Source organism: Desulfotomaculum sp. 1211_IL3151, assembly GCF_036763075.1.
Taxonomy (GTDB): domain Bacteria; phylum Bacillota; class Desulfotomaculia; order Desulfotomaculales; family Desulfotomaculaceae; genus Desulfotomaculum.
Genome location: NZ_JBAIYV010000041.1, coordinates 1 through 57,671, shown reverse-complemented (window position 1 = coordinate 57,671; position 57,671 = coordinate 1). Strand labels below are relative to the sequence as shown.

Genomic DNA, 57,671 nt, shown 5'->3' with positions numbered 1-57,671 from the left:
TACGGTAAGCATAGATATCATGCTTATCATCCAAAATGTTTTCCCCTTTATAAATAATTTGACCACCACTTGGTTTTTCTAATAAATTAACGCAGCGAAGAAGGGTTGATTTGCCAGATCCAGATGAACCAATGATACAAACTACTTCTCCTTTGCTAACTGAAAAATCTATATCTTTTAAGACTTCGTGGGCCCCAAAGGATTTACTTAAATGTTGAATATCAATTATCTTTTCCATATGCTCCCTCCTCCGTCTATTTAATTTTGTTTTTTACGCAGCTTGTCTTCCGGCCTTTCTAATTGCATTTGATTACCTAACAGAATGTAATCATCGGGACCATCCAACCGCTTCTCAAAATAACGTAAAATTCTCGTTACTGTGTAGGTCATAATAAAGTAAATAATACACGCCACAAAGAATGATTCAAAATATCTAAAGTTGTTTCCTGCAACCGATTTTGTTTGGAAGAATAATTCCGAGACGGAAATTACGTTAAGCACCGAGGTGTCTTTGATATTAATAATAAATTCGTTGCCTGTTGCCGGTAGAATATTACGAATGACCTGTGGTATGACTACATTCGTCATTGTTTGAAAATGATTCATACCGATGGCATGGGCTGCTTCAAATTGTCCTTTATCAATCGATATAATACCACCACGAACGATTTCTGACATATAGGCCCCTGTATTAATCGATACGATAAAAATTGCTGCTACCAATCTGTTCATATCCACACCAAATGCTAAGGCAGAACCATAATAAATTACCATAGCTTGTACAATCATCGGTGTGCCACGGAAGAATTCAATATAAGCAGAAAGTAAAGCATTGATTACTTGGAGAGTGATCCGTTTGGCCCCACGTTCCGGCAGGGGAATGGTACGTATAACTCCTATTAGTAAACCGATGATAGATCCTATAATAGTACCAATAATAGAAATTAATAGTGTTATTCCCGCACCTCGAATGAACATTGGCCCGTAGTCTGCAACAATTTTTACGATCCATTCAAAGCTCATTTTTCTCCCCCTTATGATAAACGTCATAAAACCGGGTGCATTTTAATGCGCCCGGTTTCACTTAATCTTTATTTAGCTGCCGGTTGATTTTTAATAGCAGTATCCATGATGTTTGTACGTTCCTCTTCTGAGATACCTGCTAAGATGTTATTGATTTGTTCGGTTAATTCACTGCCCTTTTTAATACCTACTGCAATTGCTGTATCATCATCGGATGTATTAAAGCCTTCATTAAATTCTACCATAGCAAATTTTGGGTTAGCTGCTGAGGCACTAACACCCTCTGGACGTTCCGATACATACCCATCAATAATTCCTGACTCTAAAGCAACCCTCATGGTTGGGAAGTTATCCATTGCCGGCTGTTTGGCTACACCTTCAATTTGATCGATTACTGAATAGTGGAAGGTATTTAATTGGGCCGTTACTTTTGCCCCCTTGAAATCTTGGATGGAGGTAGCAGCTTCATAATTGCCACCTTTTTTAACAACCATAACTAAATCCGATTTATAGTAGATATCTGAAAAATCAATGGTCTTTTTACGTTCCGCTGTTGGTGACATACCTGCAATGATAGCATCAATTTTACCGGATGTTAATGCTGGTACCAGACCATCCCATTCCGTTTTAACAATGACTAATTCTTTACCCAATCCCTCTGCAATCTTTTTAGCAATTTCTACATCGTAACCGCCTGCATACTCGCCACTGCCATCAATCTTAACACCACCGTTGGAATCATTCATTTGTGTCCAGTTGAATGGTGCATATCCACACTCAAGTCCTACCTTAAACGTTCCGCCTGCAGCTGACTCATTATTCGTCTTGGGGCTGCTAGATCCACAGCCTGTTACTAGTAAAAGCATCGACAGAGACATTGCTAATAATAGTAGCACCTTTTTTCTCATAATTACTCTCTCCCCCTATTATAATAAATTAAATATACTATTCGATACTCATTCGGTCAACATAAAGATTTTGAAAAAGTAAATTGCAAAAATATTCTTTACATTTTTTAATATTATCATCATTTATTCGTTAGATCAAGAAAAAAACCAGCCATCATAAACAATTAAATAGGTGCTAGCATTCCATATATATTCCTCTTATCCATAAATTTACATACACAAGAATAACCGCAATGCTTATTGTCTGCGGTTATTCTTATAACAAATTGATAACCTTATTTTAATATAAGCTATCCTATATTTTATGCTACCTATATAGCTTAGCTACTCTCTTAAACTCTCGGTTTAAGGGATATTATTCTGTAGGTCACCGTTAGTCTCACTTGAAGGATCATTGCTCACCTGTAACTTAGGGTCTTTAAGAATGGTTCCCGGCGGTGCTATTCCCTGTGAGATAATTTGATTCCTTGCTTTATAAATACTGGTTGGCAATTTTTCCACCTTAATCACTTTATTGTCTTTCATAACGATGCGCTCTCCAGTAGCCCTGAAACCCTGGCCACCTTGCTGCCGCACCACCCGATCCCCCATGGGTATCCCACGATCATCTTCAACGATCGTTTTGGGATCGTAGGTCTCCTCAATCCAGCTGCGAATGACTACATCCCTTTTAAAATCTGAATTGCCAAAGATTTTAATGGTTAGAGTACCTCCCTTAACATAGGATTGTATATACAGCCAGTAATCGGTATTATTCTTAAATTTAAAATCAATGGCATCAAATACTACCGTAGCATCCCTGCCAATGGGGATATAGGTAATTGGTATGCTATGATTTTTTCTTTCAATGACCTCTAAGTTAGCCAGCAGCACAGCGTTATAAAGTGTGGTGGAAACCTGACAAACACCGCCGCCCAGTCCGTCCACCATCTCATTATTAATAATTACCGGAGCATTTTTATAGCCTGCCTCGGTACTGCGTGGCCCCACAACGTCATTAAAGGAAATAACTTCCTGGGGGCTAACTGTCAACCCATCAAGAGCCGCCGCTGCCACACTCACATTATAGGCTCGATTAACTTTGCTGGGGTCAAATTGGGTAGAAAACATTCCTAATAGCGTATCCACCCCCATGGACTGGATTTCTTCTGTGGTTCGTACTGGCGGTACCTCAATTAATTTCAAATCAATGGGTGATTGACTGCCAGCCAATAACGATTCCTTAATGTTTAATTCTAATTGTTCGATATCAATTAATCTGCCATTATGGCCAGGAGATATTTCCACTGTTTGATCTGAATTTATGATTAAACCAGCCTCCCGGGGTGGTAGAATAATAATCTCTGCTACCTCCGTCACATTTCTTTCCAATAACTCTTTGTCTAAGGAGATTTCTGGTTTTAAATAGATCCCCCGAAAAGCCTGCCTGCGCTCTAAAAACTTTTGCCACGGGGATCCTTGACGTCCAATGGCCATAGCCCGTTGGACCTCTCTTGAACAGTCTATCTTTAATCCCACTTGATCCATCGGCAATACCCAGGTTAAATCGTCGTATTTTACTTTGATTGGCTTTTTAAATTGTTGTTCCAGCTTTTGCATCGAGAGTAAGGCTTGGTTATAACTAAGCAGGGACATGTCCTGATTCTGTATATATATGCCGGGTAATATTTTATTTTGAGGTGCAAAACTCATTTGAGAGGCTATCAAAAAAACGACCATCATCATAATAACTGGTAAGGATATTAAAGCAAATAGCTTTTTTCTTTTTGGCCCCAAAGCAATCCCCCCCCTCCGAACGTAGAACTTATCCTAGCTATATCTTACTAGGGACATGCATTTGCTATTCCTATAAAAGTGCTGGAAAATAGAAAAAAACCAGACAGATTAAAATGCCCTTTAAGAGGATCCATTTTAATCCAGTCTGGTTTTCTTTAATATTTTATTTACTCGCCGTCCTCAGCGGTTACCATCTCTTCCCATGCATCGGCAACCTTTTCCCACTCTTCATCACTTTCAATATCTACGAGAATTTCATTATCGTCTTCGTCCTTGGCAAATTTTAGAATAACTGCCTCGTCAGTCTCATCTTCTACAGGTAGTAAAATTGCATACTCGGAACCCTCTACTTCTATAACGTCGATAACGTTAAAATCATGTTCAGCTCCATCTTCATCAATAAGGGTAATTACTTCATCTTGTTCCGGCATAATCTGCACCTCGTTTCCAAAAGTTGTCTGTATTGTATCCAAAAAAACATTTTCTGTCAAGAAATTCCTAATTAATAATGGTTTACTTTGCCCCAGCGTCTAAGTAACCCTGCAAAATAACCGCAGCAGCCATTTTGTCAATGACTTTCTTTCTTTTGCTGCGACTGACATCCGCTTGGATTAACATTCTCTCTGCGGCCACTGTACTCAATCTTTCGTCCCAGGTCTTAATTGGCAAATCAATATTTTCTTTTAAATCTTCAATAAAGGCTAACACCTTTTCACCCTGGGGACCAATGGTGGCATTCATATTTTTGGGCATGCCCACTAAGATTTTCTCCACCGCATATTCGTCTATTATTTGGCATAAACGATTAATATCTTTTTCTAAGGTATTCCGGCGAATAACTTCCAAACCCTGGGCCGTCCAACCCAAAGGATCGCTTAAAGCAACCCCAATGGTTTTGTCACCCACATCCAGGCCCATAATCCTCATCTGCAAATCTCCATTTCTATATAACTTTGATAGCAAAAAGCGGACATACTGCGCCACAGTAACCACATAGGCGACACAGTTCCCCGTCTACTCTTGCCTTCCCCCCGTGTAACTTCAGGGCCCCAGCGCCACACTTTTGGACGCAGGCACCACATCCCTCACACCAATCATCAATATGCAAACGCCGTGGTTGCCTGGCTACCCTTTCCTGTAGATCCTCTGGTATATAAGTTTGGCTAAAAAAGCGAGTATTATAATCTACTTCGTTAAAATTTTGCATACCGACAGCAATGGAAGCCAATTCTGGGATACCCAAGACAAAGTTTAATGCCTCTTGGGAATTGGCAAGTAAATTGCCCCCTCCCAAGGCTTTCATGCCATAAATGCCCTTTCCTGCGGCATGGGCCATTTTTATAGCAGACAGCATCTCCGCTGCACTGCCATCGGCAATACCCACCCCTGCCCTATTAATAATGGGATGAATGACCTCAAGCTCTGGCATGTCCACCGCAGCCCTGACCGCTGCCACATGGTGGGTAGAGATTCCCACAGCCCGTACCAAACCTTTGCTCTTGGCCTCCAGTAGATACTCAATGGCCTCCCAATGCCCCTTGATGGTCAGTAGGGATTCCTGTTCATGAAGCATAAAAATATCAATGTACTCCCGGTCAATGCCTCTAAGGGCAGCCTCCAAGCTTTCCTTCATGCCATCTCTGGTATAGGCATAGCACTTACTGCAAATAATCACTTCTTGTTTTCTATTTTTTATGGCCTCACGAATATATGGATAGGTGCCATACAATTCGGCAGTATCCATAAAATTAACACCCCGGTCCAAGGCACTGGCAATCACTGCCGCTCCTTGCTCCACTGGTAAATTAGCCTGCAAGGGTCCAATGGTCAGAGCCCCGAAACACAAACGGGACACCGTTAACCCTGTGTCCCCAAGCTCTCTATATTCCATATTACACCTCCAACAAAAACAAACCCCTATGAGGGGTTATTTCTGCTCCAGGTAGTTTTTAACAAGTTCTTCCAGCAGCTCGTCTCGTTCCAATCGACGGATCATACTGCGAGCATTCCCATGACTAGTGATATAGGCTGGATCACCAGATAATAAATAACCTACCAATTGGTTTATGGGGTTATAGCCTTTTTCCTTTAATGCGGCATAAACAGCCAGCAGTATTTCACGGGCCTGGTTAACTTCTTCCGCCTGGACTTTAAACATTACTGTTTCTTGTGAAAAATCTTGAGCCACGGCAAAGACCTCCCAGTCCTAATATTTCCTAACATAGAAATATTAATTCAACATTATCTTTCATTTTCCTTTTATATTTCTAAAATAAATTAATATTGTATACCTTATACAAATCCCCCCTAAGCTGACAATAGCGGTAAATACTACTGTCTCCCAGGGGGGATTTGTTTATACTGTAATTAATAGGACATTAATCTAAACAGATGCTGCAGCAGTGGGTTGACGTAGGCTGTTCCCTCTTGCCGCGAGGTTTCCCTTTTGACATCTTTTCCATTTGCAATGGGTTCCTGCATTTTTGCTTTAACCTTGGCATACTCTTGATGAACACTTTCCATTTGCACTGAGATGGTTTCGGCTGCTTCCTGCATCTTCTGCATAAAAAGCATAAACTCTGCCATTTCCTCTTTAAAGCCTGGCCGGCGGTTTAAACCCATCATCAGTAACGTTCCCATAACTTGAATATGATCAACGCTTAAGTTTAAGTTAAGGCCTGGTATACCAGTCTGTACCGGCAACCCCTTTGACGGGGAACCGGGCCTCCTAGGTTGAAAAAACATCAAGACCCCCCCTTCCTAAAAACACAAGATTTCTGATCTTTCATCATATGACTTTTTGGAAGAGAAGGTTACAAGTATAGCCTTCCGCTTGATGGCATGAACCATGGGCCTTGGAGGTCAGGCTGCCGTATTTACATAGTTTATGCAAATACGGCAATACCCCTTCTATTGATTTTTCTGGGAAAGATAGCCCAACGAATTTGCAGGTGCTATCGTTATCCCCCTCGCGGATGCAACACACCTTCCTTAGCCCTGTATTTTAACAAACATTATAATATAGGAAAGGAGAGACATTCGTCCCTCCTTTCCTATATTATATTAAGCCCTTGGCTCTTCACCAAACCATTTTTTATAAATCTCCGCATACTTACCATTCTCTTTTATCTTTTTCAACCCAGCATTAATATCATCCAAAACTTTCTGCTTATCCTTAGGCACAGCAATACCATATTGCTCAGAAGACATGATATCGCCCACCATTTTCACATCTTTGTTCCCCTGTTGAATAAAATAAGCGGCAACCGGATAGTCAATAATAACCGCATTTGCAGCACCATTTTTCAATTCCTGAAGGGCTTGATCAGCACCAGTAAAGTAAGTCACCTTGCCTTTATCGGTGGCTTTTTCAGCCTCCATGGCACCGGTAGTACCACTCTGTACAGCAATGGTCTTACCTTTTAAGTCTGTAATACTCTTTACATCATTCTTGCTGGTCTGCACAACAACAATTTGCCCGGCTTTATAATAAGGTTCACTAAAATTAACTGCCTTTTGGCGATCGGGTGTAATCGTCATGGCAGTAGCAGCACAGTCAATCTGACTGCTCTGCAATGCAGGAATAATGCCGTCAAAGGCCATACTCTGAAACTCCAATTGATAACCCATTTCCTCTGCAATGGCTGCAATCAGATCCAGGTCAAACCCCACATACTGCCCACTGGCATCAGCAAACTCAAAGGGCGGAAAAGTTGCATCCGCAGCAGCCACTAACTTCTTCTTACCACCATCCTGGGCAGGTGACTTGGCTTCCTCCTTACCCGTACAACCTACCGCTGCCAAAGCCAAGGTAAGAATAGCCAGGCAAGTTATCCCATACTTAAATACCCTCTTCAATACTACTTCCTCCCTAGAGTTATTCTGTTTTTATCAGACAAGACAAAATTCGACAAATTATTACACACTCCTTCTTATGATCTGCAAATCCAATAAGAAATATTCCCTTGGGGGACAAGGGGACAGGTTAAGACCACTGAAAAAGGTAGCACAAGGGGACGGTTCTTTTGTGTTGTTCCATAGAGCAACACAAAAGAACCGTCCCCTTGTGCTCTTTGCTCTCTTGGCCAACTGAAAAGCGACAGAGAGAATTTCCCCCTGTCGCTCTTTGCTATTTCATTTGTTTTTCTACTACCTGGTGTACGGTGTCAATGGCTTCCTGTAATTTTTCTGGGTTTTTGCCCCCTGCTTGGGCCATGTCTGGACGACCGCCGCCGCCGCCGCCGACCATTTTGGCAATTTCTTTCACTAAATTACCAGCATGCAATCCCTGACCATGGAGGTCTTTGGTCACAGCCGCCACTAAATTCACCTTTTCACCGGCGGTACTTCCCAATAGGATCACACCACTGCCCATTTTATCCCGGAGCATGTCCACCATACCCCTTAAATTGTCCATATCCGGGGCTGCTACCACTGAGGCCAGCACAGACACTCCCTTTACTTGCGTTATGCGGCCTAAAATATCCTGCACCTCGGACTTAGCTAGTTTCGTCCTGAGTGCCTCAATTTCTTGCTCCAGGGCTTTGTTATGCTGAACCAGGGCCTCTGTACGGCGTACCACTTCCTGTACCGGGCTTTTAATCACAGCAGCGAGTTCTTCTAGTTGTGCTTCCTTGGCCCCAAGGTATTTTAATACACCAAGGCCTGTCACTGCTTCAATCCGGCGCAGCCCGGCACCAACACTGGTTTCATTAAAGATTTTAAACAGACCCACTTCGGCAGTGGACGTTAAATGCGTACCACCACAAAGCTCCAAGCTGAATTCACCCATTTTGACTACTCGCACCTGTTTGCCATACTTTTCACCAAAGAGAGCTGCTGCTCCCATTTCCTTGGCCTTGGCCAGAGAAGTTTCAAAGGTTTCGATGGAATAATTAGCTAATACAGCTTGGTTGACGATCTCTTCTATGCGTAGAAGCTCTTCCGGGGTCACAGCTGCATAATGGGTAAAATCAAAGCGCAGGCGATCTGGCTCTACCAGGGAACCGGCTTGATTAACATGTTCACCCAACACTTCTTTTAGTGCTTTATGTAATAGGTGAGTGGCTGAGTGGTTCCTGGCAGTGTCTTGACGCCTTGGTTGCTCAACCTTAACCTTCACCGAGTCGTGCCTCTTGAGTACACCGGAGAGCACCTTGCCACGGTGCACAATTAAACCCTCAACTGGCTTGTTAACGAAGCTAACTTCAACTGACAGGTCGGGTCCTATTAACATGGCATGGTCTGTTATCTGGCCGCCGGACTCTGCATAGCAGGGGGTAACATCCAGGATGATTTCTACTTCCTCCCCAGCCACTGCGGATAGCTCTTGCAAACCATCTTTTAAGATCGCCATGACGTTGGAGTCTGTATCTAAGGTACTATAACCGTTAAATCTAGTATCGCCTAACTCTTCCCGTAAGGCCTTATACAAAACACCCCGTTCAGAGATGTACTCAATTTCCTGACGAGCACTGCGAGCCCGCTTGCGTTGTTCTTCCATGGCGGCATTAAAGCCATCCTCATCCACCGTTAACCCCTGTTCAGCGGCAATTTCCTGGGTAAGTTCCAAGGGGAAACCAAAGGTATCATATAGCCTAAAGGCATCATTACCAATTATTTCACTGGCTCCGCTGGCCTTGGCCTCACTAATCAAGGTAGCAAGGATATCACTGCCTGCGGCCAGAGTTTCCAAAAATCTTTCTTCTTCTGTATGGATTACCCTTATTACATGGCCACTCTTTTGCTTCAGCTCGGGATAGGCATCCTGCATTTGCTCAATGATTGCCTGGGAAACCTTATAAAGAAAGGGTTCATGCACCCCTAAGACCCTGCCAAAACGAACGGCCCGACGCAGCAAACGACGGATTACATAACCACGCCCCTCGTTGCCAGGTAAAGCACCATCGCTAACCGCAAAGGTAACTGCCCGACAGTGATCGGCAATTACTTTTAAAGCTAAATCCGTGTCCGCAGCTTGGCCATATTTATGCCCTGCCAGATTGGCTGTAAAATCCATAATTTCCCTAAAAATATCGGTGTCAAAGTTAGAGGCTACACCCTGCAGTACGGACGCAACACGCTCCAATCCCATGCCTGTGTCAATACCTTTGCTTTCTAGAGGAGAATAATTTCCCTCTTCGTCCCGGAAGAACTGGATAAAGACAAGGTTCCAAATTTCCAGGAAACGGTCACAATCGCAGCCCACCTGACAATCTGGGGCACCGCAACCCCTGGCTTCCCCTAAATCCACATAGATTTCTGAACAAGGGCCGCAGGGACCAACACCAATCTCCCAGAAGTTGGTATCCTTTCCCAGGCGAACAATTCGTTCGGCAGGTACACCCACCGTCTTATGCCAGATTTCAAAGGCCTCATCATCATCTTGGTAGATGGTAATCCATAATTTATCCTGGGGTAAATTCAGTTCCTTGGTAATAAATTCCCAAGACCAAGGAATGATGCTTTCTTTAAAATAATCACCAAAGGAGAAATTCCCCAACATCTCAAAAAATGTATGGTGTCTGGCTGTACGCCCAACTGACTCAATATCCGGTGTGCGAATACATTTCTGGCAGGTTGTTACCCTTTTATATTCCGGTACGGCTTGTCCCGTAAAGTAGGGTTTGAAAGGTACCATACCTGCAGCAGTCCAAAGGATACTCGGATCATTATGAGGTATCAGTGAAGCACTGGGCAAAATTTGATGGGCATGCTGCTCAAAAAATTTCAGATATTTCTCCCTAATCTCTCTTCCGGTCAACAATTTATATTACCTCCTGTTTGGTGAATAAACCAGGTTAATCGGCATCTTACTACATTATCCTTCAAATATTTATATTATAGCAATTTTATCTAGTGGTCAAGCTAGCGAAGGTGCTTATACACGTTCGTTCAAACTTTTTAGATTTCTTTTCTCTCTAAATTAATTTTTGCCAGACAAAGGAAATCATTATTTTTACCATGGCCGCCAGGGGAACCGCCAATAGCATACCGCCAATGCCAAATAAATGGCCCCCAGCCAGTAAGGCCACAATGATGGCCAGGGGATGTAAACCAACCCGCTGCCCTAAAATTCTAGGAGAAATAATGTTGCCCTCTAATTGCTGAATAATAAAAACAATAACCAATACCTTAAGGACCATCCATTTCGAATGCAACAGTGCCATTGCCAATGCCGGCACAGCACCAATTAGGGGACCAAAATAGGGGATTAGTTCCGTAACTCCTGCTATAATACCAAGCATAGCAGCAAATTCAAGGCCAATCAGCATAAAGGACAGGCTAGTTAAGACACCAATGATCAGCACTACCGTCAAATGTCCCCTGATAAAACTAGCAAAAACAAAGTCTATTTCTTTGGCCAGATAAAAAACATCAGCCGCTATTTCTTTAGGAATAATGGATCGTGCCCAACTTTTCAGCAGATCCAAATCTTTCATTATGTAAAAGGCCAAAACGGGGGCTAATACAACATTAAAAAGGTTACTCAGGATGGTCATCAGTAAATCGATTGATTTTCGAACCACAGCCAATAGCTGTGACTCAACCCAGCGAATTCTTTCATCTACAATCTGCTGCACCCCAGGAGGCACGGAACTGTGGTCAAAGGAATGTTGAATGTTTAGTACCATTAACTTCACTCGGTCTGTGTAAAGGGGAATACTTTCAACCAGCCTTTCCAATTGGTTAACCATTCTAGGAACACCATACATAAGCAAGCTGGTAACAATAATGATGACACCCAAATATAAAATTAATATGGCTGCAACCCTGGAGGCGCCCCGTCTTTGCATACGGTCAACCATAGGGTTTAACATATATACCAACACAACGGCCAAAATAAAAGGGACAAATAGTCCTCGGACGAGATAGAGAAAATATAGAATAAGTGAAATTAACAAAGAAAGAAAAAGATAACGATAGGTACACTTTTCCTTCCACCAGGCCATAGTTTCCTCCTTCGAGCTAAAATAATGGGTCAATGCCCGGTAGTTAGAAAAGCTTGGCTCGTTTGCCCTTAAGGGTGCGCCATACCCTAAAGGGCATCACCTAAAGGTCCCAGGCAAGAGCCTATAGCGCACCCTCTTTAGGGCACAAGCGAGCCTTAGCTTTTCTGTCCTGATAAGGTGCCGACCAGCGGCATGAGAGTCTTATACGATCATCCTTACAATCGGATGCTTTCTGATTAGTATAAAAAAGTGAGGACCGATGTCCCCACTACTTTCATTTACCTGATTATATCATTTACTTTTCTGGACATACCCTTCATCATCCTTTGGGCACGACGACTGGCATTACGGGTACTATTCATTATTAAGCGTTCTGGCTTGCGTTGTGGTTTAAATACCATGCCCAGTGCAGCACCAAGCAGACTGCCAGTAATAACTCCCCGCCAAAATCCCATCTTTAACTCACCCCCTAGGACTTAATACAAGCCTGTATTGTGTGGGTCAAAGGAAACCAAACTGCCATCTTCAGCCACTTCGAAAACATCTACACCTTCTCTGTTCATACGGTATTCCACACAGCAGTCCCAGCAATAATACTGATCAATGCCAACTTTTCCGGTGGCTTTACCTCCACAAACCGGGCAATTCACTTTATAGGGCCCCCTTAGCTAACTAAAATCTGCTGTAACTATTATTACCATGTAATCAAGTAATCATGCACTTAACAAAAATTTTAATCGAAGATAGCCAAATTTCTTAAATTGAAGGAATTGTCTAAACTTTTGTATAATTAAAACCATTAACTCATTCCACTTATACACAGAGGTGCTAAGCATGAATGTATTTAAATTTGTGTCCCCGGAAATTATCTTTGGCCCGGATACCATCTGGGAATGTGGTATCCATGCCGTGCGTTTGGGAGCCAAGCGTGTCTTTGTGGTAACCGATAAAGGGGTACGTGCCAGTGGATGGTTGGCTTGTGTATTGGAAAGTTTGGCTAAGAACGGTTTGGAATATGTCGTTTGGGGAGATGTCTCCCCAAACCCTAAAGATTATGAAATCAATTGCGGCAGCATTCAATACATCGAAAATAGCTGTGATTCTTTACTGGCTGTGGGGGGAGGCAGTCCGATTGATGCGGCCAAAGCGGTGGCTTTGCTGGTTTCCAATGGGGGCAAGCTTTCGGAATATGAAGAAGTAGATAGTATTACCCGTCCCTTACCGCCCATTATTGCGGTTACCACCACAGCCGGTTCAGGCTCTGAGGTTTCCCAATTTTCCATCATCCTTAACGCACCGGAAAAAAGAAAAATGACCATTGTCTCCAAATCCCTCATACCCTATGTTTCCATTCATGATCCTAATCTTCTAGAAACCCTAAGCAATCAATCTATGATTTATTCCGGGGTACATGTTTTGACCCATGCGATCGAGTCCTATGTCTCAAAGGGTGCCACCCCCATGACGGATTTATTTGCCATCAATGCCATCAAGCTGTCAGCCAATAGTTTACGTCAGGTCAAGGGTGGTTCCCGTAGCAAAGAGTTAAACCACTGCCTGGCCATGGCCAATCTCAATGCCGGGCTGGCCTTTTCCAATGCAATTTTAGGAGCAGCGCATGCCATCACCCATCAGATTAGCGGTTGGTTTGACATACCCGCAGGAATTGTAGATGCTGTGCTGTTGCCCCATGTGGTAAAGTACAACTTGTCAGCCAATCGGGTAAAATATTCCAATATTACGGAAGCCCTGGGGGAAAATATTACTTCCATCGAAGATGGCTCCGATCGGGTTATTGATGCCATCGCGAGTTTATTTAGAGAACTGGAATTACCGGATAAGCTTTCTGATTTGCATGTTAATCTAAATCTCTATCCCATCCTTGCTCAGAATATAATTAAAGACATTTGTTTAGTGGCCAATCCTAAGCAAATGGAATTAAATGATGTCATCGCATTACTAAGAAGGGCTTACTGATATGGATAAAACAACGTTAAACGAAAAGCTATTAACAAAGTTGACGGGTGTACGATCTACTCGACTTAATCATTATGTTGAACTGAGAAAGACCATCGAAGAAGTAACGAAACAAAACAAAAGATTAGAAATCATCAATGAAATTGCTCGCAACATCACGGTGGCCATGTCCTATGAGGAAATTATTGATCGGACAGCGGAACCACTGAAGGAAGTAATATCTTATGATTTGCTTAGTTTTTGCTTATTGGAAGGAGAACAGCTGATCATTAAATCTGGCATACCCAAGGATCAGGTCATCCTAGGGGTTGGAACTGTGCTAATTAGAGAAAACTCCGCACCCTGGCAAGCCATGGAGGAAAAGAGATGCATTATGCGTCAAAACATCTGGGAAGATTCAGAAGCGTGCAACGAAGATAAGGATTTAATGGCAGTGGGTATCCGTTCCGTAATTATGGCTCCTCTATTAATTAACGATACGGTGATTGGTACACTGAATTTTGGCAGTAAAAAAACCGATGCTTATTCTCCAAATGATTTTATATTTGCCCAGCAATTAGCTGACCAATTGGCGGTATGTTTACAAAACAGCAGGCTTTATCTGGAAGTTCTGAAAAGGCAGGAACAATTGGTGCAAACGGCAAAGCTTGCCGCAGTGGGGGAAATGGCCGCGGGTGTTGCCCATGAGCTCAATAGCCCTCTGACAGCCATTTTGGGGGATGCTCAACTCTTATTAAGAAGACTTGACCAGGAACATCCCGGCTACCACCTATTAGCGGATATTAAAAATTGTGGGACCCGATGCAAAAGGATTATTCAGAGCTTATTAGCTTTTTCCAGGCATGAACCGTATTCTAAAGATCAAATTTCTCTTAACGAGGTAGTAGAGAACAGCTTGGCTTTGGTCTCTTACCAGATCGAAAAAAATAATACGAGTATTCGTACGGACCTTTGCCACGATTTGCCGCTCGTACTGGGTAATAAGCAACAATTGGAGCAAGTGCTGGTCAATTTTCTACTTAACGCCAAGGATGCCTTGCGTTCCTTGGACCAAGGGGTAATTACCATTCGTACGGGTTGTTCACCTCGGGAAGCTGATACAAAGGAAGTGGTTGTTTCCGTTCAGGATAATGGCTGCGGCATAGAACCAGAAACGATGAGTAAACTTTTTGACCCCTTTTTCACCACCAAGGAACTTACCAAGGGCACCGGACTTGGCTTATCTGTTAGTTTAGGTATTGCCAGAAGTCATGGGGGCAGGATTGTTGTACAAAGTGAACCAGGTCAAGGCAGCACCTTTCGTCTCATTATTCCATATGGCCTAAGGGGGGAGAATAATGGGTAAACCAGTTAAAGTATTGGTGGTTGATGATGAAGTGGCGGTTTGTAATTTCTTTCAATTTCTTCTTGCAGAGAAAGGGTATGAAGTTGTTACCGCCTACTCCGGCAAGGAACTACTTGCCAAGCTTCTCATGCATACCTTTACCTTGGCTTTTGTGGATTTAAGATTAACGGATACGGATGGCATAAAGATATTAGAACAACTTAAAGTCCAACAGCCGGACTGTCGGGTTATCATCATGACAGGTTACAGTACCGTAAAAACAGCTGTGGATGCCATTAAGCTGGGTGCCTATGATTATATTGAAAAACCCTTTGATGACATTACAGATTTAGAGCAACTAATTGCCACCGCGTTGGAGGATCATCAAAAAGCCTCCTTACCGATCGAAGGTTTTGTAGAAGAACTTCAGAAAAACGGCATCATTTGTTCACCAAACAGTCCCTTATTAAATACCTTAACCTTGGCGAAAAGGATTGCTGCAAAAAACATTACCGTACTGATTCAGGGCGAAACAGGTGTTGGAAAAGAGGTTGTGGCTCGCTATCTGCATAGCCAAAGCCTGCGGGCAACGAACCCCTTCATTGCAGTAAACTGTGCTGCATTCACTGAAAATTTATTAGAAAGTGAACTTTTCGGGCACGAAAAGGGTTCCTTTACCGGGGCAACCGGTGTGCGCAAGGGGATTTTCCAAATTGCCAATGGAGGTACCTTGTTATTAGATGAAGTGGGAGATGCCAGTTCAGCCATTCAAGTCAAGCTCTTACGAGTTTTGGAAAACGGGGAATTTTTACCTGTGGGGGGTGAAAAATTTAAGAAGTCGGATGTCCGGGTCATTGCGGCTACCAATGTTCCATTAAAAGATGCCGTGGCTAACAAGCACTTTCGTGAGGATCTTTTTTATCGATTGAATGTAGTAACATTGGATATCCCACCCTTACGAGAGCGAATCTGTGATATTGAGCTTTTAGTTCGCCATTTTATGTGCAAATTTTATGGTCTGGAAAATGGCGAAGCGCTAAAAATAGAGCCAGCCGCCTTCGAACGGCTGCTGCATTACCCTTGGCCGGGTAATGTGAGGGAATTAGCCAATGTGATGGCCCGGGCAACGGCATTGGCAGAGAAGGGCATCATTACAGCAGAGACACTACCTGATCAACTGAGATTTCCAGGAGATCATAAATCTTATGCACAGCTCCATTTATCAGCGGGGGAAGATGTGGAGGAAATCGTGCAGGAATTTTCCTCTATTTTAGGTGAACGCCTGGCCCAGCTTCCCATAGACCTTAATGATTTGAGCAAAAAGTTAAAGCATGCACAGTATGCTATTATCAAAAGAGTGGTTCAGGAAGGTTTAGCTAGAGTGCAGGGAAACCGTGTAGAGGCTGCTCATCAGATGAACTGCACCATCCGGGTTTTAAGGTACTATTTAAATGAGAGAGATTGAAGTTTAGCATGGGCCGATAAATCGGCCCATGCCGTTTTTTGGTCCCTTTTTATTGAGTTGAAACATAAGGAATCTTACCTAAACAAGCCACAAATCTATATATTCACTCAATTAAGTATATTGCGACAATTGGCACAGGAATTGCTTTACTAAATACTAGATAAATTTGATCAAGGCTAAATTGTTCAACAAAAGCACTTTAGTTTTTGAGCGTGGTTAAACAAAGGAGGTAGTGTCGTGTTAAAAGATTACGTACTGGCCACATCGGTAGCTGAAGCCTTGGAAGTTCTCAAAACCTATGACGGGAAGGCCAGGGTTATTGCCGGCGGTACCGACGTCTTGCTGGATCTCAATGCCGGTAAACTGTCTGTCGATTGCCTGGTTGATGTGACGAGGGTTGCTGAATTAAAAAAGCTAGAGAACATGGCTGGGCAAATTGTCATTGGTGCTGCGGTAACCCACAGTGAAGTAAAAAAATCCGATTTAATCCAAAGCAACGCCCCCCTGTTGGCGGATGCCTCTGGGTCAGTTGGCTCCCTGCAGATTCGCAATACCGCTACGGTGGTAGGTAACGTTTTAAACGCACAGCCCGCAGCGGATGCTGCTGTGGCACTGGTTGCCCTGGGTGCTGAGGTAGAAATCCAAGACCCTTCGGGTACCACTTATCGACCCGTCCAGGAACTGTATGCAGGCGTGGGCAAAACCACGATTGATTGTACCAGACAAGTAGTAACCGCCGTAAAATTTCCTGCCTTAAAACCGGGACAAGGTTCCTCCTTTGTTAGACTGGCCCAGCGGGGTGCCTTGGCTCTGCCCATGCTAAACGTAGCGGTTGTGCTTTCTCTGCAAGAAGAAAAAATTGAATGGGTGCGTATTGTTATGGCACCCGTAGCCCCGCAGCCCTTGCGTGCCAGCATGGCTGAAAAAGTACTGCAGGGGCAGGTTGTTACAACGGAACTGATCAGTTCAGCGGCTAAAGCAGCCTGTGCTGAGTCAAGTCCCCGGGATAGTGCAATACGCGGTTCTGCTGAATACAGAAAGGAAGTTTTAGAAGTTATCGTCAGACGGGCGTTGGAAAAGGCCCTTGCTGCGGCTCAATAAATTGATTGTAAGGACATTCATTCGATAGGGAGGTATAACGATGCAAAAAAAAGTCTTGCAATTTAAGCTTAACGGGGAATCCTTGGCGGTTCTGGTTTCCCCTGCTGACACATTAGTTGATGTCTTACGAGATCAACTTGGTTTAACCGGCACCAAAAAGGGTTGCGGTAAAGGTGAATGTGGGGCCTGCACCGTAATTATGAACGGTAAAAGTGTCAACTCCTGTATCATTCCCGCTTTACAGGTTATGGATGCTGAAATAGAAACCATTGAGGGTATTGGCAAACCCGAAAAATTACACCCGTTACAGGAATCCTTTATTGATTTAGGTGCCATTCAATGCGGCTTTTGCACGCCGGGAATGATTATGTCAGCTAAAGCATTGTTAGATATTAATCTTTCCCCAACCACAGCGGATATTAAAGAGGCCATTGCAGGTAACATCTGCCGCTGTACCGGCTACACCAAAATTGAAGAGGCTGTGTTGGCTGCCGCTGATAAAATGAAAATTAAAGAGGATCGGTAAGGGAGGGAAAAGAATTGAAAAAAGATTATGCCGTGGTAGGCAAGAGTGTACGTAAATTGGATGCGATGGAAAAAGCCCTCGGTACAGCCACCTATACCACTGATATAAGGCTACCAGGTATGTTGTACGGCAAGGTTTTACGGAGTCCTCACCCCCACGCCAAAATTGTTAAAATTGATACCCATAAAGCAGAAGCACTGCCGGGTGTCATGGCTGTGGCTACCCATTTGAATACATCCAAGGTAAAATTTAATACATCGGCTACCTCCACCTTCACGATCCCACCCCTACAGCCAGTTGAAGATCAGTATATTTTTGATTCGGTGGTTCGATATGTAGGTGATGAAGTGGCTGCGGTGGCTGCGGTTTCTAAAAGTGTTGCCGAGGCAGCCTTAAAGCTCATTGAAGTAGAGTACCAGTTATTACCCGCTGTGTATGACCCGATAGAAGGCATGCAGAAAGGTGCGCCGGAAATTCATCATTGTGAGGTTGGTAAGAATATTCCCGGCGAAAAAATTCATATAGAAATGGGTGATGTTGAAAAGGGGTTTGCAGAAGCAGACTATGTTTTTGAACATACCTTTAAGCTGCCGGTACAAAAGCAAGCCCAACTAGAGACCCAAGCAGCGGTTGCCCAGGTGGCTGTGGATGGCAAAGTAACCGTGTGGTCCACCACCCAAACACCCCACCCAACCAGAAGGATTTTAGCTACTATTTTTAGCTTACCCTATAGCAAAGTGCGTGTGTTAAACCCACCCTATATTGGGGGTGGTTTCGGTGTACGGATTGGTTTATCTGCTAAAGCCGAACCCATTGCTCTGGCCCTGGCTATGCTGGCTAAAAAACCGGTAAAAGTTGTTTATGATCGGAAAGAAGATTTCACCTCTTCAGATACCCGTCACTCCGGTTATATTACGGTAAAAACCGGTGTAAAAAAGGATGGCATCTTTACTTCTCGTAAAATATCAGCTACCCTTAATACAGGTGCTTATTGCAGTTGGGGTGCGGAATTGCCTGGTGTGTTAGGTGCTATGGGCTTATCCCTGTACTATTGCCCCAACCAAATGTATGATGGCCATAGTGTCTACACCAATATTACACCAGCCGGAGCCATGCGTGGCTTTGGTAGTCCCCAGGCCATTTATGCGGTAGAATCTCAAATGGATATTATCGCAGATGAACTGGGCTTTGATCCTATCGAAATTAGACGCAAAAATATCATGCGTCCAGGTAAGGACTGGGTACTGCCCTATCCATGCCTTAGCTCTGGTTTGGAAGAGTGCATGGATCGGGGTGCGGCAGAAATAGATTGGCAGCGCAGGGGAAAACCAACCCAGCAACACAGTACGAAACGCAGAGGAATTGGCATGGCTGCGGGTACTCACGTCTCCAACTCCTGGCCCTTCTGTGTTGACTATTCCAATGCCTATGTAACCGTGCAACAGGATGGTTCGATTCACCTGGCCAGCGGTGTGCCAGATATGGGCACCGGCACCATAACCACCCTGAGCCAAATGGCTGCAGAAGTAATGGGAGTCGCGTTGGATCAAGTTGGTATTACTATTGCTGATACCGAATCGACCCCCTTTGAAATTGGCAGTCACGCCAGCCGTACCTGTTATGCTTCCGGTACTGCCGTAGTGGCGGCAGCGGAAGATGCTAAAAAACAAATTCTTGAAGATGCGGCTAAAACTTTAAACACCAGTCCGGAAGATTTGTATATTGCAGATGGTATTGTATATTCACTATCTAATGCGGAACTAAATATCCCCTTAAGTAAGGTAGCGGTAGAAGCCCACTTACGTGGTAAACAGTTTATTGGTGTGGGAAGAATTATTCCTAAGAATGCACCGCCTTATTTGGCTCACTTTGCTAAGGTAGAAGTAGATATTGAGACAGGAAAAGTAACTGTCCTAAAAATGGTTGCCGCCCACGATGTGGGGAAGGCCATCAATCCAGTCATTGTGGAGGGGCAATTAGAGGGCGGTTTGGCCATGGGCTTAGGCTATGCCATTAGTGAAGAAATTAAATTCGATGGTAAGGGTACACCATTAAATGATGGCTTTCATAAATATATGCTGCCTACAGCCGTGGACATCCCTGAATTGAAAGCAATTATCGTGGAAGCAAATGACCCCAGCGGACCTTTTGGTGCAAAGGGGGTTGGCGAAACAGGTTTGATCGCCACTGCTGCTGCCATTTCTAATGCTGTTTACGACGCCCTCGGAATCCGCTTCTTTGAGATACCGTTAACGGAGGAGCGGGTCTACAAGGCTCTTAAAGAACGTAAGTAATCAAATATAAAAAAAGGGGCACCTTTTATTCAGGCAGGTGCCCCTGCCTATTATAGATTGAGAGGGACAAGTAAAAATCAAATCGGATATCCTTGCTGTAGAAAACACTATAGGAACCGAGATTATTCTGGTCTTCGGCGGCATGTCGGTGGACCCAGGCTGTGACACCTCTGGGCATTCGTAAATCTGGTGCTGAGGTGCGGGGGATTAATGGATGTATTTATTGAAAGGTTGATTTAAATGGACAACATTGTACTGGTTAAAGGGGCAGGTGATTTAGCCACAGGTGTTGCTTATCGATTATATAAATGTGGCATGTCCGTTGTGCTTACAGAAATACCCAGGCCAACGGTGGTAAGGCGCAGCGTTTCCTTTGCCGAGGCAGTATTCGAGGGCAGTCATACCGTGGAAGGGGTTACCGCCAAGTTGGTACAGAATTGGCAGGAGGCTCAAGCTTTGCTGAAACATCAACAAATACCCCTATTAATTGATCCCAATGCTCAAGATGCCCTTAAACTAAAACCCGCCGTACTGGTAGATTCCATCATGGCTAAACGCAACACCGGTACTCAAATAACCGATGCACCCATCGTGCTCGGTCTGGGGCCGGGTTTTGTTGCAGGTGTAGATGTTCATGCCGTGGTAGAAACAAATCGCGGTCATTATTTAGGCAGATTATTACGAAAGGGAACAGCCGAACCCAATACCGGGGTGCCCGGTCCAGTAAATGGTTATACCAATGAACGTTTATTACGGGCACCAGTGGAGGGTACATTTGTTTCTTGTATAGACATTAACAGTACCGTACAAGCCGGCGATATCCTGGGTTATGTATCGTCTCAACCAGTAATAGCAGAAATTAATGGTATCCTGCGGGGGTTAATTAAGGATGGTATTTTTGTTCATAAGGGAATGAAAATTGGAGATATTGACCCGCGGTGCGAAAATAGACATTGTTATACCATTTCAGACAAAGCATTAGCCATAGCTGGGGGAGTATTGGAAGGAATTCTATACTTTAAAAACAATTCAGTTGCGAAGGAATAAGAGAAGTTCCAACGGCCTGCGGAATAATAACTTAAAATGGTGTGACGAAACCTTGCTTGGGCCCGTCATTATTTTAAATAGCCCCTTAACAACAGTGGTACTGAAATCCATCAGCCATCGGGGTCATCGAGGAGGATTTTGATGAAAAAAATTACCACCGCACTCATAACCTGCTGTTTCATCTTGGGCATCACCACCGGCGTATGGGCTGAAGAAGCCAATATAGTTACCTTTCCAATGAACGCTAAAAAGTATATCGTTAATGGAAATGATAAAATGATGGATAGTACCACCTTTACCGAAGCCGGTAGAATCTACGTCCCCTTTCGTTATTTAGGTTATAGCCTGGGTGCCGACGAAAAAGAGGTTTCCTATGACGCCTCCGTCAACACAGTGTCTCTTCAGCTAAATGGCCAAGCCATTGTGGCCACCCTGGGCAGTAAAATCCTTCAGGTTAATAATATCGATGTCCAGATGGACGTTGCACCCCTCTTGCGCAATGGTCGTGTCTATCTGCCCGCCCGTTATATTGCCGAAGCACAGGGGTATACTGTCCGCTGGGACGCCAACACCAATAGCGTCTTGCTCTCTAAAGAAGCTCTCTCAGAAAACCAGCCCCAGATTACCACCAAAAAAATCCAATCTGAAACGGATACATTAATCGTAGATATGGAACTACCCGTTATTAGTGGTTTGAAAAATACGGAATTGCAGGAGTCCTTAAATAAAGAAATTCTGTTTAACGCCACCCAAAACCAAGCAGACCATGAAAAACAAGCCCTGGAAGATAAATTAGCCTCACAGTCCGGTGAATATCCCTTTCGAACCCATTCCTTGTATTATAAGTATCAAACCTTTCCAAGCAAAGATATGCTTGCTTTGATCATTATGACCAGCGATTATACCGGCGGTGCCCATGGCAGCAACTACCGACAATACATTAATATCGACGTCAAAAATGGCAAACGAATCACTCTCAAAGAATTATTCAAGGATGATGTCGATTACAAACAAATCATTAATCGAGAAGTAGCCAAACAAATTAAGGCCAGTGAGGAAAGGGGAGAACATTTCTTTTTCCAGGGAGATCTAGCCTTTAAAACCATTCGTGATACCCAAGGCTTCTATATCAAGGGAGACAATCTAGTAATTTGCTTTGATCAATATGAAATTGCACCTTATGCCTCTGGTTTTCCAGAGTTTGAAATCCCTCTTAGTCAATTAAAGTCCTACATGTAACATAAAAATATAAATGGGTCAGACTTGAATAATTCCAGCCTGACCCAATTTTTATTTTAATTTTTTTTCAATGGTACCGCCGCCCACTAAATAATCTCCTTGATAGTAGACAACAGCTTGTCCTGGCGTGATGGCGCGTTGGGGGTTTTTAAAAACTACCTTGACCAAGCCATCCCCAATGGGTTCAATAACAGCCGGGGAAGGTTTACTATTGTAGCGAACCTGGGCCTCCAATTCTCGTGGCTTTGTAAGGTCTGCAAAGAGGATGAAATTATTTTCTGAGGCAATTAGTTCGGTGCCCCAGATGGCATCCTCTGGACCCACTGTCACTACATTATTGACCGGGTCAATATCCACCACGTAGATCCTTTCTCCTGTGGCTAAGCCAAGTCCCCTGCGCTGTCCAATGGTGTAAAAGGGAATTCCTTTATGCTCACCAACAACATTGCCGGCTACATCCTTAAATGGACCTGGCTGAATGCCACCCTGAGAACGCTCGTCCAGGAAATTACGGTAGTTATTATCGTGCACAAAACAAATTTCCTGACTCTCCGGTTTGGAGTAAGTGGGCAGTCCCAAATCCTTTGCGATGGCCCGCACCTGTTCCTTGGTATAATCAGCCAAGGGCATCAGTGTATGGGCAATTTGATCCTGTGTAAAGCTATACAGGACATAGGTTTGATCCTTTTTCTCATCCAAAGCCTTACGTACCGTATAGCGCTGGTACTCTTCACTATAGCCCAATCTAGCATAGTGGCCGGTGGCAATGTAATCAAAACCCATCTGTCTGGCCTTTTGTAATAAGGCCTCAAATTTTACAAAACGATTGCAGGCTATGCATGGGTTTGGTGTACGCCCTTGAAGGTATTCGTCAACAAAGTACTGAATGACCTTTTCTGTAAAAAGGTCCCTGAAATTAAGCACGTAATAGGGAATACCAAGGACATCTGCTACCCTGCGGGCATCATCCACAGCCGTCAGGGAACAGCAACCTACATAATCGTCCCCCACCACTGTGACTTCGGGGTCCCATATTTGCATGGTTACACCAATAATATCATAACCCTGCTGTTGCAAAAGTGCGGCGGTGACCGAACTGTCCACCCCGCCACTCATTGCTACCAGAACTCTTTTTTTGGTTGCCAAAAGGCATCACCTACGCATTTTGTTTTTTCAAGTAGTCCTCAATGGCTGCCTTTAAAGCATCTGCAGCTAAGTTGGAACAGTGCATCTTGGCTGGGGGCAGCCCTTCCAAAGCTTCTGCCACGGCCTTATTGGTAATTTTCAGGGCCTCATCAATGGTTTTGCCCATGGCCATTTCGGTTACCATGCTGCTGGTGGCAACGGCCGCGCCACAGCCAAAGGTTTTAAACTTGATATCTTTTATGACATTATCCTCAACCTTAAGGGTTATTTTCATGATGTCACCGCAACTGGGATTGCCAACCTGACCGGCACCGTCGGGATTCTCAACTTCACCAACATTACGTGGACTGGTAAAATGATCCATAACCTTTTCAGAATACATAATTAAGTACCTCCTCATTCCCCATTCAAAATATTTTTAGTATTCCTCTTCAAACTCCCCATGGTCATGGTGGTGATCATCATGTACTGTGCAGGTACTGCAAGCACAGGGATTGCATCCCTCGCCAAGTGGGGACATTTCTCTTAATCTCTCAATGATTGGGGGCAGTACTTCCAGGAAATATGCCGCATCTTCTTCCGTATTGTCTTTACCCATGGTCAAACGCAGGGACCCATGGGCCACTTCTTGGGAAAGCCCGATGGCAGTTAACACATGGGAAGGTTCCAATGAACCAGAAGTACAAGCAGAGCCACTGGAAATAGCAATGCCCTTCATATCCAGCATTAATAGCATGGATTCCCCTTCAATAAAGCGGAAGCAAAAGCTCACATGGTTGGGCAGGCGTTCCTGTGGGTGACCGGTCAAGATGGTATTGGGAATTTTATCCAGTACCTCTTTAATCATACGATCTCTGTACTTGCTTAAACGTTCCGCATCAGCATGCATTCTCTCGGTTGCCAGTTCAATGGCTTTGCCTAGACCCACGATGCCCGCCACGTTCTCAGTGCCCGGGCGACGACGACGTTCCTGTCCGCCACCGTAGGTAATGGGCTGCCAGAAGGTTCCCCTGCGAATATACATGGCAGCAATACCCTTGGGGCCATAAATTTTATGTCCAGATAAGGTAAGTAAATCTACTCCCAATTCATCCACATTGACGGGGATCTTGCCCACACTTTGCACCGCATCTGTATGGAAAAGAATCTTTTTGGCCTTGGCAACCTCACTGATCTCACGGATGGGCATGATGGTACCAATTTCGTTGTTGGCATGCATCACGGAAATTAAGATCGTTTTATCCGTAATGGCATCGGCAACCTGTTGGGCTGTCACCCTGCCGTACTCATCTAAGGGCAAAACCGTTATCGAGAAGCCTTCTCTCTCCAGTTGTTTACAGCAGGCCAAAACAGCACTGTGCTCCGCTGCGGTGGTAATAATATGATTGCCCTTTTGGCGATTGGCATAGGCAACGCCACGTATGGCCATGTTATCTGATTCTGTGCCACTGCTGGTAAAAGTAATTTCCCCTACACTGGCAGCACCAATGGCTGTGGCTACCTGTTGCCGGGCTTTTTCAACTGCTTTGCGAGCTTCACGTCCAAAGGCATGGATACTGGAGGGATTACCAAAATGCTCGGTTAAGTATTTCATCATCTCTTCGACAACGGCAGGATCCACCGGAGTAGTTGCCGAATGGTCGAAATAAACTTTTCTCATAATTTGCTCCTCCTTGATTACCTTGAATACTTGTTTGCCTTGAATATGTATTACGACTTCGTTATATTATCTTGAGCCTTTTGCGCTTCCAAGCACATATCCTCCAGGGTAATGGAATCTAATACCTCTGCTATACTATCTCTGACCCTGGCCCAAATATCCCTTGAGATACAATAATTTTCCTTTTCACAATAACTAGGTTCAAATTCACTGACACAATCCAGTGGTGCGATTGGTCCTTCCAAGGCCCTAACAACATCCCCAACCTTTATATCGGAGGGAGGCTTGGCCAATATATAGCCGCCCTGTGCGCCCCTAATACTTTTTACCAGGCCCATTTTTCGTAAAACCGCAATTAACTGCTCTAGGTAGTGTTCAGATATATTTTGCCGCTCTGCCACTACCTTTAAGGGGATTGGCTCGGACCCGTAATGCATCGCTAGGTCAAACATTGCCTTTAGTCCATAATGCCCCTTTGTGGACAGCCGCAAGCTACATCCCCCCTTACTAATCCCTAGTAAACCACTCGGTTTTCTGGGTTTATAATAACATGTTATTTTTTTACTTGTCAATATTAATTCCGACCAAAATGCTCAAGATTAAAACGGAGGAAATCTAATAGGATAAAATAACACTATTTTGGTGTTTTTATGCAGAAAAGTTCAATAGTCGTTGTTAGCAATTTAGCTCTTCCCTGAAAATGACCATGCCTTGGGCATTAAGCCACCGCCATGTCATCCTTCGCTGTTGCTCAGGATGACAAAAATCTGCTAACAGCCAACGGCTAACTCCCTGACCACTGCCCCGGCCATGATCAGACCGGCTGCTGCCGGGACAAAGGATATACTGCCAGGTGCCAGGGAATTGTTTTGCTGTTCCGAGCCCACATTCGACTTGTATCGTTTGGTTTTAGGTGTGAGGGGGGGTTCCGTGGAAAAAACAACCTTAATCCCTTTATGGATATCATATTTTCTCAATTCCCGGCGAACAACCCTGGCCAAAGGGTCTACGGAGGTTTCTGAAATATCTGCCACTCGAAAGGCCGCCGGGTCTAGCTTATTGCCTGCACCCATGCTGGATATTACAGGTATATTCTGTTGATAACATCTTTGAATAATGTCAATTTTTCCTGTTACATTGTCAATGGCATCCACCACATAGGAATAGCCCCCTGCTAAAAGCTCATCACCCTTCTCCGGGGAGTAAAAAAGCCGGAGGGGATTCACCTTGGCACCGGGATTAATGAAGCGAACCCTGTCTGCCATTAAGTCTACTTTAAACTGCCCAACGGTGTTGTCCATGGCATGCAACTGACGATTAATGTTGGTAATATCCACCGTATCAAAATCCACCAGCGTTAACTCACCAACCCCAGCCCGGGCCAGGGCTTCCACTGTATAGGAACCAACTCCGCCGATGCCAAAAACAATCACCTTGGCTGCTGCCAGCTTGGCTAAGCCCTCTTCCCCTAGCAGCATTTCTGTTCTGGAAAATCGATGTTCTTTCACCAGTAACCTCCTAAGACAAATTAATTTGGCAGGTATTTCGGAAAGGTTATGGTAAAGGTACTTCCCTCACCTGGCCTGCTATTTACTAGAATCGTTGCCTGATGTTGCTCGGCAATCCACTTGGCGATGGCTAACCCTAAGCCACTCCCCCCTACGGGACGAGATTGGTCGGACCGATAAAAGCGTGAAAAAATCTGTGCCAACTCACTTGGTTCAATACCGATGCCCGTATCCTTGACCTGAATTTGTACCCCGTCAGGGGTACAATGTACTAAAAGTTCCACACTACCCGGTCTCATTGTATACTTAAAGGCATTATCCACTAGTATAAGTATCAGTTGCTTGACATAATCAGGGTCTGCCAGAATCATGCTGGCACGACAATCTTCCGCCAGGGAAATCTTAAAATCTAAGCCCTGGGCTAATAGCTTAGCCTGTCTCCCCACCTGTTGGACAAGCTTCTCCAGGGCCACCGGCTTTAGCGGCAGAGTAAGTCCCGCATCCGCACGGGCCAGCACCAACATGTCTAACACCAACCGACTCATTCGTTCCGCTTCCGAGGCAATATCGTCCATTGCCTCCTGCCGAATAGCCGGGTGCTGGTCACCCATTCTCCTTATTAAATCGATGTTCCCCCGAATGGTAGTTAACGGGGTTTTTAACTCATGGGAAACATCGGCCACAAATCTTCTTTGTGCCTCATGGGACTCTGCCAACTTTTGATAGGCTATTTCCAGGCTATCCAACATATTATTTAAAGTTTCCACCAACCGCCCCAGTTCATCCTTTGGCCCTTGATAGGCAATCCGTTGTTGTAAATCTAAATGATGGCGAATGGAGGTTGCGGTTTGGGAAATATCCTCCACCGGCCTCAGGGCTGCCCGGGCTAACCACCAGCCAATCGTTCCTGCGGCTAGAATCATCAAACCACTCATAAACCAGAGCAGCCATCTAAGTCTGGTCAAAGCTGCCTGTACCCCTGAAAAGGGTTGTCCCACTTGCAGCAAGCCCACAACCCTGTTTTCGGCCAACAGGGGGTAGTTATAAATGCGCATCCTTTGGTTACCTAATTCAAGCCAGCCGTAGAAACTCTTGCCATTCTTTGACTGATGCAGGGTCGCCCTACTCAGGGGTAAATTATCGTTAAACAAATTACTCGATTTTGCCACCAAGTTACCATTTATATCCACTACTTGCAAGTAAGTATTGGGATAACCAAATACATCAACATCGGGTAAGACAAATTTTTGCGGCTTTAGCAAACCAGGTTCTACCACCTTAATCGAACGTATCACCCCGACGGCCCGACCCGCTAAATCACGATCGATTTCCTGCGCCAGACTATAGGAAAGGAAGGTATAAATGATGATGGAGAAAGCGATTAGGGTTAGGCTGACAACCGTACTGTACCATAACGTAAGTTTAAGTCGGATGGTCATTACCCCTGCTCCTTTAGGACATAGCCAACTCCCCGGACAGTCTGGATTAGTCTAGACCCATGGTCTTCTATCTTTTGGCGCAGCATATTAACATATACTTCCAGAACATTGGAGCCTCCGGTAAATTCCAAACCCCAGACCCGGTCGATTATTTGCTCCCTGGTTAATACCTGATTCGGGTGACGCATCAACAGTGCCAGCAAATCAAACTCCCTGGGAGTAAGGATCAGTAAATTACCTGCCCGGCGCACCTCCCTGGCCTCTAAATCGATTTTTAGGTCAGAAAACTGCAATACCCTTTGGGCAGTTGTCCCCCTTCTAAGCAAAGCCTGTACACGGGCCATTAGCTCTGCCAATGCAAAGGGCTTACCTAAATAATCATCGGCCCCCAAATTTAGGCCCTTTACTTTATTCTCTACCTCATCTCTGGCACTAAGGATTAAAATAGGGGTGAAATTTTCTTTTCTAAATTTCTGACATATCTCCCAACCATCCAAACCAGGTAACATGATATCCAAGATCAATAACTCCGGGGGGCTGGCCTTGACCATATTCATGCCAGTATAACCATCATTCGCTACCTCCACCCGGTATCCCTCGTAGGTTAAAACCCGCCGCAGCATTGCTGTAATTTTCGGGTCGTCATCAATTACCAAGATTCTGGCACCCATTAACTCCCCCCACTTTGCCTTTAATAATTGTTACCTTTGGCTGCTCTTATCCCCCATTATTACCTCAATTTGCCTCATTTGTCCAGAACGGATAATCCCTAGGGAAACCTTTTCACCCACCTGGGAATCAGCCACCGCATCGAGCAAATCCTGGGTTGTAGCAATCGCTTTTTCTTTAAACTTGACGATTACATCCCCCTGCCTTAGACCAGCGGCACTGGCGGGGCTATTCGGGGTAATCCCTGAAACGGTGACACCACTTTGATTCTGTGCAGCTTGCATATTTACTCCCAAATAGGGGTGTGCCACTGTCCCCTTGGTGATCAATTGATTGTATACGTCCACTACCGTTGTTGCAGGAATGGCAAAGCCAATCCCTTGGGCCTGGACATTTACGGCCGTGTTAACTCCCACCACTTCCCCTTGCAAATTAATTAATGGCCCACCGGAATTACCTGGGTTAATGGAGGCATCGGTTTGTAAGAGGTTGCGGAAATTATGGTCTTCTATACTTATGGGCCTTCCTTTCGCACTGATAACGCCCACCGTAACGGTATGATCCAAACCGTAAGGGTTACCAATGGCAATAACCCAATCCCCTACTTCCGCTTGGTCCGAGTTGCCCAGTTTAAGGGTATCTAATTTGTTGTCAGGGTTAATTTTCAAAACGGCTAGATCCAGTTCCCTATCCGCCCCAATTACTTTGGCCGGATAACTCTGATTGCTTGTTAATATAACCTCAATTTGGGAAGCACCTTCAATAACATGGTTATTGGTTATGATATAGCCGTCTTCAGAAACAATAAAGCCAGAACCCATTCCCCTTTGTACCTGTGTACTAGGCATGACCTGGTTACCAAAGAACTGCCTGAAAAAGGGATCATTTAAGTAAGGGTTGGCGTTGACATTGGTTTGTATCATCGTTTCAATTTTTACCACTGCTGGCGCGGTTTGTTTTACCACATCGGAAATATTGGCTGGCCGGATCAGCCCCTCTGTTTGCTGCTCAGCCATGGCTGGCCGATTGACGATGGCAAGCAGATCTGATCGATTACTTGAAAAGTGGATACCGATGACAAACAACAAAACCACCAGTCCTAATTTAGCCAAAATAGCTCCATAGTTTTTGTTATGCATATCCTTTTCCTCCCTCATTTGTTCTATCCTCATCCTAACGCTGCAACCTTAAATGATCCTTAAAAACGGGAGAAATAAAAAAACACCTTCAAAAAGGTGTTTTAATAACAAATATGAAAACCCCACCGTGCCGTGTGCGTACCCAAGGTTTTTTGAACCTGTTCTCGAACAGGTGGGTGCCCTTCCGCATTTTCCTGTTTCCTTATACAGAGCTAAGTTACAAAGTCAATATTCTTTAACAATTCTCCAGGAGAGTATGCTTTTATATTTAACGATGAAAAATCTGCCTCAAAAAAATGTTTATCCAGACTGACTAGATAATCTACTTTGGAATTTATAGCTGCTGCCAGAATATCCGCATCTTTTTTATTGATTAGCCTTTCTGCCTCTTTCAACAGTTCATCTGTGGGATCTGCTAACTCAAAGGGTAAGATTTTAAACAAACTATGATAATGGGGTAAACAATGTGGTAGTTTCTTCTCAATATTCCTGACAACCTCTGTTACTACTTTTTCTGAAATCACTGGAATTATTAGACCCATTTCACATAGAGACAGAAGCATGTTGGAAGCACCTTCTGGAGAAGCCAAACTAGCAATCAACACGCTACTATCAAAAAAAACTTTACCCCTCTTTAATGTACTCATGTTTTCCCTCTCGCAAGTCTGCCAGTAGCTCATTAATATCTACCTTATATTCCCCCATCCCTTCATTGACCCTTTGGGCCAGTTCCTTAACTACACTTTTTTCTGGAGTTGCTATCATAACTTTGCCAAAGTGGTATACTTCCAAAACAGTATCTTCTTCAATGCCAATTCTATCTCTATATTCAGCAGGAATCGTAAACTGCCCCTTTCCCCTTACCCGTACTTTTTTCGGTCTAAAAGAGTTAACTGTCATTTTACCTTCCATGAATCCCCCTCCATTAGTAAGAAAATAAGAAAGTAATACTTTCTTATTTTCTATTTTACATTATTTATTCAGAAAAACCAATGTAATTTTCAGAATAATTTTTCAAAGGGGAACATACTTAGCCTTTAAAAATTACAGTAGTCTATACTAAGCGCAAATTTTATCACCGTCAGCAGAATGATATGACAAATCGTTGACTGAAGCTATTTTCAATCTCGGGGCAGAACATAACAGCAGGATACTGCATTTATCAACAGTTTTTAAAAAGCATCATTTCCTATAACAATAAAAAAACACCTTCAAAAGGTGTTTTAATAACAAATATGAAAACCCCGCCGTGCCGTATGCGTACCCAAGGTTTTTTGAACCTGTTCTCGAACAGGTGGGTGCCCTTCCGCATTTTCCTGTTTCCTTATACATCGTAAGGTTTACATTCCCTTGCGTGAAACCGAGCTCCCGTTTTTCAAAATGTTGGCTCAAAACCCCAGATAAGCCACGCACAAAGCAGGGCAAAGAACTTGTAAAAAGAGTAACTTACTTTTTTATTATGTTAACACAATAGGGGTCGTTCTGCAAGTCTGCGAAAGACTTCATGGCTAAATAATAGCCTGGCAATTAGCCTAAAGCTAACGAGCTAAAGGCTAATCCTAAAGGCTAATTGCCCTTTTTAACGGTTGCGGTGCTGCGTATATGAAGCTCTGCCAATTGGGCGGGGTCTACCACGTCTGGTGCCTGGGTCATTAGACAGGTTGCACTGGCGGTTTTGGGGAAGGCAATGACATCGCGGATGCTGTCTTTTCCTGCCAATAACATAACGAGACGATCCAGGCCAAAGGCAAGGCCACCATGGGGGGGAGCACCATATTCAAAGGCCTCCAGCATAAAGCCAAATTTTTCTCTGGCTTCTTCCTGGCTAAGTCCCAGGGCTTTAAACATAAGTTCCTGGACTTCCCTGCGGTGGATACGAATACTGCCGCCACCGATCTCAACACCATTTAATACCATATCATAGGCCCGGGCCCGTACCTTGCCGGGATCACTCTCCAGCAGAAGCAGATCCTCCTCCACCGGTGAGGTAAAGGGGTGGTGCATAGCAAAGAAACGTCCTGCTTCCGCATCATACTCCAGCAAGGGGAAATCGGTTACCCAAAGGAAATTCCACATGCCTTCTGGAATTAGCTTGAGACGTTCTGCCAGATGAACCCGCAGTGCTCCTAATGCTGCAGCCACCACCGCTGGTTTATCCGCTACAAATAAGAGCAGGTCACCTGGTTTTGCTTCCAATTTATCTTTGATAGCTGCTACCTCTTCTGCCGTGAAGAACTTGGTGATGGGGGATTTTACAGAGCCATCCTCATTAATAATAAAGTAGGCCAAGCCCTTTGCTTTATACACAGCCACATAGGCAGTCAAGTCATCAATATCTTTCCGTGAGAAGGCAGCACAGCCCTTGGCATTTATCCCTTTGACTTGGCCGCCGGCCTCGGCAGTGCTGTTAAATACCTTAAAACCACATTTAGCAGCAATGGGTGTGATATCCCTTAGCTCTAGACCAAAGCGAGTGTCCGGCTTATCGGAACCGTAACGATCCATGGCATCCTGATAGCTAAGGCGTGGGAAGGCCGCACGGATATCCAAGTCAAGGGTGTCTTTGCATACCTGGGCAATCATTTTCTCCATTAGGCCCATCACATCTTCCGCTTCCACAAAGGACATCTCCAGGTCGATCTGGGTAAATTCCGGCTGGCGATCTGCCCGTAGGTCTTCATCCCGGAAACAACGTACGATCTGGAAATAACGTTCCATACCAGCTAACATTAAAATCTGCTTAAATAGCTGGGGTGATTGGGGCAAAGCATAAAATTTACCGGGGTTAACCCGGCTGGGAACTAAGTAGTCCCTGGCACCCTCGGGTGTACTTTTGGTCAACATGGGAGTTTCAATTTCTAAAAAGCCGTTTTGGTCAAGGAAATCCCGGATACTCTTGGCCGCCCTGTGCCGCAGGATCATCGATCTTTGCATATCTGGACGGCGCAAATCAAGGTAGCGATAGCGCAAACGCAGGTTCTCATCCACATCAATATTATCTTCGATATAAAAGGGTGGTGTTTTGGCCCGGTTTAGCAAACGTAAGGTATGAGCATATACCTCCACTTCCCCGGTGGACATATTCGGGTTAACTGTTCCCTCGGGGCGGCTGTTTACCTTGCCAACCACCGCCAGGACATATTCATTTCTGACCGCCTCGGCCTTTTCAAAGGCTTCCTGGTTAACATCCGGACTAAAAACCACTTGCACAATACCAGAACGGTCCCTTAAATCAACAAAGATTAAACCACCGTGATCCCGGCGTCTTTGTACCCAACCCATTAATACAACTTCTTGACCTTCATGCTGCCTTTGTAACTCACCGCAATATAAAGTGCGCTTAAGACCATTCATCGATTCAGCGGACATCTGTATTTCCTCCAATGCTTCTTTGGTATATGAATTATTTGACTAGCCTTAGCCATTCGCTGGCCCAAGGCCCATCGCCCATGGCTATCTTCTTTCTTGAATAAACCCCACCAAATCCCCTAGGGCTACTTCTTGTTGTTCACCGGCTTGCATGTCTCGTACCACGGCCACGCCCCGGTTGTATTCTTCCTCGCCTAGGATGATTACCAGACGGGCTGCCAGTTTGCCCGCATATTTCATCTGGGCCTTCAAACTGCGGCCTAGAAAATCCTGCTCGGCTGCAATACCCTGTTGTCTGAGACTCTGTAATAAGCCAAAGGCTTTTTTGGCTACTCCACCGCCGGCAATTGCTATAAACACCTGCGGCCCCCGAGCGATAGGGAAGACAATACCCTGACGCTCCGCTGTCAGCAGAATACGCTCCAAACCTAGGGCAAAACCAATACCGGGAGTTGCCGGGCCGCCGCATTCCTCAATTAAACCATTGTAGCGGCCGCCACCTCCGATGGAACTCTGGGCACCAATATCCTGGGTCATAATTTCAAAGGCCGTGCGGGTGTAATAATCCAACCCCCGAACCAAACGATTATTGACGGTATAGGAAACTCCCACTTCATCTAAGTATCCCTTCACAGCAGCAAAATGATCTGCACAGTCAGGACATAGTACATCCAGTGTTGTGGGGGCATCTTTGCCAAATCCTTGACATTTTTCACTTTTACAGTCCAAAATGCGCAGGGGGTTTCTTTCATAACGCCCCTGACAATTGAGGCAAAGATTTTCTAAATGGGGTTTAAAATATTCCTGTAGTCTTTGTCTTAAAACGGGACGACATGCCGGACAACCAACACTGTTAAGATGCAGTTCCAAATTTTTTAACCCGATGCGTTGATAAATATCCATCGCCATGGCAATTACCTCTGCATCGATGGCAGGATCGTTGGAGCCAAAGACCTCTACGCCGAATTGGTGAAACTGGCGATACCTTCCTGCCTGGGGCCGGTCATAGCGAAACATGGGACCTGCATAATATACTTTCACTGGTTGTGGCAAGGCATAAAGCTTGTTCTCCACATAGGCCCTTACAGTGGAGGCAGTACCTTCGGGCCTCAAGGTAATGCTGCGGTCCCCTCGATCGGTAAAAGTATACATTTCCTTTTCCACTATGTCGGTGGTTTCGCCAACCCCTCGGGAAAATAGCTCTGTATGCTCAAATATCGGCGTGCGAATTTCTCCGTAGCCGTATTCCCTGCAAACCTGCCCTGTTAGTTGTTCAAGGAACTGCCATTTTTCCACTTCCCCCGGTAAAATGTCATTGGTTCCTCTGGGCCTTGTTATTAGCACTGATGTAAAACCTCCTTGTAACAAGTTAGAAAAGCCTGATCACATTCGAAAAAAACAAAAACCCGTCCTTGGCATGCCGACGCATGGCCAGGGACGGGTTTATTCCCGTGGTGCCACCCTGATTGAACAAAAAAATGTTCCTCTCAAGTCGACTGTTAACGGTGTCGCTCCGTACCAGCCTAATCGGATATTACCCTTTCGGTGGTCACTCCCGGGTGTTCTTCAGCAATGAGTCCTTATAGAAGAGCTTTCAGTCTAGGACCCTTCCTCCCTGTGTAAGCTATCTCAATGCCTACTCTCCCGATCATCGATTTCTACACTTATAAACCTGAGAATTATTTTATTCAATTGAAGAAACTTTGTCAATGTTACCGGGTTGAAAGATGGCGAGATGTGTCATAATATTATTAGTTGAGGACAAATCGTTGCCAACTTGTTCCTGCTCACGAGGACATGATATACTAAATTTGAGGTGATTTCCATTATTACGAAAGAATTAGTCGATCGAATTAACGTATTGGCCCGTAAACAAAAGGCCGAAGGTCTAACCCCAGCAGAAAAAGAGGAACAGCATCAGCTACGCCAACAGTACCTGGCTGGAATCCGTGGACAAGTCATAGACCAACTCTCAAGAATTAAATATGTCGAGGATGAAAACAACCCGAACAGCAGCTGTGGCTGTGGCGGACACCACCACAAAGATAATCATAAAAAGGGTGGCTGCGGTTGTGGCAACCATCACGATGACAAAGATCACTTACACTAGAAGAAAACCAAGGGCGGAGGAAAAATGTATAAAACAATACTCTTTGATTTGGATGGCACCTTATTGCCAATGGATTTAGATTCTTTTTTAACTAATTATTTTGGACGGTTGATGAAAGCCTGCTCCCATTTACTTGATCCCCAGCAGTTGCATCAAAATCTCTGGGCAGCAACCGAGGCAATGATCCGTGACAACCGTGCCGATAAAACAAATCAGAAGGTTTTTATGGAAGATTTTATGCCTCGGTTTAATCTGCCAGAGGAAGCAATTATGCCTTTGTTTGACCAATTTTACGCCAGTGAGTTTACGGAACTGATCCATTGTACCAGCCCCACTCCTCTTGCCAGACAGATTTGTCAGGAACTTATGGCCAAAGGCTATCAGTTGGTACTAGCTACCAATCCGATCTTCCCCGATGCGGCCACCGCCCATCGGATGCGCTGGGCTGGTATCGACGACATTTCCTGGGCCCTGGTAACTACCTATGAACATTGCCATTTTTGCAAGCCCAACCCCAATTATTATAAGGAAATTTTGCAGCGGGTCGGTGCCAAAGCGGAAGAAACCCTGATGGTGGGAAACGATGTAAAAGAGGATTTGGTGGCGGGAAAATTAGGCATTGATACTTATTTAGTTAAAGATAACCTAATTGACCACGGTCAATCAGACTACGAGGCTGATTTCGAGGGACGTCTGGCGGATTTTATGAATTTTGCCAGACAATTACCGAAAGTAAAATAATAAGTTAGTCCTAAGCAACTCCCCGGGTGTAGTCCATTAACCCTGGGGAGTTGCTTTATGAATCAAGCCTTGGGCATTTATCCTATCCCTTTTATCCTTGTCCTGTAATTCTATATCCAGAAGAACCCTCCCGGATGCTGGGTTCTTCGCTAATAAGAATCTATGCTGTGGCAAAAGGGGTATCTAAAAGTTTTTTAGTTTTTTCCGTAATCTGACCTTTTGTTGCAATTTCTCTGCCTGCATTTTCTACAACAAGCAAGTATTCAGCTACCGCTGCACTTATTTCTTGAGGGGTATCCATTAAATATTTACCACGGGTCACGTAAATTTCCCCCAGTGATTCCATTCTCATATTATGTGAAAATCTTTGATACCAATGTGCTAGAACCTCAAAATTTTCCTTGTTCGGAAAACCACAGGTGGAGATCATCATCAGCTTTGGTGATGGAGGCATTTGCTGCTGTTGGGTAGACACGTCCTTTGGTGTTGCCTTACTGTATGAATATGGGTTAGCTACCATCGTCAATCGATCGATAAACATTTTTAACAGGCTGGTCATATTTTCGCAATACACAGGGGTAGCCAGTATAATAACATTTGCATCTCCCAATTGTGCAATAATCTCAAACATATCGTCTTTAATAACACATTGTCCTGGCTTTGGTGCAAACCAGCAGGTCGTGCAACCCGTACAGGGATGAATGTTTTTTTCTGTTAAGAACAGATTTGTAGTTTGCGCTCCTGCTTCCTCGGCACCCTTTAATAGTGAACTTACAATCACATTTGTATTGCCTTTTCTACCCTTCGGACTTCCATTTATGACAACAATTTTCATCTTTTCATCCCCTAGTTTTAAACGCTCACCGATAAGCTCGTCATCATTACTAAGAGCCTGGCTAAATAATTTAATATCTTGATCAATTTTTTCATTGTCGGTACAAACTGCTACGGTCATGGCGTCACCCTGTAAACTGACTCTATCGATGACGGGTTTTTCAGGATCATATAATTTTTCACAGCGGTAGGACTCACGGAAATGAAGCTTTGCCCTGCAAACCGTTTCCTAAGTCAACGGGAGTGTTGCAATAACAACACGCCCGTTGACTTAGCTATTTTTATAAGATTAGAGGGGTTAATTGATCAGTCGCGTGATGCTCTTCTTCTTCCAGGACCAGTGGTAATAGGCATATTGCAAAACTAAACTAACTAGGAATGCTGCCGGATAACCGACCCAAATGCCTTGGATGCCAAGAGTAGTAAAGGTGGACAAATAATAGGCAACTGGAACTTCGACACACCAGATTGAAGCAATACTAAACAGTGTGGGCCACAGGACAGTCCCACTGGCCCGCATGGTGGCGGTAATAATCTGAGCGTGGCCAAAAATCAAGTAGCTCCACAGGGTGATCATGAGGAGACTATGGGCAATCTGCAGGGTGTTCTCATCGGTTAGGAACCAGGATAAAATATTTTGGGAAAATAGATAAATCAATACAATAATAACGCCACCGATAACATAATTGAGCAAAATCCCTGCGCGAATCACGTCTTTGAGGCGATTAAGCTGATTGGCCCCGATGGATTGCGAGGCGAATATGGAGACGGCTATACCCAGACTGACCGCTGGCATCTGTACATAACTGACAACCTGGTTTACAGCACCATAGGCTGCTGTGGCATCCGAACCAAATCGGTTGACAAATGTAATAACAGCAATTTCAGCAAGTGATACCAGGATCATGTTGATACTAGATGGAATGCCCAGACGCAACAACAATTTTAATATACTAAAGTCAATCCGCAGGTGCTGCCTTACGGAGGCATCAAATTGCAATGGGTGGTTGACTTTACCAAGGTATATGACCATCAAAATAAAGGTAACAACCGTCGATATCACGGATGCGTAGGCTGCCCCATAGAGGCCAAACTTGGGCACACCTAACCAGCCAAAAACCAAAATCGGCAACAAGATCAGGTTTAGTACCGTGCTAACTACCAGGGTATAGAAGGGCGTTTTAGAATCTCCTGTACCGCGCAAAAAGGTAGTGTAAGCAAAATATAAAAACATGACTGGCATAGACCAAAACAAGATCCGGGCATAATGGACACTGCTGTCAATGATATTGGACGGAGTTCCCAGCAAACTCAGGATATCCCTGGTGAATATGCCGGTGCATAAAGAAAGGACGAGGCCCAAAAGAAAAGTGAAGGAAAGTGTCGTCCCGACGATTACCTTCATCTTTTCCTCATTACGTGCACCATAGGCCTGACCAATTAAAATTGAGCTGCCCGCCCCAATACCAATGACAAAAGACATTAACAAAAAGAAGAGCGGAAAGAAGGCTGAAATAGCGGCCAATGCGTTAACGCCAAGCCACCTGCCGACAACAATGCTGCCAGCCAGTTGGCCCACCGATTGTAATATATTACTAAGGATTAGTGGTACGAGAAAAATAAGCATTGAGTGCCATACCGGTTGACCGCCAAAATGTTGTTTGTGGTGGGAAAGGGCTGCTTCCCCGTCTGTTTCCGGCGGTTTCTCAATGATTGCTGGCGATTTATCCATTGTTGTAAAATAACTCCCTTTTTAAATAAACTTATTTTTTATAAAACGCCATACCTGCTTGGGTCAATTTATCTTCCCAAATCATTTTCAGTAAAGCTAATTCCTCCGTGTAATCGGTTTTCGTTTCATCCTTGTCATATTCAAGGTTTTCCAGTACCTCAAGGGTAAAGGCCCCTTCGCCCAGATCCTGCCAGGCCCTTTGTAATTCCCGGTTGCGATGGGAACCATTTTTTAATTGAAAGGTGGTACTGTTGATTTTGCCTTTTAAATTTGGCGTTGCCTCAAGATAACATTTATTATCGGCATGACAACGAATAATGATAATCCCCATGGGTGGTTTCATTTGCCGATATTGTTCTTTCAATTCCTTTTTTCTGTCCATTCAATTACACCTTGCTTTCTAATATCCCATTTCTTTTAATATTCTAGATAGTGTTTTTAAACGCTCACCGACAAGCTCGTCATCATCACTGAGAGCCTGGCTAAATAATTTAATATCTTCATCAATTTTTTCATTGTCGGTACAAACTGCCACGGTCATGGCATCCCCCTGTAAACCGACTCTATCGATGACGGGTTTTTCAGGATCATATAATTTTTCATAGCGGTAGGACTCACGAAAATGAAGCTTTGCCCTACAAACCAGAATTGCCAGATCAAGGACCCGGTGCAAAGGTAATTCCTCCGATTGTCTAGACCATTTTCCTCCGGTATGCCGCCATACCTTAGCAGAAATATCAACCTTGCCGCGGTCATTCCACTGGGCCAACCCTAGGGAAAGTCCCTTGGCATCGGTGTTATAGGCATATCTGCCATCAACGTTTTCATAATTGTCAGATACGATGACGGGTTTATGTTTTAGATTCGTTGGTATTTTCATTTTTTGCCTCCATTTTCATTTTACTAAATAAGTTGATTAGTAATTTACTAGATTACTAATTTATAATAATATTTTTCATGCCTAATGTCAATATATCAAGATAATAAAGATTGACGGGTGCCGGCCCATTATGTTAATATCAATTTCAACAGAATAACTCAAAAACGATGATGGAGAAAAGTAGATCAATTCCAACCTTACAGGGAGAAGAAGTCGAGACTGGAAGCTTCTTTATGGCATGGTTGATTGAAGTTCCCTCCGGAGTTGCTGTTCTGAATTTTCAGTAGGGACAGACGGGTTTTCCGCCGTTATCAAGGAAGAGGTATCGGATGAACAGTCCCGTACCGGTAAAAGTGGCCAACGCAATTAGGGTGGTACCGCGGATAATGATTCTCCGTCCCTTGAGGATAGGAGGTCTTTTTATTTTACCGGCAACCTGTTTTTCCCGTACCTAATTGAGATGGGCTTTGTTAGCCAATTTGGGTGGTAACGCGGATATAACTCTCCGTCCCTTTGTCGGGATGGGGAGTTTTTTTATTTTAAAAACAGGAGGTTAAAAAAATGATTGTAACACTTAAGGGAAATAATCCAGATCCAAAAAAAGTTGAACTTCTTACTACTTGGCTGGAAGGTTTGGCTATCCGTACACATTTTATCGTTGGCCAACACCAGACCGTCATCGGTCTGATTGGTGATACCAGTGTCGTTGATATTGATCTGATCAATTCGCTGGACATCGTGCAAAATGTTCAGCGAATTCAAGAGCCCTATAAAAAAGCAAACCGCAAGTTTCACACCGATGACACAGTAATTGATATAAATGGTATTAAACTAGGAGGAGGTAACTTTCAAATCATTGCCGGCCCCTGCTCAGTTGAATCCCGTGAACAAATTTGTTCAATTGCCCAAAGCGTTAAAGCAGCCGGATCAACCATGCTGCGCGGCGGTGCATTTAAGCCCCGCACCTCACCATACTCTTTCCAAGGAATGCAGGCCGAGGGAATTGAACTCTTGCTTGAAGCAAAAAGGCTAACGGGTCTGCCCATTGTGTCAGAACTTATGAACATCTCACACTTACCGCTATTTGAGGAGGTAGATGTGATTCAGGTCGGTGCCAGAAACATGCAAAATTTTGAACTGCTGAAGGAGCTTGGCATGATCAAAAAGCCAATCTTACTTAAGCGGGGTTTAGCCAATACCTTGGAAGAACTGCTGATGAGTGTGGAGTACATTATGGCGGGCGGCAATGAAAATGTTATTTTATGTGAAAGAGGTATTCGCACCTTTGAAACGGCAACTAGAAATACCCTTGATATATCAGCGATTCCTATACTTCACAATAAGACACATTTACCTGTCATTGTTGATCCAAGTCATGCCGCAGGAATCTCCAGTCTGGTAAGACCTCTTTCAATGGCTGCCATCGCCGCCGGAGCAGATGGATTAATAATTGAGGTTCATAACGATCCGAGTCAAGCTCTTTGTGATGGACCACAATCCCTAACCCCTGAGGCCTTCGATCATTTGGCCAGTGATGCACACAATGTTTTACAGTTGATGAGGGGGTTTAAGCAATAAACAGTTATGGCCGGTCTTGATCTAATTTGGCCCATGTCGTTTCAAATAACGATGTTAAGAGCAAACTAGCACCGAAGCACCGCTGGAAAAATAAGCAAGGAGCCCATGGTAAATTGAAGAAATGAGGATTTTTTATGAAGCTAGTTACCGTTAACGCATCTAAGAGCTATGAAATCATCATTGAACAGGGAATTTTGGCTAAGGCAGGTCAGGAGACAGCTAAGAGAATCTCCGCTTGCACTGCTGCAATTGTCACCGATAACATTGTAGATTCACTTTACTCAGATGTGGTCTGTAAATCTTTACAAGAAACCGGCTTTTCTGTTTGTAAATTTGTCTTTACTCATGGAGAAGCTTCCAAGAACCTTACCGTCTTCGGTCAAATTCTTGAATTTTTTGCCCAAAAACAATTGACTAAATCGGACCTTGTGGTGGCTTTGGGAGGTGGGGTGATCGGAGATATAGCTGGCTTTGCTGCTTCTGTTTATTTGCGTGGCATACGGTTTATGCAAATTCCTACCACCTATTTGGCAGCCATTGACTCATCGGTTGGGGGTAAAACAGCCATCGACCTGGCTGCAGGGAAAAATCTTGCCGGTACATTTTATCAACCCAGCCTGGTGCTTTGCGACCCTGACAGTTTTGCCACTTTACCGGAAAAAGTTTTTGCCGACGGCACAGCCGAGGCTATCAAATACGGCGTTTTAGCGGCTCCTAAGCTATTTGACAAACTGGCCCAGGGCCAGGCACAGCTTGACCTGGTAAACATTATTGAACAATGTGTAAAGATTAAGCGTGATTTGGTAATGAGGGATGAATTTGATAACGGTGATCGCCAACTTCTTAATTTCGGACACACCATCGGTCACGCTATTGAGCATTGCAGCGGCTATCGAATCACCCATGGCCATGCTGTTGCAATGGGCATGGTGACCATTAGTAAAGCAGCTTGGCGCTTGGGACTTTCAGCCCAAGACTGTTCTGAACCGATTAAAGCAGCGTTGTTAGCAAATAACCTGCCGTTTTCGTCCCCTTTTACCGCTGAGCAGCTGGCACTGGCAGCCCTCCTTGATAAAAAGCGCCGTCTGGACAATATTACACTGGTTATTCCCATAAAAATAGGGCAATGTGTCCTACATAAAATACCGGTTTCTTCTCTGTATTATTTCATTAATCAAGGAATTCTTGAGGAGGCATAATATGGATCTTCGTATCACGCCAGCAGACTTAAAGGGTAGGGTTGCAGTAACTCCCTCCAAATCAGACGCCCATCGCATATTGATTTCAGCTGCTCTGGCAAATCAGCCGACCCTTGTCAGGCTTAGTTCCTACTCCAAGGATATCCATGTAACAATGAACTGTCTAAGGTCCCTGGGAGCAAAGATAGATGCTGATTCACCCGACCTTTTGCACATTACACCCCTTTGGCCTAACAGGGTTGGGGCCGCAGATCTTGATTGCGGTGAAAGTGGCTCAACCTTCCGTTTCCTGCTTCCACTGGCGGCGGCACTGGGTGTAACTGCCACTTTCACTGGACATGGCAGACTGCCGGAACGCCCAATTCAACAACTCATTGACCAGCTCCAAAGTCACGGTTGTCAATTTGATCAGACCAAGCTTCCCTTCACCGTTCGGGGGAAAATAACCGGAGGGCATTATACTTTGCCCGGTGATGTCAGTTCACAGTTTATCTCTGGCTTGCTGTTCGCATTGCCGCTGCTAGCAAAAGACAGCCTTATTGTTCTCACCTCGCAGTTGGAATCAAAGGGATATGCCAAAATGACAATGTCCACTTTAAAAAAGTTTGGGGTTGAGATCGAAGAACTTGCCGCTGGATATCACATCAAAGGCAGACAAAAATATCTCTCACCACAACAGCTTCGTGTTGAGGGTGACTGGTCCAACGCTGCTTTTTGGATCTGCGCAGGGGCCCTGCAGGGTAGTGATATCCTCTGCAGCGGCCTTAACCAAGCATCCGTTCAAGGTGATAAAGAGATCATCAACCTACTAAAGGGTTTTGCTGCAAACGTTTCTTTACTAAAAGACACGGCCCACTCCATTGGCAAAACCCTCCAGGGCCAATGCATTGACGCTGCTGAAATTCCCGATTTGATCCCTATTATTTCAGTGGTCGCCGCAGCGGCCCAGGGGACAACAGAAATATATAATGCCAAACGACTACGGATCAAAGAAAGTGATCGCCTGGCAGCAATGGCTGAAAATCTAGCACGGCTTGGCGCAGATGTTACCGAAAAGGAGGACGGACTGATCATCCGTGGCGGCAAACCCCTGCGGGGTGGCAGTGTCAATGGTTTTGGCGACCACAGAATCGTCATGTCAATGGCTATCGCCGCCAAACTTTGTCAAAGGGAACTGATCATTGCAGGTGCAGAGGCAGTTGAAAAATCCTACCCGCAATTCTTTGATCACTATAAAATGCTCGGAGGAATCGTCGATGTCATTTAATTTTGGAACCAATGTGAGGATTTCGGTATTTGGACAATCACATTCTGAGGCCATCGGAGTTGTGCTGGACGGCTTACCGCCAGGTGAAGAAATAGACCTGGCAGGGGTACAAAGCTTTATGTTACGCCGTGCACCCGGCCAAAATACATTTTCAACCTCACGACGGGAACCTGACAGAGCAAAGGTCATCAGTGGTCTTTTAGCTGGTAAGACCTGTGGCTCCCCCCTTTGTGCCATCATTGAAAATACGGATTGTAAATCAGCCGATTATGCAAATATCTTCGATGTCCCCCGGCCCTCCCATGCCGATTATTGCGCCTATATGAAATATGAGGGAGCCAATGACATCCGTGGCGGGGGCCATTTTTCCGGGCGTCTAACCGCTCCCCTTTGCTTTGCAGGTGCCGTTTGTCTGCAAATTTTAGAGCGTCGCGGCATCTTTATTGGGGCACATATTCAATCAATCGGCGAAATAGCAGATAAATCCTTCGACCCTGTATTGGTTGAGGCAGCGGAGCTGACAGCCGTTGCAAATAAGCCCTTTGCCGTGCTTGACGATGCCATTGGCCAACAGATGCTTGAACAAATCGAGCTTGTCAAAGGCCAAGCTGATTCCATTGGCGGCGTCATTGAATGCTGCGCTGTGGGTGTTCCCGTCGGGCTTGGCGAACCGATATTCTGCGGCCTGGAAAATAAACTGGCAACTGCTGTTTTCGCAATTCCCGCTGTCAAAGGAGTGGAATTCGGCACTGGCTTTGCCTCTTCTAAACTACGGGGTTCACAAAATAATGACGAATTTTACTATGACAACAATGGCCTGGTAAAAACAAGGACCAATCATCATGGCGGTATTTTAGGGGGCATTGCCTCCGGGATGCCTATCATTATGCGCATTGCCTTTAAACCAACACCGTCTATTGGTCTGCAGCAAAGCTCCATTCGTCTCTCCCAAAAAACCAATACGACGATTTCCATCAAAGGAAGACATGATCCCTGTATCGTGCCGCGGGCAGTTCCCTGTGTCGAGGCGGCCATGGCCATAACTTTGCTTGACCTATTAAATAGATAAGGAGACAAAAAAATGAATTTAAACGAACTAAGAAAAGACATCACCGAAATTGATGTACAATTAGTCCAGTTGTTTATAAAACGGATGAATCTGGCGGCGGAAATTGCCAAGTCTAAAATCCAAAATAATCAGCCTGTTTTAGATCATGCCAGAGAACGAGAGGTATTAAACCTCGTTGCCGAACTTGCCGGAGAAAAAATGGAATCCTATTCTAAGAGGCTGTTTAACACCCTGTTTGACCTGAGCAGAGCCTATCAAAATCAGCTTTTCTCCAATAAATGTCAACTTGCAGAACAAATTAAAACAGCAACCTGTGATATGACAAAGCACTTTCCATTAAAGGCAAGTGTTGCTTGCCAGGGTACCGAGGGTTCTTATTCACAACAAGCCTGTGATAAACTTTTTTCATCGCCAAGGCTGGCATTTTTTAAAGATTTTGAATCTGTTTTTCAGGCAGTTGAAAAAGGTTTGTGTGAATACGGTATTTTACCAGTTGAAAATAGTTTAACAGGTACGGTTATACCGATCTATGACCTCATGGAAAAATATAAGTTCTATATTGTGCGCAGTACTAGACTAAAAATAAATCATACTCTCCTAGCCAAGAAAGGCGTTGCTTTAGCTGATATTAGAGAAATAATTTCCCAAGAACAGGCAATCAAGCAATGCAGCCAATTTATCAACAACCATCCACAAATAAAGGTCACACTATTTAGCAACACCGCAGCAGCGGCAAAGTATGTAGCCGATTCTGGTCGAACCGATCTTGCGGCAATATCCTCGGAAACCTGTGCACAACTATATAATCTTGACATTTTAACCGACAATATTCAAAACAGGGAAAATAACTACACCCGTTTTATCTGTATCTCAAAGGATCTGAAAATCTATCCCGGGGCAAATAAAATTAGCCTGATACTTTCCCTTCAGCATAAGCCTGGATCACTTGGTACCTTGCTTGGAAAGTTCTCCTCACTGGGTTTCAACCTGACGAAGCTGGAAAGCCGCCCCATCACCGGAAAGGATTTCGAATTCATGTTTTACTTTGATTTTGAGGCTCCTATCTATTCAACTGAAACGGTAAATTTACTTTGCGAATTGGTAGGCAGCCATGATAAATTTATTTTTTTGGGAAGTTACAGCGAAAATTACTAGGGGAGAATTAACGACTCCGATCAGCCATGGATAATCTCCTTTGTAAGGCTCATGGATAAAACTTCTGCACGAGGAATCCTCTGACCATTGACATTGACGTTACGTAAACCTGTATAGTTGTCTTGTCAGGAGGTGATGACATGGAATACACCATACAAAAGCTAGGTCAACTGGCAGGTATCAGTACCCGTACACTGCGGTATTATGATGAGATTGACCTTCTTAAGCCGGCAAGAGTCAACTCTTCGGGTTATCGTATCTATGGCCAGGCTGAGGTAAACAGGTTGCAGCAGATTCTTTTTTACCGGGAGCTGGGAGTAAATTTGGAAAGCATTAAAGATATTTTAACTTCGCCTTCCTTTGATGAAATGCAGGCTCTAAGGGACCACCGTGAGAAGCTTATCGAAAAAAGAGTGCAATTGGATCAATTGATTGCCAATGTTGATAAAACAATTGCCTTAACCGAAGGGAGAACTACCATGGGTGATCAGGAAAAATTTGCCGGCTTTAAGCAAAAATTAATTGACGACAATGAAAGGAAGTATGGCCAGGAAATTCGGGCTAAATATGGCGATGAGGTTGTTGACAAGTCAAATGCCCAGGTGAAGGGCATGTCACAGGCAGCATATGAGGAGGTTACCAGGTTAGAAAAAGAATTTTTCGCTACACTTCATGCTGCCATGAAAACCAATGATCCAGCCGGGGAGCTGGCTCAAAAGGCAGCCTACTTGCACCGGCAATGGTTAAGCTATTTTTGGCCTAGCTATACCAAAGAAGCCCATGCCGGGGTCGCCCAGATGTATGTAGATGACCCAAGATTTACTGCTTACTACGATAAGCAGCAACCGGATACAGCAGTATTTTTAAGGGATGCCGTGCTAATTTATACTGGTGCGAAAGCATAGTATTCTTCAACAAGGGTAGGAAGCCTTTCCATAGGCCCGTAGCAAGGCACGGTCTAAAAGCATGTCCCCGCTTGCGTTACCGTAAATTTTTGAGAATAGCAGGCCTGCTATCCTCAAAAATAAATGAACCACTAATTTTCTATAAAATAAACAGAAAAGGGTGTCAAGTGGTCTTGAACCGTCCACTTGACACCCTTTTATCCCTTAAATTACATGATAGCGTTTGAGTAAATCTTCAATTACCGTTCCTGAAATCTTTTTCAAAGCCCTCTTTTCCAGCAGGTTTATGATAAATGGCATCTTCCTATCGATAAGTTTTTTGCCGTCCATCATCTTTGAAGTGGCGTCCAGCAGTACCCGAATATCGTAACAAGAAGCAAAAACCTCCGGTACGCCACGATCTACGTCCAGTAAGGTGTAAACAGCCTCCATTGCTGTTCTTACTGAATATTCGGTGGTGAATACCGTATCCCTTACTGTGTCGGCAAACTGCCCGATAAAGGCAAAGTTTACACAACCATCGGGAACAACCTTGGGTCGATCACCCTTGGCCCTGGGCATAAAGAATGCCGTGATATATGGCATCATACATGGAATACAGCGAGCGGATTTGGCCATGTCAGGGATTTCAGACTGGGGCACTCCCAGATGGTATAACCATTCCTCTGTAATCTCCCTGCCGGTACACTCCCTCATCGGCTTTTTAATATAATTGCCGGGAACATCGGTGAATAAGCCATATAGCCAGACTACCAGTTGGTCTTTGGGCTGCTCTTTAAAATGCGGCTGGCGATTTAAAGTATAACTCATCAGCCAGTTTGAGTCTTTTACAGAAACAATCCCGCCTGTAACTACCTTGCCGCTAAAGGGATCCCTTTGGCAAACCTTCTCAATATATGGTGGAATTCTGTTATCAAGGGTGGTAATCGTAGCGGACTCCCAATTTGTTAATTTTGTATTGGTGCAGAATTTATCAGGCTGACCAAAGGATGGATCCTGCTTGGCAATGTTTCTCCATAGTTCCCAGCAGCCTCCCACAGCATCATTAAATGCCGGAGCATGATGATCATCACCCAAGGTAGAGTTTTCTGTGCAACTGCCGTTAGTAACAAAGACTAAATCATTTTCTGTGAGGTCGATGTATTCTGCCTTGCCACCACACTGATAAACAATTTTAGTGGCAACCTTTTTGTCCTTCTGAATAGCAAAAATAACATTGGTTACCTTGGTATCATATTGAATCTGCACGCCATGCGCATCCAGATATTTTATCATCGGCAGAATGAGTGACTCATACTGATTGTACTTGGTAAATTTTAAAGCCGAAAAATCAGGCAAACCTCCAATATGGTGAATAAATCTTTGAATATATAGTTTCATTTCCAAGGCACTATGCCAATCCTCAAAGGCAAACATGGTTCTCCAATATAGCCAGAAGTTAGAAGCGAAGAATTCCTCTGTAAATACATCTGTAATCTTTTTATCATCTAAATCTTCATCACGGGTAAAGAATAGCTTTACCATTTCCATTGCTGCCTTATCACTTAGCTTGAATTTTCCATCTGTGTGGGCATCCTGACCGTTATTTACGGTTGCTCTCATCCGTGAATAGTTGGGATCCCTTTTATTCAACCAATAAAACTCATCCAAAACAGAGGCACCTTCTATTTCAAGTGAAGGAATGGAATGAAATAAATCCCATAGGCACTCAAAATGGTTTTCCATTTCACGACCGCCTCGAATAATAAATCCCTTTTCATTATCGTGTATGCCATCACAGGCCCCGCCGGCTATACCCATTTCTTCCAAAATGTGAATGCGCTCACCCTTCATCTGGCCATCCCGGATCAAAAAACATGCTGCTGCAAGGGAGGCTAAACCAGCTCCAACCAGATATGCGGATTTTTCATCTACACCCACTGGTTTTTGAGGACGAGCAAATGCTTCATAATTCCCATTGCTATAGTACATTGCGGCTACCTCCTGATTAAATTTTAAATTCTATCTTGCATTTACATCATAGAAAATATTTGAAAGGCTCACAATAAACAATATCAGCCCTGTGTCGAAACTTTCAACACAAGGCTGATATTGTAAAAAAACTATACAACAGCTTCTGTTTGTTTAAATGTGACGATTGGCTCCAAATTTCTTCAGTGCCCCAGTAATATCTCCATGCATAAGGGTACTTAATCGGTCAATAATAGCGGCTGGTTCTTCCTTCATCCCCGTGCCAATCCATTCCAGCATAAGTCCCACAAAGGCATATTTATAAAAATGTGCGATAAACGACTTATCCTCGTTCCTCACAGCCATACCAGATGCCTTTTCTTCCACCACCCCAATTAAAAGCGCATATACTTCTTTATAAAGGTAGTATTCCAGGTGTTCTCTACTAATGGAATGATACGTGTTCATTACAAAGGCTTTGTTTTCCAGTACATATGTGAAAACCTGTAAAAAACCCTGTTGCCATGTATCATAAGTCCTTTTTCCAGCCAGTGCCTTGGCAGCTTCACTTGAATAAATCCATTCAATGAGGTTAAATATGTCCTTAAAATGGTAATAGAATGTCTGCCTGTTCACTTCGCAATCTTCAACGATATCAACGACCGTGATTTTATCAAGGGGTTTTTCCCTTAGTAATTTTTTTAGCGATGCGGCCAGTGCCTTTTTAGTTGTTTGTGCCATAAAAACGCCTCCAACTCGATTACCCTGAAAGCAAGCCTAACTTCCCGTAGCACTTCTTATACTTTTGTCCGCTCCTACCAAAAAATATTCGAATATTTGGGGTCGGCTTGATGAAATACAGTTATGAATTTCTTAAGAAAATCTTTAGAATTTCCACAACAGGCTCTAAAGAAAGTATCTTTATGATTATACCTATCACAAACTAGGGAAGAGTCCTTTTAGGGTAAATAAAAAGAAGGTGACTATGTGACAGAAAAAATACAGATCCTGGTGGTTGATGATGATGCAGAAATTCGTGAGGTTATCCAGGCATTTCTTAGAAATGAAGGTTACCGGGTCTTACAGGTTGAGAACGGTCTCCAGGCCCTTACCATACTAAAACAAAATCCGGTGGATTTAATTATTTTGGATGTTATGATGCCTCACTTGGATGGTATTCAGGCCTGTCTGAAAATACGTCAGATCATGCAGATCCCCATTATCATGCTTTCGGCCAAGGGCGAGGATATGGATAAAATTATGGGTTTAACCTCAGGCGCTGACGATTATATGATCAAACCCTTTAATCCGTTAGAACTGGTGGCGCGGGTCAAAGCACAATTAAGAAGAAACAAATTACTGCATCATCAAACAGGAGAAAATGCAATTGCAATCGGTGATTTACTGATTCTACCGGACCGTCATGTGGTGAAGCTACGGGAACAGGAAATAGCCTTAACTCCTTTAGAATTTAAAATTCTCCTACTCATGGCAAGTCATCGCGGGCAAGTATTTAGTGCCAAGCAAATCTATGAATCTGTTTGGGGAGAAGAAGCCCTACAATCCGAAAGTACGGTAATGGTACACATCAGAAATATTCGGGATAAAATTGAGGTAAATCCCAGGGAACCCCAATACATCAAAACAGTATGGGGGGTTGGTTATAAAATTGTCTAAACCGCACACCTCTCTACGTCTAAAACTGCTGGCTACTTTCGCCATTTGTTTATTTTTAAGCTTTGTTTTTTTCTATATTCTGGACTACATTACCCGTGATCTCCGGGCGGAATACTACCCAAGCTACGTATCTAGTAAAGCTGTCGTTAATGGCCAGGCAGAGTTGATCCAGAAGAGACTTCCCTATTTGAATGAACATCAGAAGATAGCCTTATTTTTAGAGGAGGTTGGTGACCGGGAGCCGAGGCTAAGGATATATCTTACGGACGTGCACGGAAAGGTCTTGTATCATTCCACCGGCACTTCTGAGAGTACCCTGAACATTCACCGGATACTTTACACCACTCAAAAATCTCTCCAGGAACCTGCCCCCGGTAAACCCTATGCGGTGGTTAAACCCGTAATTTTAAATGGTCTGGACTCATTTTTGGTGGTTGCAGGTACCTTATATGCTGAACCTGGTGTAAATTATAAATTCAATCCCCTGCTGAACAGCACAATTTTTGTAGCTATTTTCCTCCTACTCTTTTACTGGTTTACCCGAAATAAAATACGGCAAATACAGGCCATCAATAATAGTTTACAGGAAGTGGCAAATGGTAATCTACAGGTACGTTTACCCTTATCCAGTCAGGACGAACTTGGCAATCTGTCGCACAATATTAACTTTATGGCTCAACAGCTACAGGAAAAAATAGCTCGGGAAAAAGCAGTTGAAAAGTCTAAGCTCGATTTGATCACCAATATTTCTCATGATTTACGAACACCACTGACCAGTATTATTGGATATTTAACACTGCTTAAAGAAAAAAACTATCAAGATTCAGGCGAACTAGAGCATTTTATTGCCAGTGGCCACAACAAGGCCAACCAGCTAAAAAAATTAATCGATGATCTATTTGAGTACACCCGTCTTAGCGATGGTAATATTAATCTGGACAAACAATCCATTGATTTGCGGGAAATGCTGGAACAAATGGTGGTAGAGTTTGAGCCCCTGGCCGACCAACAAGGCATTTTGATCCAGTGTGAAATAGGCAAAGACCCTGTACAAGCAGCTGTTGACCCCGACAAGCTAGCCCGCACTTTGGATAATTTACTGATTAACGCATTAAAATTTAGTGTTAAGCCAGGAGCAATCAGGATAACGCTAAAAACGGATGGCAAATGGGTATTTATAGCGGTGGCTAATAAAGGTCTGGCCATGACCAAAGAACAAGAAGACGAAGTATTTGAACGCTTTTTTAATATCAATAGCACACTGGACAGTGGAGCAATGCCCAGCAGCACCGGTTTAGGCTTGTCCATTGCTAAAAATATAGTGGAACTGCACAATGGCAAAATCTGGCTGGCGCGTAAAGATAATTATTATGAGTTTATCATTAAACTACCCCTTTAGCCGCATTACCAGATCACAAGAAGGAGAATTCAAATGCTAAATGAACCAATCTTAAAGCTATCAAAACTGAGTAAACAATATCATGATCAATGGGCCGTCAAGGATTTAACCCTGACCGTGCATAGGGGGGAAATCTATGGTTTTCTGGGGCGAAACGGCGCTGGTAAAACCACCACCATTCGCATGATCGTGGATTTGATTAAACCCACCCAAGGTGACATTCAACTTTTTGGCTTACCCAAAGCCAAATTCGGCAAAGACCTATTTCGCCGTATTGGAGCAACCATTGAATACCCTGGTTTTTACCCTAATTTAACAGCCAAAGAGAACCTTTATTACAATGCAAAAATGTTTGGGATCAAGGAAACACGAATTAACGAAGTATTAAATTTTATGGGGTTGCGTGAAGCTGCCAACCGGGTTGTCAAAGGCTTTTCCCTGGGTATGAAACAACGGCTTGGTTTGGCCAGGGCCCTTTTGCATAATCCAGATTTCATTATTCTTGATGAACCAACCAACGGTCTGGATCCGGCAGGTATCAAGGAAATTCGGGAAACCATCCAGCGATTAAATCAAGAACAGCATAAGACCATCTTAATATCCAGTCATATCCTGCCGGAAGTGGAGCAAATGGCCACGCGAGTTGGTATTATTCACAAGGGAACTTTGGCCGATGAAATTTCTTTGGAGGAAATACACGCAAAGGGCAAGCGGTATTTGGAACTGAAAGTTAATGACCCCCAGACAGCGATCCAGCTTTTAAAAAATAGATTAGGGATGCAAAAAGTTGACTTACTGAACAACGGCTTTATTCAGGCCTCTGGCCAATTAAACAGGCCTGAACGGGTGAATCGTGTACTAATTGAGTCTGGCATTGAGGTCTCCCATATCACCTTACATCAGGAAACCCTAGAAGATCGCTTTATGCGCATTACCGGGGGTGAAAAATAATGCTTAGCGCCATTGGTTTAGAATTAATGAAATGGAAACGTTCCAAGATATTGCTTTCTGCCGTCATCGCCGCCTTCGTAGCTCCCTTTATTACGCTGGTATCTACCTCCTTAAAGACAAGTAATCTAGGGATTCAGGCAGAGTGGGTAGATATCATCGCCCTTTGTATGCAGGTAAACCATTTGTTTGTATTCCCACTGACCTTCAGCGCCTTGGCCGCTTTCATTTTTGTCCAAGAATACCAAACAGGAGCGGTCATTAATCTGTTCACCTTACCGGTAAGTCGTAAATCGATCATCTTAGCCAAAACCATTACCCTTTTGCTTACCTTAATGGTATTAAACCTGTTATCATACGTTTTAACTATATTTGTTGGCAAAGTTTTCATAGCTGCCAGTCCCTGGGCGGCCTTTGTTCGATTTTTTCCACTGGCTTTAAAGACATGTTTTATGCAGTTTTCTCTAATGCCCATATTTATTTGTATTGGCCTTTGGACCCGACATTTTGTTCCCCCACTGATTACGGCTGGGGCCTTTATCATGATCGATTTCATTTCCCTGGCCATGCCTAGCGTCGGACCGTTTTTATTTCCTGCTTTACCCTATTATGTGATCTTACAAGAAATTGGCTGGTATCCAACTGGCATCCGTGGCATCCCCTATACCTGGGAGTTATTAGTTCCGGTATTTTTCATTTTTTTAATAACCGCCCTGGTCATTTCAGAAAAACAAGATATTTAAGAAAAAATAACCCCCTGCCCTAAAGAAGCAGTGGGTTATTTTGTTAGACTCCCTATTTATGTCCCTTGAGTAGGTCCTTATTTGACCTTAGCTCCTTGGCAGTTGCCAAAAATCTTTCATTAAGCCTGGCCTTTTCTTCCTGCTCCAAGGGCTCATTTAGTTTACCACTTAAAAAGGCCAGTTCACATTCTAAGCGTCTAATATTGTCCGTTAATTGGGTGTAGTCTAGGCCGCTCTCCTCTTTTCCCTTTTGTTCCTTGCATTTAGACAAATAATACGCATAGTCCCCATCATAACAGTACAATTTTCGGTTCTCTATTTGAAAAATCCCATTGGCCAATCTCTGGATAAAATATTGGTCGTGGGAAACAAAAAGCACCACTCCCTCAAATTCCTCCAATACTTCCTCTATTTTTTCTTTCGATTCGATGTCCATGTAGTTTGTTGGTTCATCCAAGACAAGTAAATTGGCACCGGATAAGATCAGTTTGGCAAAGGCAACCCTGCCCCTTTCTCCCATGCTTAGATTGGCTATCTTTTTATAAATAGCATCTCCTCTAAATAGTAAACAAGCCAAAAGTAGCCTGGTTTCCTCAACCGTACTTCCTTCGATTAAAACTTCGTCTAGTATGGTGGACCCACTATGGAGATTGTCAAGTTCCTGGGCAAAATATCCAATTTTCACCGAGGGGTTAATGGTGATGGTACCACGGTAGTCCTGATCTAAATGGCAAATTGTTTTAAGGAGGCTTGTCTTGCCCACACCGTTTTGTCCAATTAGGGCAATCTTATCTTGCCGCCCAAGGTTAAAGGAAATATCTTGAAAGAGTACCTTATTACCATAGCTTTTACAGAGCTTCTCCACTTGAACAAGAAACCTAGGGAATTTCTTGCCGATGATACTTTTGTTAATCACCTCAAAGGCAGGGGATAAGGCTTTTTTCGGCTTTTCAATTTTGTTCTTTTCTATTCTGGCAAGTTCCCGTTCCTTTGCCTTTAAGACACTGGCATGTTTTTTAGCCTTGGACCGATAAAAGTCATTTTGACCCGCTGCTTGATGGGCATTTTTATACCAATTTTTCCTTTGGTGGATCATTTGTCCTAATTGTTGAATCTGGTTCTGTTGCTTTTCATACTCCTTGGTAATACTGACTCGTTCCAATTCCCTTTGCATTTTGTAGGCAGAGTAATTTCCTTCATAGACCTTTAATCCCTGGTCGGTCAAGTGCCAAATCCTGTTGACCACACGATCAAGAAAAAAACGATCATGGGAAATCATTAGCAGGGGCTGACCGAGGTTTTGCACAAATTCCTCCAGCCAAATATAGCTATTCATATCGAGATGGTTCGTGGGTTCATCCAGGATCAGTAAGTCGAAATCACAAACCATGGCCTTGCCAAGGACCAGTTTTGTTTTTTCTCCACCACTTAAACTGGCGGCTCTCTGACCCCATCTTTCCTCACCTAAACCTACTTTGTTAAGGGTTTTTTTGACCATTGTCGGATAATCTTTACTATGATTCTGGTCCCTTGAGGCCATCCTGTATATTTCTTCGTAAACAGAGACATTGGCGTTAAACATGGGGTACTGTTCTACATAAAAAATTCTGCCATAGGCAGGTGACCGTCTAATTTCACCTGCATCAGCGACTTCCTGACCCGCCAAAATCCTGGCCAAGGTTGTTTTTCCCTTACCATTTGCACCAATCAAGCCAATTTTATCTCCACCGTGGATTGCACCGTGAATCGTATCGAATACGGTTTTTCCCTGATAGCTCTTACTAAGATCATTAAAATATAAGTTCATACAATCATCTCCTTGTCACATCGCTTAGCCAAGAGATGATAGAGAAAAAACAAAACTGCAGTAAAACACTTATGTGTTATACTGCAGTAAACCATACAAAGATCAGGGCTATTAAATATCCCTAACCTAAATCTAAATTATTCCGTAAGTGTTTTTAAACTATCATCTCTTAAAAAAGTGCAGACTAATTTCTTGCCATCGGTATGCACTTTATAAGAAATTATTAAATTTGATTAGTTTAAAAACACTTTCCTCATTTCACACCTCGTATTTTATTAGTATGACTTATTGTACCACATATAAATAGGTGGGAAAAGTGGCTTTCGGTAGGAATTGCGTCATCACCCGGGTCTTTGACAGTTGAATAAAGAAAAATTGCCCAAAAGCCTTGATACAGGCTTATTTTTTTGTCTCTTTTTACTTTTGTTTATATCGCACTTTTTCGTACTGTGTTATAATATAAGAAAAGGAGGCGTCATTTATAATGAGACTCAAGGTGACCAAGTCTAAAAATGCAGCTTCTCTTTATGTAATAAAATCTGTTTATAACAGTAAGACTCAGTCAAATTCTTCAGTGATTGTAGAGAAACTCGGAACCGAAGCCGAACTCAGAGAAAAGTTGAATGGACAGGATCCTTATGAATGGGCTAAAAACTACATTGATGAATTGAATCAAAAGGAAAAAGAACTCAAACGTGAAGTTATTGTTAAGTATAATCAATCAAAATTGATTGATAAAAATAAACAACGTTCCTTTAATGGTGGTTATCTCTTCTTACAAAAAATCTATCATCAACTGGGGTTACATAGAATTTGCAAAGAAATATCTAGCAATTATAAGTTTGCCTTTAATCTTGATTCTATTCTGTCGAGATTGATTTACGGCAGAATCCTATTCCCGTCTTCAAAACTAAATACCTGTCAACAATCAAAGAAATTGCTAGAACAACCTGACTTTGAATTGCAGCATATATACAGAGCATTGGAAGTGCTTGCTAAAGAAACGGATTTCATACAATCTGAGCTTTACAAAAATAGTTTGGTTCTATCCAAGCGGAACGACCGTATTCTTTACTATGATTGCACAAATTACTTTTTTGAAATCGAACAGGAGGATGGTCTCAAGCAATACGGCTTCGGCAAAGATCACAAACCTAATCCGATCGTTGAGATGGGTTTATTTATGGACGGGGATGGCATCCCTCTTGCGTTTAGTATTCACAGTGGGAATACTAATGAGCAGACGACTCTTAAACCCTTGGAAGAAAAAATTCTTAGGGATTTTGAATTATCGAAATTTATTGTTTGCACAGATGCCGGATTATCTTCAACGGAAAACCGCAAATTTAATGATAAAAAAGATAGGGCTTTTATTACAACCCAATCCGTGAAAAAGTTAAAAAAGCACTTAAAACAGTGGGCTCTTGATCCTTTAGGCTGGCATATTCCCGGAAAAGATGAATTGTATGATATCCGAACACTTAATTGTGATGAGAAGACCTATGAAAAATACAAAGGGGAAACATTCTACAAAGAGCGTTGGATTAAAGAGGATGGTCTAGAGCAGAAACTTATTGTTACTTATTCTTTGAAATACAGGGATTATCAAAGACAAATTAGAAAAAAGCAGTTAGAGCGGGCAATTAAATTGGTTGAAACCAGACCATCCGATATCAAGAAAAAAAATCAAAATGATTTTAAACGGTTTATATCATCTACTAATATTACTAAAGATGGCGAGGTGGCTGATAAAGCAATATACAGCATAAATAAGGATACGATATCAAATGAGGAAATGTATGATGGTTTTTATGCTATATGCACTAATTTAGATGACGATGCCATGGCTATTGTAAAGATTAACCACAGACGCTGGGAAATAGAAGAATGTTTTAGAATTATGAAGAGTGAGTTTAAAGCGAGACCTGTTTATTTAAGTCGAGATGACAGGATTAAGGCTCACTTTACTACATGTTTTCTTGCTTTGGTATTATACAGATATCTTGAAAAGTTTTTGGGTGGTAAGTTTACCAGTAATGAAATCATTAGTAGTTTAAGGGATATGAGTTTTTATTCTGTTCCTGCTGAAGGTTATGTCCCAACATATACAAGAAC

Annotated in this window: 54 protein-coding genes, 1 other RNA gene, 1 pseudogene and 2 other annotated features (1 of these 58 running past the window's edge); of the genes and pseudogenes, 21 read left to right on the top strand and 35 right to left on the bottom strand. The window is 43.6% G+C overall.

Features of this window, described 5'->3' with window-relative positions; all coding sequences use genetic code 11:
- From V6C11_RS11120 to V6C11_RS11055, 14 genes are all read right to left on the bottom strand, one after another.
- Positions 1 to 238, bottom strand: partial view of an amino acid ABC transporter ATP-binding protein gene (locus V6C11_RS11120; protein WP_333531232.1) — the 5' portion only. 503 nt of this gene lie to the left of the window's left edge; the window shows 238 of its 741 coding nt (coding positions 1–238); its start codon is at positions 236 to 238; the stop codon falls past the left edge of the window.
- 20 nt (positions 239 to 258) lie between these two features.
- Positions 259 to 1,023 carry an amino acid ABC transporter permease gene (locus tag V6C11_RS11115; protein ID WP_333531231.1) on the bottom strand — a complete coding sequence of 255 codons (765 nt, stop codon included), beginning with the start codon at positions 1,021 to 1,023 and terminating at the stop codon, positions 259 to 261.
- A 68-nt stretch (positions 1,024 to 1,091) separates the two neighbouring features.
- On the bottom strand, positions 1,092 to 1,931 hold the full coding sequence (locus V6C11_RS11110) for a transporter substrate-binding domain-containing protein (RefSeq protein ID WP_333531230.1): 840 nt from the start codon (positions 1,929 to 1,931) through the stop codon (positions 1,092 to 1,094).
- A 345-nt stretch (positions 1,932 to 2,276) separates the two neighbouring features.
- Positions 2,277 to 3,707 (bottom strand): VanW family protein, encoded by a 1,431-nt coding sequence (locus tag V6C11_RS11105; protein WP_333531229.1) that lies wholly within the window; start codon positions 3,705 to 3,707, stop codon positions 2,277 to 2,279.
- A 167-nt stretch (positions 3,708 to 3,874) separates the two neighbouring features.
- Positions 3,875 to 4,138 carry a DUF1292 domain-containing protein gene (locus V6C11_RS11100; protein ID WP_333531228.1) on the bottom strand — a complete coding sequence of 88 codons (264 nt, stop codon included), beginning with the start codon at positions 4,136 to 4,138 and terminating at the stop codon, positions 3,875 to 3,877.
- 82 nt (positions 4,139 to 4,220) lie between these two features.
- Positions 4,221 to 4,634: a Holliday junction resolvase RuvX gene (gene ruvX, locus V6C11_RS11095; protein ID WP_333531227.1), complete on the bottom strand. Its 414-nt coding sequence runs from the start codon at positions 4,632 to 4,634 to the stop codon at positions 4,221 to 4,223.
- Between the two features lie 16 nt (positions 4,635 to 4,650).
- Positions 4,651 to 5,598, bottom strand: coding sequence for an aldo/keto reductase (locus V6C11_RS11090; protein ID WP_333531226.1), 948 nt, complete (start codon positions 5,596 to 5,598; stop codon positions 4,651 to 4,653).
- 36 nt (positions 5,599 to 5,634) lie between these two features.
- Entirely contained in the window at positions 5,635 to 5,895 is a 261-nt protein-coding gene (locus V6C11_RS11085) for an IreB family regulatory phosphoprotein (RefSeq protein ID WP_333531225.1), read from the bottom strand.
- Positions 5,896 to 6,074: 179 nt separating this feature from the next.
- Positions 6,075 to 6,452 (bottom strand): hypothetical protein, encoded by a 378-nt coding sequence (locus tag V6C11_RS11080; RefSeq protein ID WP_333531224.1) that lies wholly within the window; start codon positions 6,450 to 6,452, stop codon positions 6,075 to 6,077.
- Positions 6,453 to 6,770: 318 nt separating this feature from the next.
- A complete protein-coding gene (locus V6C11_RS11075) occupies positions 6,771 to 7,565 on the bottom strand; it encodes a basic amino acid ABC transporter substrate-binding protein (RefSeq protein ID WP_333531223.1) in 795 nt (264 codons plus the stop codon).
- A 271-nt stretch (positions 7,566 to 7,836) separates the two neighbouring features.
- Positions 7,837 to 10,470 (bottom strand): alanine--tRNA ligase, encoded by a 2,634-nt coding sequence (gene alaS / locus V6C11_RS11070; RefSeq protein ID WP_333531369.1) that lies wholly within the window; start codon positions 10,468 to 10,470, stop codon positions 7,837 to 7,839.
- Positions 10,471 to 10,627: 157 nt separating this feature from the next.
- Positions 10,628 to 11,659: an AI-2E family transporter gene (locus V6C11_RS11065; RefSeq protein WP_333531222.1), complete on the bottom strand. Its 1,032-nt coding sequence runs from the start codon at positions 11,657 to 11,659 to the stop codon at positions 10,628 to 10,630.
- A gap of 278 nt (positions 11,660 to 11,937) precedes the next feature.
- The gene (locus tag V6C11_RS11060; RefSeq protein WP_333531221.1) at positions 11,938 to 12,114 is read right to left on the bottom strand and encodes a YtxH domain-containing protein; all 177 of its coding nucleotides are present in this window, start codon (positions 12,112 to 12,114) and stop codon (positions 11,938 to 11,940) included.
- Positions 12,115 to 12,135: 21 nt separating this feature from the next.
- Positions 12,136 to 12,309, bottom strand: coding sequence for a hypothetical protein (locus tag V6C11_RS11055; protein ID WP_333531220.1), 174 nt, complete (start codon positions 12,307 to 12,309; stop codon positions 12,136 to 12,138).
- A gap of 184 nt (positions 12,310 to 12,493) precedes the next feature.
- Here V6C11_RS11055 and V6C11_RS11050 point away from each other — a divergent pair, with 184 nt between their 5' ends.
- The 8 genes from V6C11_RS11050 (at position 12,494) to V6C11_RS11015 (ending at position 22,632) form a co-directional block, all read left to right on the top strand.
- Positions 12,494 to 13,636 carry an iron-containing alcohol dehydrogenase gene (locus V6C11_RS11050; protein WP_333531219.1) on the top strand — a complete coding sequence of 381 codons (1,143 nt, stop codon included), beginning with the start codon at positions 12,494 to 12,496 and terminating at the stop codon, positions 13,634 to 13,636.
- A gap of 1 nt (position 13,637) precedes the next feature.
- Positions 13,638 to 14,981 (top strand): GAF domain-containing sensor histidine kinase, encoded by a 1,344-nt coding sequence (locus V6C11_RS11045; protein ID WP_333531218.1) that lies wholly within the window; start codon positions 13,638 to 13,640, stop codon positions 14,979 to 14,981.
- A complete protein-coding gene (locus V6C11_RS11040; RefSeq protein WP_333531217.1) occupies positions 14,974 to 16,425 on the top strand; it encodes a sigma-54-dependent transcriptional regulator in 1,452 nt (483 codons plus the stop codon). Before V6C11_RS11045 ends, V6C11_RS11040 begins: the two co-directional genes overlap by 8 nt.
- A 237-nt stretch (positions 16,426 to 16,662) precedes the next feature.
- Entirely contained in the window at positions 16,663 to 17,526 is an 864-nt protein-coding gene (locus tag V6C11_RS11035) for an FAD binding domain-containing protein (protein WP_333531216.1), read from the top strand.
- Between the two features lie 40 nt (positions 17,527 to 17,566).
- Complete coding sequence (locus tag V6C11_RS11030) at positions 17,567 to 18,052, top strand: (2Fe-2S)-binding protein (RefSeq protein WP_333531215.1); 486 nt, start codon at positions 17,567 to 17,569, stop codon at positions 18,050 to 18,052.
- Positions 18,053 to 18,066: 14 nt separating this feature from the next.
- Positions 18,067 to 20,346 carry a xanthine dehydrogenase family protein molybdopterin-binding subunit gene (locus V6C11_RS11025; RefSeq protein ID WP_333531214.1) on the top strand — a complete coding sequence of 760 codons (2,280 nt, stop codon included), beginning with the start codon at positions 18,067 to 18,069 and terminating at the stop codon, positions 20,344 to 20,346.
- A gap of 240 nt (positions 20,347 to 20,586) precedes the next feature.
- Positions 20,587 to 21,393 carry a selenium-dependent molybdenum cofactor biosynthesis protein YqeB gene (gene yqeB / locus V6C11_RS11020; RefSeq protein ID WP_333531213.1) on the top strand — a complete coding sequence of 269 codons (807 nt, stop codon included), beginning with the start codon at positions 20,587 to 20,589 and terminating at the stop codon, positions 21,391 to 21,393.
- 141 nt (positions 21,394 to 21,534) lie between these two features.
- Positions 21,535 to 22,632 carry a stalk domain-containing protein gene (locus V6C11_RS11015; RefSeq protein WP_333531212.1) on the top strand — a complete coding sequence of 366 codons (1,098 nt, stop codon included), beginning with the start codon at positions 21,535 to 21,537 and terminating at the stop codon, positions 22,630 to 22,632.
- A gap of 51 nt (positions 22,633 to 22,683) precedes the next feature.
- Here the strand turns inward: V6C11_RS11015 and mnmA are convergent, their stop codons facing one another.
- From mnmA to hisS, 13 genes are all read right to left on the bottom strand, one after another.
- Positions 22,684 to 23,778, bottom strand: a complete 1,095-nt coding sequence (mnmA, locus tag V6C11_RS11010) for a tRNA 2-thiouridine(34) synthase MnmA (RefSeq protein WP_333531211.1) — start codon at positions 23,776 to 23,778, stop codon at positions 22,684 to 22,686.
- Positions 23,779 to 23,788: 10 nt separating this feature from the next.
- Positions 23,789 to 24,160: a Fe-S cluster assembly scaffold protein NifU gene (nifU, locus tag V6C11_RS11005; protein ID WP_333531210.1), complete on the bottom strand. Its 372-nt coding sequence runs from the start codon at positions 24,158 to 24,160 to the stop codon at positions 23,789 to 23,791.
- A 36-nt stretch (positions 24,161 to 24,196) separates the two neighbouring features.
- On the bottom strand, positions 24,197 to 25,438 hold the full coding sequence (gene nifS / locus V6C11_RS11000; protein ID WP_333531209.1) for a cysteine desulfurase NifS: 1,242 nt from the start codon (positions 25,436 to 25,438) through the stop codon (positions 24,197 to 24,199).
- A 50-nt stretch (positions 25,439 to 25,488) separates the two neighbouring features.
- A complete protein-coding gene (locus V6C11_RS10995) occupies positions 25,489 to 25,929 on the bottom strand; it encodes an RrF2 family transcriptional regulator (RefSeq protein ID WP_333531208.1) in 441 nt (146 codons plus the stop codon).
- Positions 25,930 to 26,208: 279 nt separating this feature from the next.
- Positions 26,209 to 26,946: a tRNA threonylcarbamoyladenosine dehydratase gene (locus V6C11_RS10990; protein ID WP_333531207.1), complete on the bottom strand. Its 738-nt coding sequence runs from the start codon at positions 26,944 to 26,946 to the stop codon at positions 26,209 to 26,211.
- Between the two features lie 20 nt (positions 26,947 to 26,966).
- Positions 26,967 to 28,385, bottom strand: coding sequence for a sensor histidine kinase (locus V6C11_RS10985; RefSeq protein WP_333531206.1), 1,419 nt, complete (start codon positions 28,383 to 28,385; stop codon positions 26,967 to 26,969).
- Complete coding sequence (locus tag V6C11_RS10980) at positions 28,385 to 29,056, bottom strand: response regulator transcription factor (protein WP_333531205.1); 672 nt, start codon at positions 29,054 to 29,056, stop codon at positions 28,385 to 28,387. Before V6C11_RS10980 ends, V6C11_RS10985 begins: the two co-directional genes overlap by 1 nt.
- A gap of 30 nt (positions 29,057 to 29,086) precedes the next feature.
- The gene (locus V6C11_RS10975; RefSeq protein WP_333531204.1) at positions 29,087 to 30,193 is read right to left on the bottom strand and encodes a S1C family serine protease; all 1,107 of its coding nucleotides are present in this window, start codon (positions 30,191 to 30,193) and stop codon (positions 29,087 to 29,089) included.
- Between the two features lie 212 nt (positions 30,194 to 30,405).
- On the bottom strand, positions 30,406 to 30,840 hold the full coding sequence (locus V6C11_RS10970; RefSeq protein ID WP_333531203.1) for a putative toxin-antitoxin system toxin component, PIN family: 435 nt from the start codon (positions 30,838 to 30,840) through the stop codon (positions 30,406 to 30,408).
- Complete coding sequence (locus V6C11_RS10965; RefSeq protein WP_333531202.1) at positions 30,818 to 31,105, bottom strand: AbrB/MazE/SpoVT family DNA-binding domain-containing protein; 288 nt, start codon at positions 31,103 to 31,105, stop codon at positions 30,818 to 30,820. Before V6C11_RS10965 ends, V6C11_RS10970 begins: the two co-directional genes overlap by 23 nt.
- A 325-nt stretch (positions 31,106 to 31,430) precedes the next feature.
- Positions 31,431 to 31,619: non-coding RNA, 6S RNA (gene ssrS / locus V6C11_RS10960), on the bottom strand.
- A gap of 140 nt (positions 31,620 to 31,759) precedes the next feature.
- Complete coding sequence (gene aspS, locus V6C11_RS10955; RefSeq protein ID WP_333531201.1) at positions 31,760 to 33,562, bottom strand: aspartate--tRNA ligase; 1,803 nt, start codon at positions 33,560 to 33,562, stop codon at positions 31,760 to 31,762.
- An 84-nt stretch (positions 33,563 to 33,646) separates the two neighbouring features.
- Entirely contained in the window at positions 33,647 to 34,906 is a 1,260-nt protein-coding gene (hisS, locus tag V6C11_RS10950) for a histidine--tRNA ligase (RefSeq protein ID WP_333531200.1), read from the bottom strand.
- A gap of 86 nt (positions 34,907 to 34,992) precedes the next feature.
- Positions 34,993 to 35,223 (bottom strand) — a binding site (T-box leader).
- 155 nt (positions 35,224 to 35,378) lie between these two features.
- On the opposite strand from hisS, the gene V6C11_RS10945 reads away from it, so the two are divergent.
- Together V6C11_RS10945 and V6C11_RS10940 are read left to right on the top strand one after the other, a co-directional pair.
- A complete protein-coding gene (locus tag V6C11_RS10945) occupies positions 35,379 to 35,672 on the top strand; it encodes a DUF896 domain-containing protein (protein ID WP_333531199.1) in 294 nt (97 codons plus the stop codon).
- Between the two features lie 24 nt (positions 35,673 to 35,696).
- Positions 35,697 to 36,413, top strand: coding sequence for an HAD family hydrolase (locus V6C11_RS10940; protein WP_333531198.1), 717 nt, complete (start codon positions 35,697 to 35,699; stop codon positions 36,411 to 36,413).
- Between the two features lie 160 nt (positions 36,414 to 36,573).
- Here the strand turns inward: V6C11_RS10940 and V6C11_RS10935 are convergent, their stop codons facing one another.
- The 5 genes and pseudogenes from V6C11_RS10935 to V6C11_RS10915 form a co-directional block, all read right to left on the bottom strand.
- Complete coding sequence (locus V6C11_RS10935) at positions 36,574 to 37,248, bottom strand: flavodoxin family protein (protein ID WP_333531368.1); 675 nt, start codon at positions 37,246 to 37,248, stop codon at positions 36,574 to 36,576.
- Between the two features lie 15 nt (positions 37,249 to 37,263).
- A pseudogene (locus V6C11_RS10930) lies at positions 37,264 to 37,470 on the bottom strand (DUF6530 family protein); the annotation flags it as partial.
- Positions 37,471 to 37,545: 75 nt separating this feature from the next.
- The gene (locus V6C11_RS10925) at positions 37,546 to 38,979 is read right to left on the bottom strand and encodes an MATE family efflux transporter (protein WP_333531197.1); all 1,434 of its coding nucleotides are present in this window, start codon (positions 38,977 to 38,979) and stop codon (positions 37,546 to 37,548) included.
- 31 nt (positions 38,980 to 39,010) lie between these two features.
- Positions 39,011 to 39,361 carry a GIY-YIG nuclease family protein gene (locus V6C11_RS10920; RefSeq protein ID WP_333531196.1) on the bottom strand — a complete coding sequence of 117 codons (351 nt, stop codon included), beginning with the start codon at positions 39,359 to 39,361 and terminating at the stop codon, positions 39,011 to 39,013.
- 18 nt (positions 39,362 to 39,379) lie between these two features.
- Positions 39,380 to 39,859, bottom strand: coding sequence for a DUF6530 family protein (locus V6C11_RS10915; protein ID WP_333531195.1), 480 nt, complete (start codon positions 39,857 to 39,859; stop codon positions 39,380 to 39,382).
- A 158-nt stretch (positions 39,860 to 40,017) separates the two neighbouring features.
- Positions 40,018 to 40,264, top strand: a binding site (T-box leader).
- A gap of 156 nt (positions 40,265 to 40,420) precedes the next feature.
- Here V6C11_RS10915 and aroF point away from each other — a divergent pair.
- From aroF to V6C11_RS10885, 6 genes are all read left to right on the top strand, one after another.
- Positions 40,421 to 41,437: a 3-deoxy-7-phosphoheptulonate synthase gene (aroF, locus tag V6C11_RS10910; RefSeq protein ID WP_333531194.1), complete on the top strand. Its 1,017-nt coding sequence runs from the start codon at positions 40,421 to 40,423 to the stop codon at positions 41,435 to 41,437.
- Positions 41,438 to 41,571: 134 nt separating this feature from the next.
- Complete coding sequence (gene aroB / locus V6C11_RS10905; RefSeq protein ID WP_333531193.1) at positions 41,572 to 42,636, top strand: 3-dehydroquinate synthase; 1,065 nt, start codon at positions 41,572 to 41,574, stop codon at positions 42,634 to 42,636.
- Position 42,637: 1 nt separating this feature from the next.
- Positions 42,638 to 43,903, top strand: a complete 1,266-nt coding sequence (gene aroA, locus V6C11_RS10900; RefSeq protein ID WP_333531192.1) for a 3-phosphoshikimate 1-carboxyvinyltransferase — start codon at positions 42,638 to 42,640, stop codon at positions 43,901 to 43,903.
- Positions 43,893 to 44,972: a chorismate synthase gene (aroC, locus tag V6C11_RS10895; protein ID WP_333531191.1), complete on the top strand. Its 1,080-nt coding sequence runs from the start codon at positions 43,893 to 43,895 to the stop codon at positions 44,970 to 44,972. The genes aroA and aroC overlap by 11 nt, the downstream gene beginning before the upstream one ends.
- 12 nt (positions 44,973 to 44,984) lie before the next feature.
- Entirely contained in the window at positions 44,985 to 46,127 is a 1,143-nt protein-coding gene (locus V6C11_RS10890) for a bifunctional chorismate mutase/prephenate dehydratase (protein WP_333531190.1), read from the top strand.
- 140 nt (positions 46,128 to 46,267) lie between these two features.
- A complete protein-coding gene (locus V6C11_RS10885; protein WP_333531189.1) occupies positions 46,268 to 47,032 on the top strand; it encodes a MerR family transcriptional regulator in 765 nt (254 codons plus the stop codon).
- A gap of 204 nt (positions 47,033 to 47,236) precedes the next feature.
- Here V6C11_RS10885 and V6C11_RS10880 read toward each other — a convergent pair whose 3' ends face one another.
- Together V6C11_RS10880 and V6C11_RS10875 are read right to left on the bottom strand one after the other, a co-directional pair.
- Positions 47,237 to 49,003, bottom strand: coding sequence for an oleate hydratase (locus tag V6C11_RS10880; RefSeq protein ID WP_333531188.1), 1,767 nt, complete (start codon positions 49,001 to 49,003; stop codon positions 47,237 to 47,239).
- 153 nt (positions 49,004 to 49,156) lie between these two features.
- Positions 49,157 to 49,723 carry a TetR-like C-terminal domain-containing protein gene (locus tag V6C11_RS10875; protein WP_333531187.1) on the bottom strand — a complete coding sequence of 189 codons (567 nt, stop codon included), beginning with the start codon at positions 49,721 to 49,723 and terminating at the stop codon, positions 49,157 to 49,159.
- A gap of 246 nt (positions 49,724 to 49,969) precedes the next feature.
- On the opposite strand from V6C11_RS10875, the gene V6C11_RS10870 reads away from it, so the two are divergent.
- Genes V6C11_RS10870 through V6C11_RS10855 form a run of 4 tightly spaced genes read left to right on the top strand, consistent with a single transcriptional unit; the run spans position 49,970 to position 53,749 of the window.
- Entirely contained in the window at positions 49,970 to 50,659 is a 690-nt protein-coding gene (locus V6C11_RS10870; RefSeq protein ID WP_333531186.1) for a response regulator transcription factor, read from the top strand.
- Positions 50,652 to 52,058 (top strand): HAMP domain-containing sensor histidine kinase, encoded by a 1,407-nt coding sequence (locus tag V6C11_RS10865; protein WP_333531185.1) that lies wholly within the window; start codon positions 50,652 to 50,654, stop codon positions 52,056 to 52,058. The genes V6C11_RS10870 and V6C11_RS10865 overlap by 8 nt, the downstream gene beginning before the upstream one ends.
- 33 nt (positions 52,059 to 52,091) lie before the next feature.
- Complete coding sequence (locus V6C11_RS10860; RefSeq protein ID WP_333531184.1) at positions 52,092 to 53,009, top strand: ABC transporter ATP-binding protein; 918 nt, start codon at positions 52,092 to 52,094, stop codon at positions 53,007 to 53,009.
- Positions 53,009 to 53,749, top strand: a complete 741-nt coding sequence (locus V6C11_RS10855) for an ABC transporter permease (RefSeq protein ID WP_333531183.1) — start codon at positions 53,009 to 53,011, stop codon at positions 53,747 to 53,749. The genes V6C11_RS10860 and V6C11_RS10855 overlap by 1 nt, the downstream gene beginning before the upstream one ends.
- Positions 53,750 to 53,801: 52 nt before the next feature.
- On the opposite strand, the gene abc-f is transcribed toward V6C11_RS10855, so the two are convergent.
- A complete protein-coding gene (gene abc-f / locus V6C11_RS10850; protein ID WP_333531182.1) occupies positions 53,802 to 55,556 on the bottom strand; it encodes a ribosomal protection-like ABC-F family protein in 1,755 nt (584 codons plus the stop codon).
- Between the two features lie 484 nt (positions 55,557 to 56,040).
- On the opposite strand from abc-f, the gene V6C11_RS10845 reads away from it, so the two are divergent.
- Positions 56,041 to 57,671: IS1634 family transposase (locus tag V6C11_RS10845; protein WP_333531181.1), on the top strand; the 1,631-nt coding region annotated here is incomplete at its 3' end.

Coding starts and splice junctions, on each gene's coding strand:
- V6C11_RS11115 (WP_333531231.1), bottom strand. CDS start 1,023: ATGAGCTTTGAATGGATCGTAAAAATTGTTGCAGACTACGGGCCAATG.
- V6C11_RS11110 (WP_333531230.1), bottom strand. CDS start 1,931: ATGAGAAAAAAGGTGCTACTATTATTAGCAATGTCTCTGTCGATGCTT.
- V6C11_RS11100 (WP_333531228.1), bottom strand. CDS start 4,138: ATGCCGGAACAAGATGAAGTAATTACCCTTATTGATGAAGATGGAGCT.
- ruvX (WP_333531227.1), bottom strand. CDS start 4,634: ATGAGGATTATGGGCCTGGATGTGGGTGACAAAACCATTGGGGTTGCT.
- V6C11_RS11090 (WP_333531226.1), bottom strand. CDS start 5,598: ATGGAATATAGAGAGCTTGGGGACACAGGGTTAACGGTGTCCCGTTTG.
- V6C11_RS11080 (WP_333531224.1), bottom strand. CDS start 6,452: ATGTTTTTTCAACCTAGGAGGCCCGGTTCCCCGTCAAAGGGGTTGCCG.
- V6C11_RS11065 (WP_333531222.1), bottom strand. CDS start 11,659: ATGGCCTGGTGGAAGGAAAAGTGTACCTATCGTTATCTTTTTCTTTCT.
- V6C11_RS11060 (WP_333531221.1), bottom strand. CDS start 12,114: ATGGGATTTTGGCGGGGAGTTATTACTGGCAGTCTGCTTGGTGCTGCA.
- V6C11_RS11050 (WP_333531219.1), top strand. CDS start 12,494: ATGAATGTATTTAAATTTGTGTCCCCGGAAATTATCTTTGGCCCGGAT.
- V6C11_RS11045 (WP_333531218.1), top strand. CDS start 13,638: ATGGATAAAACAACGTTAAACGAAAAGCTATTAACAAAGTTGACGGGT.
- V6C11_RS11040 (WP_333531217.1), top strand. CDS start 14,974: ATGGGTAAACCAGTTAAAGTATTGGTGGTTGATGATGAAGTGGCGGTT.
- V6C11_RS11030 (WP_333531215.1), top strand. CDS start 17,567: ATGCAAAAAAAAGTCTTGCAATTTAAGCTTAACGGGGAATCCTTGGCG.
- yqeB (WP_333531213.1), top strand. CDS start 20,587: ATGGACAACATTGTACTGGTTAAAGGGGCAGGTGATTTAGCCACAGGT.
- V6C11_RS11015 (WP_333531212.1), top strand. CDS start 21,535: ATGAAAAAAATTACCACCGCACTCATAACCTGCTGTTTCATCTTGGGC.
- nifU (WP_333531210.1), bottom strand. CDS start 24,160: ATGTATTCTGAAAAGGTTATGGATCATTTTACCAGTCCACGTAATGTT.
- nifS (WP_333531209.1), bottom strand. CDS start 25,438: ATGAGAAAAGTTTATTTCGACCATTCGGCAACTACTCCGGTGGATCCT.
- V6C11_RS10985 (WP_333531206.1), bottom strand. CDS start 28,385: ATGACCATCCGACTTAAACTTACGTTATGGTACAGTACGGTTGTCAGC.
- V6C11_RS10980 (WP_333531205.1), bottom strand. CDS start 29,056: ATGGGTGCCAGAATCTTGGTAATTGATGACGACCCGAAAATTACAGCA.
- V6C11_RS10975 (WP_333531204.1), bottom strand. CDS start 30,193: ATGCATAACAAAAACTATGGAGCTATTTTGGCTAAATTAGGACTGGTG.
- V6C11_RS10970 (WP_333531203.1), bottom strand. CDS start 30,840: ATGAGTACATTAAAGAGGGGTAAAGTTTTTTTTGATAGTAGCGTGTTG.
- V6C11_RS10965 (WP_333531202.1), bottom strand. CDS start 31,105: ATGGAAGGTAAAATGACAGTTAACTCTTTTAGACCGAAAAAAGTACGG.
- aspS (WP_333531201.1), bottom strand. CDS start 33,562: ATGTCCGCTGAATCGATGAATGGTCTTAAGCGCACTTTATATTGCGGT.
- V6C11_RS10940 (WP_333531198.1), top strand. CDS start 35,697: ATGTATAAAACAATACTCTTTGATTTGGATGGCACCTTATTGCCAATG.
- V6C11_RS10935 (WP_333531368.1), bottom strand. CDS start 37,248: ATGAAAATTGTTGTCATAAATGGAAGTCCGAAGGGTAGAAAAGGCAAT.
- V6C11_RS10925 (WP_333531197.1), bottom strand. CDS start 38,979: ATGGATAAATCGCCAGCAATCATTGAGAAACCGCCGGAAACAGACGGG.
- V6C11_RS10920 (WP_333531196.1), bottom strand. CDS start 39,361: ATGGACAGAAAAAAGGAATTGAAAGAACAATATCGGCAAATGAAACCA.
- V6C11_RS10915 (WP_333531195.1), bottom strand. CDS start 39,859: ATGAAAATACCAACGAATCTAAAACATAAACCCGTCATCGTATCTGAC.
- aroF (WP_333531194.1), top strand. CDS start 40,421: ATGATTGTAACACTTAAGGGAAATAATCCAGATCCAAAAAAAGTTGAA.
- aroB (WP_333531193.1), top strand. CDS start 41,572: ATGAAGCTAGTTACCGTTAACGCATCTAAGAGCTATGAAATCATCATT.
- aroA (WP_333531192.1), top strand. CDS start 42,638: ATGGATCTTCGTATCACGCCAGCAGACTTAAAGGGTAGGGTTGCAGTA.
- aroC (WP_333531191.1), top strand. CDS start 43,893: ATGTCATTTAATTTTGGAACCAATGTGAGGATTTCGGTATTTGGACAA.
- V6C11_RS10890 (WP_333531190.1), top strand. CDS start 44,985: ATGAATTTAAACGAACTAAGAAAAGACATCACCGAAATTGATGTACAA.
- V6C11_RS10885 (WP_333531189.1), top strand. CDS start 46,268: ATGGAATACACCATACAAAAGCTAGGTCAACTGGCAGGTATCAGTACC.
- V6C11_RS10880 (WP_333531188.1), bottom strand. CDS start 49,003: ATGTACTATAGCAATGGGAATTATGAAGCATTTGCTCGTCCTCAAAAA.
- V6C11_RS10875 (WP_333531187.1), bottom strand. CDS start 49,723: ATGGCACAAACAACTAAAAAGGCACTGGCCGCATCGCTAAAAAAATTA.
- V6C11_RS10860 (WP_333531184.1), top strand. CDS start 52,092: ATGCTAAATGAACCAATCTTAAAGCTATCAAAACTGAGTAAACAATAT.
- V6C11_RS10855 (WP_333531183.1), top strand. CDS start 53,009: ATGCTTAGCGCCATTGGTTTAGAATTAATGAAATGGAAACGTTCCAAG.
- abc-f (WP_333531182.1), bottom strand. CDS start 55,556: ATGAACTTATATTTTAATGATCTTAGTAAGAGCTATCAGGGAAAAACC.